This window comes from Nocardioides sp. YJ-D4 (assembly GCF_054031495.1).
In genome coordinates this window covers 2,768,841-2,826,110 of the sequence record NZ_CM132932.1, presented here as the reverse complement: position 1 = coordinate 2,826,110, position 57,270 = coordinate 2,768,841, and the positions used below count along the sequence as shown (strand labels likewise).

At 69.3% G+C, this 57,270-nt stretch carries 48 protein-coding genes (2 of these 48 running past the window's edge); 31 read left to right on the top strand and 17 right to left on the bottom strand.

The features are described from left to right. Positions 1-358 carry the 3' portion of a hypothetical protein gene (locus ACW14X_RS13435; protein WP_457165892.1) on the top strand. 101 nt of this gene lie to the left of the window's left edge, so only the last 358 of its 459 coding nucleotides appear in the window; its start codon lies off the left edge, out of view; its stop codon occupies positions 356-358. Positions 359-442: 84 nt separating this feature from the next. On the opposite strand, the gene ACW14X_RS13430 is transcribed toward ACW14X_RS13435, so the two are convergent. Both ACW14X_RS13430 and ACW14X_RS13425 read right to left on the bottom strand, forming a co-directional pair. After that, a complete protein-coding gene (locus tag ACW14X_RS13430; protein ID WP_160025903.1) occupies positions 443-1,057 on the bottom strand; it encodes a YceI family protein in 615 nt (204 codons plus the stop codon). A gap of 188 nt (positions 1,058-1,245) precedes the next feature. Next, positions 1,246-1,377 carry a hypothetical protein gene (locus ACW14X_RS13425; RefSeq protein WP_281285070.1) on the bottom strand — a complete coding sequence of 44 codons (132 nt, stop codon included), beginning with the start codon at positions 1,375-1,377 and terminating at the stop codon, positions 1,246-1,248. A gap of 213 nt (positions 1,378-1,590) precedes the next feature. Here ACW14X_RS13425 and ACW14X_RS13420 point away from each other — a divergent pair, with 213 nt between their 5' ends. From ACW14X_RS13420 to ACW14X_RS13405, 4 genes are read left to right on the top strand one after another with little or no spacing between them, the layout of a single operon-like run. Further along, positions 1,591-1,854, top strand: coding sequence for a hypothetical protein (locus ACW14X_RS13420; protein WP_160025902.1), 264 nt, complete (start codon positions 1,591-1,593; stop codon positions 1,852-1,854). 26 nt (positions 1,855-1,880) lie between these two features. Then, positions 1,881-3,704 carry a glutamine--fructose-6-phosphate transaminase (isomerizing) gene (gene glmS / locus ACW14X_RS13415; RefSeq protein ID WP_160025901.1) on the top strand — a complete coding sequence of 608 codons (1,824 nt, stop codon included), beginning with the start codon at positions 1,881-1,883 and terminating at the stop codon, positions 3,702-3,704. A gap of 23 nt (positions 3,705-3,727) precedes the next feature. Then, complete coding sequence (locus ACW14X_RS13410; protein ID WP_457165891.1) at positions 3,728-4,540, top strand: MOSC domain-containing protein; 813 nt, start codon at positions 3,728-3,730, stop codon at positions 4,538-4,540. 59 nt (positions 4,541-4,599) lie between these two features. Further along, a complete protein-coding gene (locus tag ACW14X_RS13405; protein WP_160025899.1) occupies positions 4,600-6,459 on the top strand; it encodes a DEAD/DEAH box helicase in 1,860 nt (619 codons plus the stop codon). Positions 6,460-6,628: 169 nt separating this feature from the next. On the opposite strand, the gene ACW14X_RS13400 is transcribed toward ACW14X_RS13405, so the two are convergent. Then, on the bottom strand, positions 6,629-7,267 hold the full coding sequence (locus tag ACW14X_RS13400; protein ID WP_457165890.1) for a permease prefix domain 1-containing protein: 639 nt from the start codon (positions 7,265-7,267) through the stop codon (positions 6,629-6,631). Positions 7,268-7,415: 148 nt separating this feature from the next. Next, positions 7,416-7,736 (bottom strand): PadR family transcriptional regulator, encoded by a 321-nt coding sequence (locus ACW14X_RS13395; RefSeq protein WP_160025897.1) that lies wholly within the window; start codon positions 7,734-7,736, stop codon positions 7,416-7,418. Positions 7,737-7,823: 87 nt separating this feature from the next. Between ACW14X_RS13395 and ACW14X_RS13390 the strand changes: the two genes are divergently transcribed. The 3 genes from ACW14X_RS13390 to ACW14X_RS13380 all read left to right on the top strand — a co-directional run bounded on the left by ACW14X_RS13390 (position 7,824) and on the right by ACW14X_RS13380 (position 13,061). After that, positions 7,824-9,911 carry an MMPL family transporter gene (locus ACW14X_RS13390; RefSeq protein ID WP_457165889.1) on the top strand — a complete coding sequence of 696 codons (2,088 nt, stop codon included), beginning with the start codon at positions 7,824-7,826 and terminating at the stop codon, positions 9,909-9,911. 131 nt (positions 9,912-10,042) lie between these two features. Beyond that, on the top strand, positions 10,043-11,065 hold the full coding sequence (locus ACW14X_RS13385) for an SGNH/GDSL hydrolase family protein (protein ID WP_457165888.1): 1,023 nt from the start codon (positions 10,043-10,045) through the stop codon (positions 11,063-11,065). Positions 11,066-11,261: 196 nt separating this feature from the next. Continuing rightward, the gene (locus tag ACW14X_RS13380) at positions 11,262-13,061 is read left to right on the top strand and encodes a penicillin-binding transpeptidase domain-containing protein (protein WP_457165887.1); all 1,800 of its coding nucleotides are present in this window, start codon (positions 11,262-11,264) and stop codon (positions 13,059-13,061) included. A 259-nt stretch (positions 13,062-13,320) separates the two neighbouring features. Here ACW14X_RS13380 and ACW14X_RS13375 read toward each other — a convergent pair whose 3' ends face one another. From ACW14X_RS13375 to ACW14X_RS13365, 3 genes are all read right to left on the bottom strand, one after another. Continuing rightward, a complete protein-coding gene (locus ACW14X_RS13375; RefSeq protein WP_160025893.1) occupies positions 13,321-14,823 on the bottom strand; it encodes a flotillin family protein in 1,503 nt (500 codons plus the stop codon). Between the two features lie 14 nt (positions 14,824-14,837). Continuing rightward, a complete protein-coding gene (locus ACW14X_RS13370; protein ID WP_160025892.1) occupies positions 14,838-15,368 on the bottom strand; it encodes a hypothetical protein in 531 nt (176 codons plus the stop codon). Between the two features lie 82 nt (positions 15,369-15,450). Next, on the bottom strand, positions 15,451-16,155 hold the full coding sequence (locus tag ACW14X_RS13365) for a pirin family protein (RefSeq protein ID WP_457165886.1): 705 nt from the start codon (positions 16,153-16,155) through the stop codon (positions 15,451-15,453). Between the two features lie 15 nt (positions 16,156-16,170). Between ACW14X_RS13365 and ACW14X_RS13360 the strand changes: the two genes are divergently transcribed. Then, positions 16,171-17,421 carry a glycoside hydrolase family 1 protein gene (locus ACW14X_RS13360; protein ID WP_350839957.1) on the top strand — a complete coding sequence of 417 codons (1,251 nt, stop codon included), beginning with the start codon at positions 16,171-16,173 and terminating at the stop codon, positions 17,419-17,421. Here ACW14X_RS13360 and ACW14X_RS13355 read toward each other — a convergent pair whose 3' ends face one another. Both ACW14X_RS13355 and ACW14X_RS13350 read right to left on the bottom strand, forming a co-directional pair. Then, positions 17,422-17,841, bottom strand: a complete 420-nt coding sequence (locus tag ACW14X_RS13355) for an HIT family protein (protein WP_160025889.1) — start codon at positions 17,839-17,841, stop codon at positions 17,422-17,424. A 17-nt stretch (positions 17,842-17,858) separates the two neighbouring features. Beyond that, on the bottom strand, positions 17,859-19,859 hold the full coding sequence (locus tag ACW14X_RS13350; protein ID WP_457165885.1) for an NADPH-dependent 2,4-dienoyl-CoA reductase: 2,001 nt from the start codon (positions 19,857-19,859) through the stop codon (positions 17,859-17,861). Positions 19,860-19,923: 64 nt separating this feature from the next. Here ACW14X_RS13350 and ACW14X_RS13345 point away from each other — a divergent pair, with 64 nt between their 5' ends. From ACW14X_RS13345 to ACW14X_RS13330, 4 genes are all read left to right on the top strand, one after another. Beyond that, the gene (locus ACW14X_RS13345; RefSeq protein WP_457165884.1) at positions 19,924-20,778 is read left to right on the top strand and encodes an ABC transporter substrate-binding protein; all 855 of its coding nucleotides are present in this window, start codon (positions 19,924-19,926) and stop codon (positions 20,776-20,778) included. After that, positions 20,778-21,647: an amino acid ABC transporter permease gene (locus tag ACW14X_RS13340; protein WP_160025886.1), complete on the top strand. Its 870-nt coding sequence runs from the start codon at positions 20,778-20,780 to the stop codon at positions 21,645-21,647. Before ACW14X_RS13345 ends, ACW14X_RS13340 begins: the two co-directional genes overlap by 1 nt. Then, positions 21,644-22,384: an amino acid ABC transporter ATP-binding protein gene (locus ACW14X_RS13335; protein ID WP_160025885.1), complete on the top strand. Its 741-nt coding sequence runs from the start codon at positions 21,644-21,646 to the stop codon at positions 22,382-22,384. Before ACW14X_RS13340 ends, ACW14X_RS13335 begins: the two co-directional genes overlap by 4 nt. 145 nt (positions 22,385-22,529) lie before the next feature. Beyond that, a complete protein-coding gene (locus ACW14X_RS13330; protein ID WP_350839965.1) occupies positions 22,530-23,780 on the top strand; it encodes an ATP-binding protein in 1,251 nt (416 codons plus the stop codon). Between the two features lie 63 nt (positions 23,781-23,843). On the opposite strand, the gene ACW14X_RS13325 is transcribed toward ACW14X_RS13330, so the two are convergent. Both ACW14X_RS13325 and ACW14X_RS13320 read right to left on the bottom strand, forming a co-directional pair. Beyond that, entirely contained in the window at positions 23,844-25,292 is a 1,449-nt protein-coding gene (locus tag ACW14X_RS13325) for a glyceraldehyde-3-phosphate dehydrogenase (protein WP_160025883.1), read from the bottom strand. Between the two features lie 165 nt (positions 25,293-25,457). Continuing rightward, positions 25,458-26,876: a serine/threonine-protein kinase gene (locus tag ACW14X_RS13320; RefSeq protein ID WP_457165883.1), complete on the bottom strand. Its 1,419-nt coding sequence runs from the start codon at positions 26,874-26,876 to the stop codon at positions 25,458-25,460. A gap of 159 nt (positions 26,877-27,035) precedes the next feature. Between ACW14X_RS13320 and ACW14X_RS13315 the strand changes: the two genes are divergently transcribed. Then, positions 27,036-28,214 (top strand): CaiB/BaiF CoA transferase family protein, encoded by a 1,179-nt coding sequence (locus tag ACW14X_RS13315; RefSeq protein ID WP_457165882.1) that lies wholly within the window; start codon positions 27,036-27,038, stop codon positions 28,212-28,214. Positions 28,215-28,298: 84 nt separating this feature from the next. Here the strand turns inward: ACW14X_RS13315 and ACW14X_RS13310 are convergent, their stop codons facing one another. Continuing rightward, the gene (locus tag ACW14X_RS13310) at positions 28,299-29,099 is read right to left on the bottom strand and encodes a hypothetical protein (protein ID WP_457165881.1); all 801 of its coding nucleotides are present in this window, start codon (positions 29,097-29,099) and stop codon (positions 28,299-28,301) included. A 275-nt stretch (positions 29,100-29,374) separates the two neighbouring features. Here ACW14X_RS13310 and ACW14X_RS13305 point away from each other — a divergent pair, with 275 nt between their 5' ends. Both ACW14X_RS13305 and ACW14X_RS13300 read left to right on the top strand, forming a co-directional pair. Then, positions 29,375-30,889: a flavin-containing monooxygenase gene (locus ACW14X_RS13305; RefSeq protein WP_350839973.1), complete on the top strand. Its 1,515-nt coding sequence runs from the start codon at positions 29,375-29,377 to the stop codon at positions 30,887-30,889. 73 nt (positions 30,890-30,962) lie between these two features. Further along, positions 30,963-31,631 carry a TetR/AcrR family transcriptional regulator gene (locus tag ACW14X_RS13300; protein ID WP_160025880.1) on the top strand — a complete coding sequence of 223 codons (669 nt, stop codon included), beginning with the start codon at positions 30,963-30,965 and terminating at the stop codon, positions 31,629-31,631. A 6-nt stretch (positions 31,632-31,637) separates the two neighbouring features. Here ACW14X_RS13300 and ACW14X_RS13295 read toward each other — a convergent pair whose 3' ends face one another. Further along, a complete protein-coding gene (locus ACW14X_RS13295; RefSeq protein WP_350839975.1) occupies positions 31,638-32,555 on the bottom strand; it encodes a LysR family transcriptional regulator in 918 nt (305 codons plus the stop codon). 82 nt (positions 32,556-32,637) lie between these two features. On the opposite strand from ACW14X_RS13295, the gene ACW14X_RS13290 reads away from it, so the two are divergent. After that, complete coding sequence (locus tag ACW14X_RS13290) at positions 32,638-36,051, top strand: bifunctional proline dehydrogenase/L-glutamate gamma-semialdehyde dehydrogenase (RefSeq protein ID WP_457165880.1); 3,414 nt, start codon at positions 32,638-32,640, stop codon at positions 36,049-36,051. A 111-nt stretch (positions 36,052-36,162) separates the two neighbouring features. Further along, positions 36,163-36,567: a DoxX family protein gene (locus tag ACW14X_RS13285; protein WP_457165879.1), complete on the top strand. Its 405-nt coding sequence runs from the start codon at positions 36,163-36,165 to the stop codon at positions 36,565-36,567. 101 nt (positions 36,568-36,668) lie between these two features. On the opposite strand, the gene ACW14X_RS13280 is transcribed toward ACW14X_RS13285, so the two are convergent. Then, positions 36,669-38,288: a Coagulation factor 5/8 type domain-containing protein gene (locus ACW14X_RS13280; protein WP_457165878.1), complete on the bottom strand. Its 1,620-nt coding sequence runs from the start codon at positions 38,286-38,288 to the stop codon at positions 36,669-36,671. A 116-nt stretch (positions 38,289-38,404) separates the two neighbouring features. Between ACW14X_RS13280 and proC the strand changes: the two genes are divergently transcribed. Next, positions 38,405-39,193, top strand: coding sequence for a pyrroline-5-carboxylate reductase (gene proC, locus ACW14X_RS13275; protein WP_457165877.1), 789 nt, complete (start codon positions 38,405-38,407; stop codon positions 39,191-39,193). 127 nt (positions 39,194-39,320) lie between these two features. On the opposite strand, the gene ACW14X_RS13270 is transcribed toward proC, so the two are convergent. Then, a complete protein-coding gene (locus ACW14X_RS13270; RefSeq protein ID WP_160025874.1) occupies positions 39,321-40,469 on the bottom strand; it encodes an acyl-CoA dehydrogenase family protein in 1,149 nt (382 codons plus the stop codon). A gap of 135 nt (positions 40,470-40,604) precedes the next feature. On the opposite strand from ACW14X_RS13270, the gene ACW14X_RS13265 reads away from it, so the two are divergent. The 5 genes from ACW14X_RS13265 to ACW14X_RS13245 all read left to right on the top strand — a co-directional run bounded on the left by ACW14X_RS13265 (position 40,605) and on the right by ACW14X_RS13245 (position 46,831). Next, on the top strand, positions 40,605-41,198 hold the full coding sequence (locus tag ACW14X_RS13265) for a MerR family transcriptional regulator (RefSeq protein WP_160025873.1): 594 nt from the start codon (positions 40,605-40,607) through the stop codon (positions 41,196-41,198). 53 nt (positions 41,199-41,251) lie between these two features. Continuing rightward, positions 41,252-42,463: an acetyl-CoA C-acetyltransferase gene (locus ACW14X_RS13260; RefSeq protein WP_091043431.1), complete on the top strand. Its 1,212-nt coding sequence runs from the start codon at positions 41,252-41,254 to the stop codon at positions 42,461-42,463. Between the two features lie 17 nt (positions 42,464-42,480). After that, the gene (locus ACW14X_RS13255; RefSeq protein WP_457165876.1) at positions 42,481-44,646 is read left to right on the top strand and encodes a 3-hydroxyacyl-CoA dehydrogenase NAD-binding domain-containing protein; all 2,166 of its coding nucleotides are present in this window, start codon (positions 42,481-42,483) and stop codon (positions 44,644-44,646) included. 155 nt (positions 44,647-44,801) lie between these two features. Next, positions 44,802-46,229 (top strand): DUF4232 domain-containing protein, encoded by a 1,428-nt coding sequence (locus tag ACW14X_RS13250; RefSeq protein ID WP_457166065.1) that lies wholly within the window; start codon positions 44,802-44,804, stop codon positions 46,227-46,229. Between the two features lie 83 nt (positions 46,230-46,312). Then, positions 46,313-46,831 carry an SPFH domain-containing protein gene (locus ACW14X_RS13245; protein ID WP_457165875.1) on the top strand — a complete coding sequence of 173 codons (519 nt, stop codon included), beginning with the start codon at positions 46,313-46,315 and terminating at the stop codon, positions 46,829-46,831. Between the two features lie 27 nt (positions 46,832-46,858). Here the strand turns inward: ACW14X_RS13245 and ACW14X_RS13240 are convergent, their stop codons facing one another. Then, positions 46,859-49,681 (bottom strand): M4 family metallopeptidase, encoded by a 2,823-nt coding sequence (locus tag ACW14X_RS13240; RefSeq protein WP_457165874.1) that lies wholly within the window; start codon positions 49,679-49,681, stop codon positions 46,859-46,861. A gap of 185 nt (positions 49,682-49,866) precedes the next feature. Here ACW14X_RS13240 and ACW14X_RS13235 point away from each other — a divergent pair, with 185 nt between their 5' ends. From ACW14X_RS13235 to ACW14X_RS13220, 4 genes are read left to right on the top strand one after another with little or no spacing between them, the layout of a single operon-like run. After that, a complete protein-coding gene (locus tag ACW14X_RS13235; RefSeq protein WP_160025867.1) occupies positions 49,867-50,427 on the top strand; it encodes a PadR family transcriptional regulator in 561 nt (186 codons plus the stop codon). After that, positions 50,424-50,573, top strand: coding sequence for a hypothetical protein (locus ACW14X_RS13230; protein WP_160025866.1), 150 nt, complete (start codon positions 50,424-50,426; stop codon positions 50,571-50,573). The genes ACW14X_RS13235 and ACW14X_RS13230 overlap by 4 nt, the downstream gene beginning before the upstream one ends. Next, a complete protein-coding gene (locus ACW14X_RS13225; RefSeq protein ID WP_457165873.1) occupies positions 50,566-51,288 on the top strand; it encodes an ABC transporter ATP-binding protein in 723 nt (240 codons plus the stop codon). The genes ACW14X_RS13230 and ACW14X_RS13225 overlap by 8 nt, the downstream gene beginning before the upstream one ends. After that, entirely contained in the window at positions 51,285-53,957 is a 2,673-nt protein-coding gene (locus ACW14X_RS13220; protein WP_457165872.1) for an FtsX-like permease family protein, read from the top strand. Before ACW14X_RS13225 ends, ACW14X_RS13220 begins: the two co-directional genes overlap by 4 nt. A 97-nt stretch (positions 53,958-54,054) precedes the next feature. Here ACW14X_RS13220 and ACW14X_RS13215 read toward each other — a convergent pair whose 3' ends face one another. Further along, a complete protein-coding gene (locus tag ACW14X_RS13215) occupies positions 54,055-54,414 on the bottom strand; it encodes a VOC family protein (RefSeq protein WP_160025863.1) in 360 nt (119 codons plus the stop codon). 114 nt (positions 54,415-54,528) lie between these two features. On the opposite strand from ACW14X_RS13215, the gene ACW14X_RS13210 reads away from it, so the two are divergent. The 3 genes in view from ACW14X_RS13210 to ACW14X_RS13200 are tightly spaced (each overlapping or abutting the next) and all read left to right on the top strand, a layout consistent with a single transcriptional unit that may run on beyond the window. Beyond that, the gene (locus ACW14X_RS13210) at positions 54,529-55,128 is read left to right on the top strand and encodes a TetR/AcrR family transcriptional regulator (protein ID WP_350719298.1); all 600 of its coding nucleotides are present in this window, start codon (positions 54,529-54,531) and stop codon (positions 55,126-55,128) included. Then, positions 55,125-55,931: a TIGR03084 family metal-binding protein gene (locus ACW14X_RS13205; RefSeq protein ID WP_457165871.1), complete on the top strand. Its 807-nt coding sequence runs from the start codon at positions 55,125-55,127 to the stop codon at positions 55,929-55,931. The genes ACW14X_RS13210 and ACW14X_RS13205 overlap by 4 nt, the downstream gene beginning before the upstream one ends. Continuing rightward, positions 55,928-57,270, top strand: partial view of an acyclic terpene utilization AtuA family protein gene (locus ACW14X_RS13200; protein WP_457165870.1) — the 5' portion only. 391 nt of this gene lie beyond the right edge of the window; 1,343 of the gene's 1,734 nt are visible here — the first part of the coding sequence; the start codon lies at positions 55,928-55,930; its stop codon lies beyond the right edge, outside the window. The genes ACW14X_RS13205 and ACW14X_RS13200 overlap by 4 nt, the downstream gene beginning before the upstream one ends.

Genomic DNA, 57,270 nt, shown 5'->3' with positions numbered 1-57,270 from the left:
CCAGCAACCGATCAAGGCTCCGGATCGCGGACCCGCGGGTCCGGTGACGGTCTCAGGAGCGGCAGCCGGAAGCGACGCGGCGGTGACCGTGACGACCGATGGGACCACGGTCGTGATCAGCGGTCGCGCGCACCTCGAGTCTCCCGTCACGTCTCCCGTCGACAACGCCGCCGGTGGTGGGGTCGTCCACCATGACGATGACACCGGCTCGCCGCTGGGCGGCGGTCGCGGTGTCGATCTCGGCACGGACCAGGTCAGCTTCGCCGGAGGAGCGACCGGTGACTCCTCGTCCGTGGACGTCGTCGGCACCGGTCGGGTCGGGGCGGAGAAGCACTACTACATCCAGGACGCGCCCTGAGCGATCCGCGGATGACATGCGTCGGGGCCACCGGGAGATCTCCCGGTGGCCCCGACGCATTCGTGGGTCAGATCGACCTCAGGATCAGGCCGCGTCGTCCGCGTTCTTGATCGCGGAGATGTCGAACTCGAGCTTGATCTTCTCGGAGACGAGGACGCCGCCGGTCTCGAGGGCCGCGTTGAAGGAGAGGCCCCAGTCGGTGCGGTTGATCGCGACGGCACCCTCGAAGCCGACGCGGGTGTTGCCGAACGGGTCCTTGGCGGAGCCGGTCTGCTCGAACGGAACGGTGACCGACTTGGTGACGCCCTTGATGGTCAGGTCGCCGGTGATGTTCCAGGTCTCGCCGTCGAACTCGACCTCGGTCGACTCGAAGGTGATGTTGGGGTGGGCCTCGTTCTCGAAGAAGTCGCCCGAGAGCAGGTGGCCGTCGCGGTCGGCGTTGCCGGTGTCGACGGAGGCAGCCTTGATCGTCAGCGAGACCTTGGACTTGGCCGGCTCGGCGGTGTCGATCGTCGCGGTGCCCTCGAACTCCTTGAACGAGCCACGGACGGTGGTCACCATCGCGTGGCGAGCCGAGAAGCCCAGGCGGGTGTGGGCGACGTCGAGGGTGTAGTCACCCGCGATGTCCTCGATGGCGGCGGTCGGGGTGTCGAACTCGGTCTCGGCGGGTGCCGTGTCCTTCTTGCTGAAAATGCCCATAGCGAATGTGCTCCTGGAAGAATTGGTTGAAACTGCAAGCATCATAACGGGGGAATCTCTCCCAATGTTCCCGCTCGCGTGGCCTTTCCTGACGACGAGGGAAAATTGGTTGCAGTGACAACGCTATCCCTAAACGCACGAGGCCCGCTCCCCTGTCGGGAGCGGGCCTCGAGAGCGTTGAGCGGTTGTCAGGCAGCGTGACGAGTGGTCGCGGGCGCACTGACTTCGACCCAGCGGGCCTCCATGTGCTTACGGCCGCGGCGGTCGACGACGGGGAGCCAGCGGAGCTCGAGCTTGCCAGTCACTTTGTTTCCGTTCACCAGACACCTCCTGTTCACCTTGTGTTCACCTAAGGTACCGCACCCCCACTCCGATGTCCAAGCAGTCGACAAGATGACGTGCGGCGCTCCACTTCGAGACACCGAAAGGTGTGATGCGGTGTGTGGCGCCCCACTTGAGCCGAAAAGCCGAGTTCTGCCCGAAATCGGGCAGAAATTTGAACGTTGCCCCCTGGGTGGCTCACAGTTGGTGGAGTGAAGGCCGAGCAAGCGCTGATCGACCACCTGGTCGCCACCACCGGGCTCCGGCCCGCAGAGGCGGCGCGCGTGATCGAGGACGTCGTGGCGTACTTCGACGAACCGGTCGAGGCCTACGTACGCCGCCGGCATGCACAGCTGAAGACCTACGGCGCGAAGAACGACGCGATCTTCGCGCAGCTCTCCGAGGAGCTTCGGGCGCGGGTCGTTGCCGCGCCGCAGCTGACCGAACGGCAGCTGCGACGGCTCATCTACGGATAGAACGACGAACGGATTGGACGGGACACATGTGCGGAATCGTTGGCTACATCGGACCCCAGCAGGCCGCCGGCCTGCTCACCGAGGGGCTGGCCCGGCTGGAGCACCGCGGCTATGACTCGGCGGGCGTCGCGGTGCTGGGCAGCAGGCTGCAGGTGGTGAAGAAGGCCGGCCGCGTACGCGATCTGGTCGACGCCCTGCCGAAGCGGTTCTCCGGCAAGGTCGGCATCGGCCACACCCGGTGGGCCACCCATGGCCCGGCCAACGACACCAACGCCCACCCGCACGTCTCCGCCGATGGTCGGGTGGCGGTCGTCCACAACGGGATCGTCGACAACGCCGCCTCGCTGCGGGAGCGGCTCACCGAAGCGGGCGTCGAGCTGGTCAGCGACACCGACACCGAGGTCTTCGCCCACCTCATCGGAGCGTCGACCGCAGACACGCTCGAGGCCAAGGTCGTCGACGCGCTCTCCCAGGTCGAGGGCACCTGGGGCCTGGCCGTCGTGCACGCCGACTTCCCGGACCGCATGGTCGTCGCCCGCAACGGCTCGCCGCTGATCGTCGGCGTCGGTGACGGAGAGATGTACGTCGCCTCGGACCTGGCCGCGGTCGTACGCCACACCACCACCGTCGCCCACCTCGACGACGGCGAGCTCGCGACCATCACCGCGACCGGGTTCACCACCTTCCGGCAGGACCTGACCACGACCACCACCACGGCTCGCGAGGTCGATGTGGATCCCTCGGCGTACGAGTACGGCGAGCTCGCCGACGAGCCGCGGATGTTCACCGAGATCCTGGAGCAGCCGTCCTCGGTCGAGCGGGCGCTCCGTGGCCGGCTCGACGAGCGGTTCGGCACGGCGCATCTCGGCGGGCTCAACCTCGATCCGCGCGAACTGCGCGCGATCCGCCGGGTGAAGATCCTCGGCTGCGGCTCGGCCTACTACGTCGGCCAGATGGGCGCCGGGCTGATCGAGGAGCTCGCCCGGGTTCCCGCCGACGCCGAGGCGGCGTCGGAGTTCCGCTACCGGAACCCGATCATCGAGCCCGACACCCTCTACGTCGCGGTGTCCCAGTCCGGCGAGACGATCGACACCCTGCTCGCCGTGCAGGAGATCAAGCGCAAGGGCGGGCGCGTGCTCGGTGTCGTCAACGTCGTCGGCTCGGCGATCGCGCGCGCGGTCGACGGCGGCATCTACCTGCACGCCGGCCCGGAGATCGCGGTCGCCTCGACCAAGGCGCTCACCAACATGTTCGTCGCCTTCTCGCTGCTGGCGCTCCAGCTGGGCCGCGTACGTGACCTCTCGATCGCCGACGGCAAGCGGCTCATCGCCGGCCTGCAGGCGCTGCCGACCCAGATCGAGGAGATCCTCAAGAGCGAGTCCCACCTCGAGGAGGTGGCGGCACGGCTGGCCGAGGCCGAGTCGATGTTCTTCGTCGGTCGCGTACGTGGCTACCCGGTCGCCCGCGAGGGCGCCCAGAAGCTGAAGGAGATCTCCTACCGGCACGCCGAGGCCTACCAGACCTCCGAGCTCAAGCACGGCCCGCTCGCGCTGATCTCCGAGTCCGTTCCGACCGTGGCGATCGTGCCGCAGGACGAGCTGACCGACCGCAACGTCGCGGCCCTGCACGAGATCAGCGCCCGCCGCGGGCCGCTGGTCGTCGTCACCCACCCCGACGTCGACCTCGGCGAGCTCGACGCGCTGCGCGTGGACGTACCGAAGAACGAGGTCGAGCTCGATCCGATCCTGCTGACGATCCCGCTCCAGCTGATCGCCTTCCACGCCGCCAAGGTTCTCGGCCATGACGTCGACAAGCCTCGGAACCTCGCTAAATCGGTCACGGTCGAGTAGCGGTGTCCGCTTCAATGGGCCCCATGCGCCTCGCAGGGATCAACATCCATCCGGTGAAGTCGACGGCGATCCGCCCGGTCGAGGAGGCGTACGTCGGCAGGGCCGGGATCGTGGGCGACCGCGAGTGGCTGGTCGTCGACGGCAGCGGCAAGCTGGTGACGGCTCGTGAGGTGAGGGAGCTGTTCACGGTCGTGGCGGACACGCCGTCGACCGGCGGACCGGCGGACGTGGACCTGCTGCTCAACGCTCCCGAGATGGACCCGCTGGAGGTGGCGGTGCCCGAACGGGAGGCGCCGGCGGTCGGCGTACGTTTCTTTTCGAAGTCGCTCACCGCGCAGGCCGTCGGGGAGCCTGCCGACGCGTGGCTGAGGAAGGCGCTCGGCCGCGACGACCTGAGGCTGATGTGGTGTGCCGACCCGACGAAACGGGCGATGAACCCGGACAAGTATCGGCCCGGTGAGTTCGCCGCGTTCCACGACTCCTCGCCGGTGTCGCTGCTCACCGACGCCTCGGCCGACCAGATCGACGCGTGGGCCGAGGGTGACGTCCCTGCGCAGCGCTTCCGTGCCAACCTGCTGATCGAGGGCGCCCCGGAGGCGTTCGCCGAGGACGGCTGGCGGGAGGTCGCGATCGGCGGCGCTCGGTTCCGGGTCGCAGCCCCGATCGACCGGTGCGTGATGACGACCATCGACGCCGACACGCTGGAGTCGGGCAAGGACCCGCTCCGGGCTCTCGCCAAGCACCGCCGCTGGGACGGCAAGGTCTGGGCGGCGGTGCATCTCGCCGTCGCCCATCCCGGCGAGATCGCGGTCGGCGACGAGGTCATCGTCTCCTGAGTGACCGGGACCACCGCGCCGAGGAATGCCGAGATCGTGCTATAAGGGCCTACCGTTGGATGGTGAGCACCGACCCTGAATCTGCCGTATCCACCACTACCGCGCCCGAGGAGCCGAGTGCGCCCAGCGGTGGGTCCAGCGTGGAGGCTGAGCAGGGTCCGACGTTCGACTCACTCGGCCTCTCCGCAGGCGTCCTCGAGGCCGTGAAGGCGCTCGGTTACGAGACGCCTTCGGCGATCCAGGCGGCGACCATCCCGTCGCTGCTCGAGGGCCGCGACGTCGTCGGTCTCGCGCAGACCGGCACCGGTAAGACCGCCGCATTCGCGCTGCCGGTGCTCTCGAACCTCGACGTCTACCAGAACGCGCCCCAGGCGCTGGTACTCGCGCCGACGCGCGAGCTGGCCCTCCAGGTGTGCGAGGCGTTCGAGCGTTACGCGTCCAACCTCGATGGCGTACGCATCCTGCCGGTCTACGGCGGCCAGGGCTACGGCCCGCAGCTGACCGCACTGCGTCGTGGCGTCCACGTCGTCGTCGGCACCCCGGGCCGGATCATGGACCACCTGGAGAAGGGCACGCTCGACCTTTCCCAGCTGCGCTTCCTGGTGCTCGACGAGGCCGACGAGATGCTCAACATGGGCTTCGCGGAGGACGTCGAGACCATCCTCGCCGACACCCCCGAGGACAAGCAGGTCGCGCTCTTCTCGGCGACGATGCCCGCGCAGATCCGCCGGCTGTCGAAGAAGTACCTTCGCGACGCGAAGGAGATCTCGGTCAAGGCGAAGACCCAGACCGCCACCAACATCACCCAGCGCTACCTGATGGTGTCCTACCCCCAGAAGGTCGACGCGCTCACCCGCATCCTCGAGGTCGAGAACTTCGAGGGCATGATCGTCTTCACCCGCACCAAGTCCGAGACCGAGTCGCTGGCCGAGAAGCTGCGCGCGCGTGGCTTCGCCGCGACCGCGATCAACGGCGACATCGCCCAGGCCCAGCGCGAGAAGACCGTCAACCAGCTCAAGGACGGCTCGCTGGACATCCTGGTCGCGACCGACGTCGCGGCTCGCGGTCTCGACGTCGAGCGGATCTCGCACGTGGTCAACTACGACCTGCCGACCGATGTCGAGGCGTACGTCCACCGCATCGGCCGCACCGGGCGCGCCGGCCGCACCGGCGACGCGATCTCGTTCGTCACCCCGCGTGAGCGGTGGCTGCTGCGCGCGATCGAGAAGCACACCAAGGCGCAGCCGGTGCAGATGCAGCTGCCCTCGGTCGACGAGGTCAACGCGACCCGCCTCTCCCGCTTCGACGACGGCATCACCGCCGCGCTGCAGGAGGGTGAGCGCATCGAGTTCTTCCGCGACGTGGTGCGTCACTACGTCGAGGAGCACGACGTCCCCGAGGTCGACGTCGCGGCCGCTCTGGCTGCGGTGCTCCACGGCGAGGAGCCGCTGCTCCTCGACCCCGAGCCCGAGAAGCCCGCCTACGAGGACCGGCGCGGACGTCGCGACCGCGACGACCGCGGCAGCGACCGTGGCCCCCGCCGCGAGACTGGTACGTCGCGCCACACCGGGCAGCCGCTGGCCACCTACAAGATCCAGGTCGGCAAGCGCCACCGTGTCGAGCCGCGCCAGATCGTCGGCGCCATCGCCAACGAGGGTGGCCTGCGCCGCGCCGACTTCGGCAACATCTCCATCCGCAACGACTTCTCGCTCGTCGAGCTCCCCGCGGACCTGGCTCCGGAGACCTGGAAGGCCCTCGAGTCGACCCGCATCTCCGGCAAGCTCATCGAGCTCTCCGAGGACTCCGGCGGCGGCCCCGTGCGTCGTTCCGGTGGTCGCTTCGACAAGGGCGGCCGCCCGGGGAGCTCCGACTTCGGCGACCGTCCCCGCAAGCCGCGGCAGAAGCGCAAGTTCGACTGACGTTGGGATACCCGGTTAACCGGGTATCCCTGCACTTCTCAGGCATTGCAATGCCTGAGAAGTGCAGGCATTGCCTGAACGCTGTGACTGAAGTGGCGAGAGGGACGGCCCGCTGGCGGCCCAGGACGACCGTGGACTCACCGACCGCTGCCTACGCGGCACTCGTGTCTCAGCAGGCGGCGAGAGTGCGCTGGGCCGAGAGGGCGACCAGGGCGAACGGTGCGGCCATCAGGGCCAGGGCGCTGAGGGCCAGGAACACGGTGAGGCCGCCGGTCAGGGCCAGCATGGTGAAGCCGATGATCGGCACGATCATGGCCGTGGCCAGGGACCAGGCGGCGGTCAGTCGGGCTGTACGGCGCCCGACCCGGAGCCAACGCTGACCGATCGCGGTCACCGCCAGGGCGACCAGGGCGCCGAGGGCGCCTGCTGTGCCGACGTACCCGATGACGATGTCGAGGACGTGGAAGAGGCCGCTCTCCGGAGCGGCTGAGTGGGCGCTCGCGCCGAGCTCGATCCCGCCGTCCCACAGGAAGGCCTGGGGGAGCATGACGAGGACGAGCAGGATGGCCGTACGTCGGGCGGCGCCGATCGCGACGGTGTCGCGGAAGCCGGGGGCGACGTCGTCGACCGAGCCGAAGTCGCGGAGGGCGAGCGCCTCGGCCTCGGTGGGTGTGTAACCCGCGGCCGTGTAGGCATCGGTCGCGTCCTCGAGGTGGTCGCCGGCCTCGCGCAGCAGGTCGCGCCGGGTCCAGCTCGGGCCGGGGATCGCGGCGCGCAGGTCCGCAAGGTAGACGTCGACGGCGCTCATGCGGTCAATCCTCCGTCCTCAGCGGTGTCGCGCACATCAGGGAACTCCCTGAATGACTCGCCAGAAGTGCCGTCTCGACCGACGCAACTGCCGTCTCGGCCGACGTAAGTGCCGTCTCGGCCGACGTAAGTGCCGTCTCGGCTGGGGGTCAGGCTTCGCCGAGTACGCCGGAGACGACCTTGGCGAAGGTACGCCACTCCTGGCGGTGGGCGGCGAGGGCGCTGCGGCCGGCGGAGGAGAGCTCGTAGGTGCGGCGCTTGCGGCCGCCGACCTCGGACCAGGAGCTGTCGAGGTAGCCCGCCTTCTCCAGCCGGCGTAGCGCGGGGTAGATGGTGCCGGTGGGGAGGTCGAGCTCGCCGCCGCTGCGGGCGCTCAGGGCCTCGATGATCGCGTAGCCGTGAAGGGGCTGTTTCTCGACGACGGCCAGGATCAGCGAGTCGAGGTGGCCACGGAGAGCGTCGGCTTTCATGTAGACAGCCTACACAGACCGTCGTACATTGTCTTCATACATGTTGCCAGGCTACCTATAGTCAGGCGAGACAGGACAGGAGACATGATGACCACACAGACGATCACGAGACCCAGCCCGCTGCGGCGGCTGGCGTCCTTCTCCCAACGCCATCACTGGACCGCGCTGCTGCTGTGGGTGGTCGTCCTGGTGGGTGTGACGGCGGCGGCGCAGAGCATCGGCGACGACTACCGCAACTCCTTCGACATCCCTGGCACCCAGTCGCAGGAGATGGCCGACCTCCAGGCCGAGCACGGCGGGTCGACCGGTGACCAGGTGCGGGCGGTCATCCACGACGAGCGCGGCTGGAACACCGACCAGCAGGCCGTGGACCAGCTGCTCGCCGACCTCGCCGAGGTCCCGCACGTCGAGACCGTCGAAGCGGCGGATCCGCAGCGCGGGTCGGTGAGCGAGGACGGTACGACCGCGCTGGTCACCGTCGTGATGGACGCCGAGGCAGGCGAGCTACCCGTGAGCGCCTATGAGCCGTTCCTCGAGCTGGCGGACGAGACGTCGACCGACGACCTCCAGGTCGAGATGGCCGGCGACTCGATGCGCGAGGTGAACGAAGGCGAGGGCGGCAGCTCCGAGGGGATGGGCATGCTCGCCGCGCTGGTGATCATGCTGTTCATGTTCGGCTCGTTCCTGGCGGCGAGCCTGCCGCTGATCACCGCGATCTTCGCGGTCGGTACGACCTTCGGCGTGGTCACTCTGCTCTCGCACGTGACCACGATCCCGGACTACACCGCGCCGATGCTGATGATCGTCGGGCTCGGCGTGGGCATCGACTACGCGCTGCTGGTCTTCTCGCGCTACCGCAGCGAGCTGCTCGGCGGCGCCACCCGCGAGCACGCCACGGCGACCGCGATCGACACCGCCGGTCGCTCGGTCCTCTTCGCCGGCGTCAGCGTGATCCTCGCGCTCTGTGGGCTCTATGTTCTGCAGCTGACCTCGATCCAGGGGGTCGTGCTCGGCGTCGCCCTCACCGTCCTGATGACCATGATCGCCGCGGTCACCCTGCTGCCGTCGCTGCTGACGCTGTTCGGCAAGCGCCTGGAGAAGTCCGTACGCAAGCACGCCGCCCGGTCGCGGCGTGAGCCCGGCCAGCGCTGGCGCGCCTGGGCATCCGGCGTCCAGCGGCACCCGTGGGCCGCGCTGATCGTCTCCCTGGTCGCTCTCGGCGCGCTGGCCACCCCGGTCCTCGGCCTCCAGCTCGGCTTCGCCGATGCCGGCAACGACGACCCGTCCTCGACCACGCGGAAGGCGTACGACCTGGTCAGCGACAAGTTCGGCCCCGGTGCCAACGGGCCGCTCGTCATCATGACCGAAGGCTCCCAGGAGCAGGCGGTCGCTGCGTACGAGGAGGTCACGGGGTACGAAGGCGTGGGCTCCGTGACCCCGCCGCAGCCGTCGGCCGACGGTGCGGTGTACACCTCCATCGCCTTCCCGGAGACGGGGCCGCAGGACGCCGAGACCACCGAGCTGGTGAAGGACCTCCGGGAGGATCTCGGCGACGACGTTCTCGTCGGCGGATCGACCGCGGCGCTGATCGACTACTCCGACGCGGTCGGGGAGAAGCTGCCGCTCTTCATCGGGCTCGTCGTCGGGCTCTCCGCGCTGCTGCTGATGTGCGTCTTCCGGTCCGTGGCAGTGGCGATCAAGGCGGCGATCCTCAACGTCCTCTCGATCGGCGCCTCGATGGGTGCGATGACGTACGTCTTCCAGGAGGGGCTGCTCGGGGTCGAGCCCGGTCCGATCGAGGCGTTCCTGCCGGTGATGACCTTCGCGATCGTCTTCGGGCTCTCGATGGACTACGAGGTCTTCCTGATCTCGCGGATGCGCGAGGAGTGGCTGCGCAGCGGCGATGCCCAGGAGGCGGTCCGGGAGGGGCTGGCGCACACCGGCGGCGTCATCACCGCGGCGGCCGCGATCATGGTCGTGGTCTTCGGCGCCTTCTGGTTCAGCCCGGACCGGATGCTGCAGGAGATGGGCTTCGTGATGGCGGTGGCGGTGCTGCTCGACGCGGTCGTGGTGCGGTGCCTCATCGTGCCGGCGGTGATGCGGCTGCTCGGCGCCCGCGCCTGGTGGCTGCCGAAGTGGCTCGATCGGCTCCTGCCGCGTCTGCAGAACGTCTGATGAACCTGGGTAAGCGGGTTCCGGACAGTTACTTGGACGTGCAACAAATTTCCTGCGGGCGGCCGTAAGGGCGCGTACAACCGAAGGGAAGGACCGCACCCCCAAGCGGTCCCTGGCTTTCGGGAGTTGCCATGAACGGTTCGACCTTCCGCCTGTCCAAAGTCCGCCTCGCGGTCTCCCTCACCTCCATCGCCCTTCTCGGCGCCGGCCTCGCCGTCGCCCCAGGCTCCCCGGCCAACGCGGCCGGGGAGCCTTACGTCGCACTCGGCGACTCCTACTCATCCGGAGTCGGCACCCGCAACTACATCAACGACGGCAGCAACTGCATGCGGTCGACCCTGGCGTACCCGAGCCTGGTCGCCGCGGCGAAGGGCTACAGCCTCAACTTTCGCGCCTGCTCGGGCGCGGTCGTCGCCGACGTCACCAACAGCCAGCTCAGCGCCCTGTCCAGCTCGACCCGCTATGTGACCATCTCCGTCGGTGGCAACGACGCCGGCTTCGCCGACGTGATCACCGAGTGCGCTCTCCCCGCCTGGGCGAGCGACTGCGCAGGAGCCGTCGCGGGCGCGCAGAACTACATCCGCAACACGCTTCCGGCCAGCCTCGGCACGCTCTACTCGAGGATCCGGTCGGCCGCGCCCAGCGCGAAGGTGGTGGTCGTGGGCTATCCGAAGCTGTTCATGGGCGAGGACTGCAACGCGGCCACCTGGTTCAGCCCGTCGGACGAGGCGATCCTCAACGACACCGCCGTGCTCCTCAACAACACCACGGCCTCGCGGGCGAGCGCCGCCGGGTTCAGCTACGTCAACCCGATCAGCCGGTTCACCGGACACGCGGTCTGCGACGACGTCGAGTGGATCAACGGGCTCTCCAACCCGATCGAGGAGTCCTACCACGCCAACGCCGCCGGCCATCGTGACGGCTACACCCCTCTGGTGAGCTCGCCGCTCACCGGCGCCGCCGTCACCGCGAGCCCCGCCGTGGTCGCCGCAGCCGAGGCGACCGGTCCCGCGCAGGCCGTCAAGCAGAGGAAGTACGCCGCTCTCGACCGCCACATCGAGCCGAAGGTGTTCCAGCCGCCGACCCGTGAGCGTCTGGAGAAGCTCGCCGACCAGCGCGGCGTCGACCTGGACGCCTGGCTGGCGACGCACTGATCCAGGTCGTGGTGAAGCCGGGCGTGTCCACCAGGCGCGCTCGGCTTCACAACCTCCGCGTTGGACGGGTGTAACCCAATCTTGGGGGCAAGGCTGATAGAACCGTTCCATGCGAGTCTCCCGGGGCATAGCGGCCCTTGCTGTTGCCCTACCGCTGCTTGCCGCATGTGGTGGGGCCAAGGAACCGGGTCCGAGCATGTCGACCCTGACCACGGCGCTGGAGACCGGCACCTTCACGAAGGTCGACTTCGTGGCGAAGACCGATCCCGCCGTCGTCGCGACCGACTACAGCAATCTGACCGGCAACCTGTTCGGGAAGCTGGGCGCGCCCGACGTGTCCGCGACCAAGCCGGTCTTCTCCGGCCACGGCACCGACAGCGCGAAGTCGACGCTCACCTGGGCGTGGGGACTGCCGGGCGGCCGATGGACCTACGAGTCGGAGGTCGAGCTCCGCAAGACCGACGAGAAGTGGGAGTTCGTCTGGGAGCCGACGGTCGTCGCCCCGACGCTCGCCGAAGGACGCAGCCTCCACGTCGAGACCGTCCAGCAGCAGCGCGGCGAGATCCTGAGTACGTCCGGAGCGACCCTGGTCGCGGATCGACCGGTCGTCACGGTCGGCATCGACAAGACCCTGATCGACCCGGTGGCGGCTCCCGCGGCCGCCCGCGACATCGCCGCGATCGTCGGCATCAACCCGAAGCGCTACGCCAAGCGCGTCAAGGCGGCCGGTGACAAGGCGTTCGTCGAGGCGCTCTCGATCCGCAAGCCGATGATGACGAAGGCCAAAGCCGCGAAGATCGCCAAGATCAAGGGCGCCGCGATGCTCAACCGGACCCTCCCGCTCGGCCCGACCAAGGAGTTCGCCTCGCCGGTCGTCGGCATCGTCGGTGAGGTCACGGCGGAGATGATGAAGAAGAAGCCCGGCACCTACCTCCCGGGTGATCTCGCCGGTCTCTCCGGCCTGCAGGCGCGCTATGACGAGCAGCTGCGCGGGAAGCCCGGGCTCCAGGTCGCGGTGCTCGGTGACGAGGGCGAGGTGCTCAAGCGGCTCTACAGCACCGACCCGATCGACGGGAAGTCGCTCACCGTCACCCTCGACGAGCGGCTGCAGAAGGGCGCGGAGAAGATCCTGAAGCGCGTCAAGCCCGAGAGCGCCCTGGTCGCGATCCGGCCCAGCGACGGTGCCGTGCTGGTCGCCGCCAACGGCGAGGACAACAAGATGAACCTGGCCACCTACGGCCAGGCGGCTCCGGGCTCGACCTTCAAGGCCGCGACCACGCTGGCCCTCCTGCGCAAGGGTCTCAACGCCACGAGCCAGGTCAAGTGCCCGGCGAAGACCACCGTCGACGGCAAGACCTTCAAGAACGACTCCTGGTACCCGAAGTCGGCCCTCGGCGAGATCACCCTCGCCCACGCCGTCGCCGAGTCCTGCAACACCGCCATGGTGGGCGTGGCCGGCGAGGTCGGCCACGCCGAGATCGCCTCCGCCGCCGCCTCGCTGGGCTTCGGCATCGACCGCGACGCCGGCTTCACCTCCTACTTCGGCCAGATCCCCGAGCCGGCGGGCGAGACCGAGCACGCCGCCGACCTGATCGGACAGGGCAAGGTGCTCGCCTCGCCGCTCGTGATGGCCACTGTCATCGGCTCCATCCAGGCCGGTCACACCGTGGTCCCGACCCTCGTCGAGGGCCAGGTCGCCAAGCCGTCGGGCGTCGAGCCGCTCGCCGCCGACGAGGCCGAGCAGCTGCGTACGATCTTCCGGGGTGTGGTCACCGACGGCACCGGCAGCGGGCTGCGCGACGTACCGGGCAAGCCGGTGATCGCGAAGACGGGGACGGCGGAGTTCGACCGCAACGGCAAGCGCCTCACCCACACCTGGATGATCGCGGCGCAGGGCGACCTGGCCGTGGCCGTCTACGTCGACGAGGGCGAGAACGGTGCCGCCACCTCCGGCCCGCTCGTCGAGGCGTTCCTGCGGATGGTCAACGAGCGCTGAGGACCGCCAAATAGGATGTGGCCCGGCCGTGAGGCCGGGCCACATTCGATTTCCCTCGGTGTTTCTCTACCGACGGGGGGAACAGTAGAGAAGCTCGAGGGGCGAGCCTGGCGGCCTTTCGGCCGCGAGGCCCGGTCGAGGTTTGGAGTGCTCCCTCCCTACGTCGACGTGGATACATAACCAGACTTGTTCCTGGCTGTCACGTCTATGTCGGTTTTCTACCGGATATGTGACCGGGTGTTAGCAATGTGTGGATCGGTCACTGCCCGGCCGGGATCTCCACGGTGCCGTTCGCCGGAGTGGAGTCGGCGGCCTTGCGGAGCATCGCGCCGAGGTCGACACCGGTCGTGGTCTTGAGCATGTTGAGGGTCTGGATGACGTTGTCGTTGACCTGCTTCGGAATGGCGCCGGCCCCCTCGGTGGAGAGCACGGTGAGGTTGTCGATGGCGCTGATCGGTGCGGCGACCTCCCTGGCGACCTGGGGCAGCACCTCGATGAGCATCTGCAGCACGGCGGCGTCGTTGTAGGACGCGAACGCAGCGGCGCGCTTCTCCATCGCCTCGGCCTCGGCGTGACCGACGGCCAGGGTGGCGGCAGCGCTCGCCTCACCCTCGGCCCGGGTGGCCTCGGCGCCGGCCAGACGCAGCGACTTCTGCGCGTCACCGCGCCGGGCGCCCTCGATGGCCTCAGCCTCGGCCAGTGCGGCACGGCGGGCCTTCTCGGCCTCGCCGGAGAGTCGGGCCTGCTCGGCGTCGGCCTCGGCCGCGGCGATGGTGGCTGCCTTGCGGGCCTCCGCGGCGGCGATCTCGGAGCTGCGGCGACCCTCCGCCTCCTGCTCGACGCGGTAGCGCTCGGCGTCGGCGGGCTTGCGCACCTGCGTCTCCAGCTGGCGCTCGGTCAGCGCCGCCTGGCGTACGGCGACCTTCTCCTGCTCGGTGAGGATGGCCTGGTCGCGGTCGGCCTGGGCGAGCGGGCCGGAGGCGGCGGCGTTGGCGGCGGCCGCGTCGGTCTCGGCCTTGATCTCGGCCTGCTTGAGCGCGAGCGCGCGCTGGGCGATCGCGATCTCCTCCTCGGCCTTGATCCGGGCCTGCTCGGCGGCACGACGGGCCTCGGCCTCGGCGATCGAGGCGGCCTGGGTGATGCGGGCGGCCTCGGGGCGGCCCAGGTTCGTCAGGTAGGAGCCGTCGTCGGTGACGTCTTGGATCTGGAACGTGTCCAGGATCAGGCCCTGGCCGGTGAGCGACGACTCGGACTCGTCGGCGACCCGCTGCGCGAACGCGGCCCGGTCACGGATGATCTGCTCGACGGTCAGACCGCCGACGATCGAACGCAGCGCGCCGGCGAGCACCTCCTGCGTGAAGGGCTCGATCTCCTCCTGCTGGGAGAGGAAGCGCTGTGCGGACAGCCGGATCTGGTCGGCGTTGCCGCCCACCTTCACGATCGCGACACCCTCGAGGTTGAGCTTGATGCCCTGCCCGGAGACCGCGCCGCGGATCTGGACCGAGATCCGGCGCGAGGAGAGGTCCATCGTGGCCAGCTTCTGGACGAACGGCACCACGAAGACGCCGCCGCCGAGCACGACCTTCTGGCCCGACAGGTCGGTGGTGAGCTGGCCGGTCTCGGGATTGAGCACCGCCTTGCCCTTGCGGCCTGTGACGATGAAGGCCTGGTTGGGACCGGCGACCTTGTAGCGGCTGGTGACCAGCAGCAGAAGCAGGATGAGAAGTACGACAAGGCCGGCGATCGGCACCAGCAGTTCCATGAGGATTCCTTCAGTCAGGAGGTGATCTCGCGCCACGTCGGCGCGACGGTGACTGCCGTCGGTGAGAGGACTCCGGTCACGTGCACGGCGGTGCCGGGCGTGATCGCCTCATCGGAGTCGGGCGCCTTGGCGTTGTAGGTCACCGTGTGGCCCCCGAGGGCGACCCGCACCACGCCGAACCCGTCCGCCGGGATCGTGGTGATCACGGCAGCGTCCAGGCCGACGGCGGCCTCCCCCGAGGGCGCCGCGTCGGTCTGGTCCTCCTTCAGCAGGCGCGTCAGCCACAACGTGAACCAGGCGAAGAGTGCTCCGACGACGGAGCCGATCAGGATGGACGGCAGCAGGCCGAGGTCCAGCGGCCCGTGGGCGATGGCACCGCCGAACCCGAACGCCGACACGAACCCGGCCAGCGCGGCGGTGGAGTAGGAGTCACTCGCCAGCCAGTCCAGCAGGCCGCCGAGGAAGCCGTCGAGGAGGTCACCGATCACCAGCGACACCAGGAGGAGGCCCAGCCCGACGGCTCCGATGATCAGGAACGTCGTCACACCAAATCCTTCGGCAGAGTCTCCACACTGAGCAGCAGTCTTAGGCGGACCCTATCCGTGTCTGATGCTGCCTGTCCGCGCTTTAATCGGCCTGTTGATCTGCCTGGTCGAAGGTCCAGAGCAGAAGCTCGGTCGGTACGCCCGCACTGACCGTGAATTCCGGCGGCAGGTCGTCCCCGGCGGTCACCTCGAAGGCGTCGCCGGCGGTGAGCGGCTCGGCCATTCCGCTGCGCAGGAGGGCGCCGGAGGCGACGTGGAGATGGCGGAGCCTCGCCTCCGGGAGGGTGATCTCGGCAGGGCCGGCGGTGCCGACGTGGCCGACCCGCAGTGTCCCCTGGTCCAGGCGGACCGCCTCGGTCCACTCGCCCTCGACCGCGGCGACGTCGTGGACGGCGTACGCCGGTGCGCCGGTGCTGCCGGCGATCCACACCTGGATGAACCGGGTGCCGGCGGCCGAGGCGAACTCGGAGTGGTCGACCCCGTCGCCGGTGGTGAAGACGCCGACCTGGCCGGGGGCGACGGTCCCGGTGGTGCCGGTCGAGTCGGTGTGGGTCACCTCGCCGGACAGCGGCCAGGTCACGATCGTGACGCCGGCGTGGTGATGGGTCTCGAAGCCCTCACCGTTGCGCAGCAGGTGCTCGTCGTAGGTCACGATCGGGCCGAAGCCGACGCGCTCGGGGTCGTAGTGGGAACCGAATGAGTAGGTGTGCCAGGTAATTTTTCCTGGCCGGAGGCCGGGGGGACGTTCCGTGAATCGGGCGTTTCCTCGGCGGATCTGGGCAGTCACAGTCATGATTGTGCCGTGGCGTTTCCCAAGTTCCCGACTGGCTTCGTGTTCGGCACTGCAGACGCCACCCGGCCGGGGGGCGAGCAGGATGTTGCGCTGCTTCAACGTCTCGGTGCGCCGGGATACCGGTTCGCGGTCTCCTGGCGTGAGCTTCAGCCGGGTGGGCGCGGTGTCTTCGATCCCGATGCCCGCGCTCGTTACGACCGTCTGGTCGACGAGCTGCTCGAGGCTGGTCTGCGCCCGTCGGCCACGCTCTATGCCGGGGAGCTGCCGGAGCCGCTGGCCGCCGACGGCGGCTGGCTCAACCGCGCCACGGTCGACGCGTTCGGCGACTACGCCGAGACGGTCGTGGACCTGATCGGCGACCGGATCCCTGAGTGGGTGCCGGTCCAGGACCCCAACGTGGCCGGCTACCTCGGCTACGGGCTCGGCACGATCGCGCCCGGCCGTCGCGCGGGCTGGGGAGTCGTCGCGGCGATGCACCACCTGCTCCTCGCCCACGGCCGCGGCGTGCAGGTGCTGCGCGCCGCCGGGGTCGAGTCGGTCGGCTGTGCCAACCACCACGAGCCGATCTGGCCGCTCTCGGAGGATCCCGCCGACGTCGGCGCGGCCAAGCTCATCGACCTGGCCTGGAACGCGGTGCCTCTCGAGGCGATGCTGATGGGCCGCTACCCCCGTGACATCGCCGGTCTCGCCGACGAGGTCACGATGCCGGGCGACATGGCCGTCATCCGTTCACCGCTCGACTTCTACGGGGTCAACTTCTTCGCACCACAGCGCATCGGCGCCTCCGCCGAGGGCGACGACATCCCGTTCCGGATGGTGCCGCTCGTCGGCTATCCCGCCACCGACACCGGCTGGGGCGTGGTGCCCACCGCGCTGCGGGAGTGGCTGATCATCACTCGATCCCGCTATCGCGCCGCGATGCCGCCGATCGTGGTGACCGAGTGCGGTGCTGCGTACGATGCTCCGTTGGTCGACGGTGAGGTCGATGACCAGGCGCGGATCGACTACCTCGAGGCCCACCTGGAGGCGGTCTCGGCCGCGATCGAGCGCGGTGTCGACGTACGCGGCTTCTACGCCTACACCCTGCTCGACCGTGACGGCTGGGAGGCGCCGTTCACCGGCAAGGACTGGGAGGACGGCGTGGGCGGGAAGTACGGCCTGGTGCACGTCGACGCTGCCGGGGTGCGTACGCCCAAACGCTCCTTCGGCTGGTACGCCGACATGGTCGCCGCCCACGCCGAGGGAGCCCCGACGGGGTGACTAGAAGGCGAGCTTCTCGCCGATCGCCTTGATCGCGTCCATGTCGCCCGGGTGCGGCACCCAGGGGAGCGTGAGCGAGTCCCTGGTCTTGTCGGTGTAGCGCGGGATCACGTGGAAGTGCAGGTGGAACACCGTCTGCCACGCGGCCGGCCCGCAGTTGTTGAGTACGTTGACCCCGTCCGCCTGCAGGACGTCGACCGCCCGCTTCGCGACCGCCTGGGCGGTCTTGGCGGTCGCGGCGAAGACCGCCGGGTCGGCCTCGAGGACGTCCTTGGTGTGCGTCTTCGGCACCACCACCGTGTGACCTTCGGCCGCCGGGGCGATGTCGGTGAAGGCGTACGTCTCCTCGTCCTCATAGACCTTCGTCGAGGGGATGTTGCCCGCGACGATGTTGCAGAACAGGCAGTCGGGATCGCTCATGCCCCGAGGCTATCGGGTCACAGGCCCGCGGCGACCTCGGTGCCCTGCTGGATCGCACGCTTGGCGTCGAGCTCGGCGGCGACGTCGGCGCCACCGATCAGGTGCCAGTTCGGCTTCTCGGTCCACAGATCGCGCACCGACTCCTGGCCGGCGCAGAGGATCACGTGGTCGACCTCGAGCGTGCGCGGCTCGCCGTCGACGGCGTAGTGGAGGGTGAGGGAGTCGTCGCCGGCCTCGATCTTGTCGTACGTCGCGCCTCGCACCTGCTTGACGCCGTCCTGCTTCAGGTGGGCGCGGTGGGCCCAGCCGGAGGTCTTGCCGAGGCCGATGCCGATCGGGGTGGACTTGCGCTGCAGCAGGGTCACCTGGCGAGCCGGCGCGTCCAGGACCGGCGTGGTCAGTCCGCCTCGGAAGGTCGCCGGGTCACCGACACCCCAACGGGCCTTCCACTCCTCGACGGTCTCGGGCTGGTGGGTCAGCCAGGCGGAGACGTCGACGCCGATGCCGCCGGCGCCGATGACCGCGACGCGGCGGCCCGGCACGACCCGGCCGGCGAGCACGTCGGCGTACGTCATGACCCGGTCGTCCTCGGAGCCGGCGATCTGCGGGATCCGCGGCGTGACGCCGGTCGAGACGATGACGTGGTCGAAGGGCTCCAGGTCGGCGGTGGTGGCCTCGGTGTCGAGACGTACCTCGACGCCCAGCACCTCCAGGCGGCGGGTGAAGTAGCGCAGCGTGTCCTTGAAGTCCTCCTTGCCGGGCACGGCCATCGCGAGGCGGAACTGGCCGCCGACCTGCGAGGACTTCTCGAACAGGGTCACCGCGAAGCCGCGCTCGGCGGCCGAGGTGGCGGCGGCGAGGCCGGCCGGTCCGGCGCCGACGACCGCCACGGTCTGCTTGAGCTTGGTCGGCCTGAGCACCAGCGTGGTCTCGCGCGCCGCGCGCGGGTTGACCAGGCAGGAGGCGGCCTTGTTGGAGAAGGCGTGGTCCAGGCAGGCCTGGTTGCAGGCGATGCAGGTGTTGATCTCGTCGGTGCGGCCCTCGGCGGTCTTCTTGGCGAACTCGGGGTCGGCCAGCAACGGCCGGGCCATCGAGACCAGGTCGGCCTTGCCCTCGGCGATCGCCGACTCGGCGAGCTCGGGGGTGTTGATCCGGTTGGAGGCGCAGACCGGGACCGACACCTCGGCCTTGAGCCGGGCGGTCATGTCCAGCCACGCCCCACGCGGGACCTGGGTGATGATGGTCGGCACCCGAGCCTCGTGCCAGCCGATGCCGGTGTTGAAGACCGAGACGCCGGCGTCCTGCAATGCGTACGCGAGCTCGATCGTCTCCTCCCAGGTCTGGCCGTCCTCGACCAGGTCGAGGATCGAGAGCCGGAAGATGATCGGGAAGTCGTCACCGACCAGCTCGCGCGAGCGACGCACGATCTCCACCGGGAACCGCATCCGGTTGGTCGCGGTGCCGCCCCAGCGGTCCTCGCGCTGGTTGGTCCGCTCGGCGAGGAACTGGTTGATCAGATAGCCCTCCGACCCCATGATCTCGACCGCGTCGTAGCCGGCCTTCTTCGCCAGCGAGATGCTCTTGGCGAAGTCGTTCACGGTCGCCTCGACGGCCTTGTCGGAGAGGGCCGCGGGCTTGAAGGGGTTGATCGGCGCCTGGACGGCCGAGGCACTGACCGAGAACGGCGTGTAGGCGTACCGACCCGCGTGCAGCACCTGCATCGCGATCGCGCCGCCCTCCTCGTGCACCGCGCCGGTCACCCGGCGGTGCAGGGCGGCGTGCAGCCGGGAGCTCATCTCGCTCGCGAACGGCTTGAGCCAGCCGCGCTTGTTCGGGGCGTAGCCGCCGGTGATGATCAGCCCGGTGCCTCCCCGTGCCCGCTCGGCGAAGTAGGCGGCCAGCTTCGGGATGTCCCACGCGTGGTCCTCGAGGCCGGTGTGCATCGACCCCATCACCACCCGGTTGCGCAGCGTGAGCGACCCGATGGTGAGCGGTGAGAGCAGGGATTCGTACGCCATGGCCAGTATGCTACTCATGAGTAATAAGAAGCGGCCAGTGCCCGTTCCATTTACCATTCCGGACATGCGCACTCGCCTTACTGCCCTTCTCGTCGCTCCGCTCGCTCTCGCCGCCGCCCTGACCGCGTGCGGAGGCGAGGACGACACCGGCGCCGAGGGCGGCGCACCGGCCTCCTGCGAGGCCGCCGACCTGCCGCTGAAGCAGGACGGCAAGCTGACCATCGGCACCGACTCCCCGGCGTACGAGCCGTGGTTCTCCGACAACGACCCCGGCAACGGCAAGGGTTTCGAGTCGGCGGTCGCCTACGCCGTCGCCGAGCGGCTCGGGTTCGCGAAGGACGACGTCGTCTGGGTCAAGCAGGCGTTCAACACCTCCTACACGCCGGGCGAGAAGAAGTTCGACTTCGACATCAACCAGATCTCGATCACGCCCGAGCGTGCGAACGTCGTCGACTTCTCGCAGGGCTACTACACGGCGTCCCAGGCGGTCGTGACCATGGAGGATGGTGCCGCTGCGGCGGGGTCGCTGGCCGACCTGAAGGACCTCAAGCTCGGCGCCCAGACCGCGACCACGTCGCTCACCGCGATCCGCGAGGACGTGCAGCCGACCACGGACCCGCTGGTCTTCGACACCAGCGACCAGGCCAAGCAGGCGCTGCTCAACGGTCAGGTCGATGCGCTCGTCTTCGACCTGCCGACCGCGTTCTACATCACCGCCGCCGAGATCGAGGGCAGCACGATCACCGGGCAGTTCGAGAGCAGCGAGAAGCCGGAGGAGTTCGGTCTGCTGACCGAGAAGGACAGCGGACTGGCGCCCTGCCTCGACGAGGCGCTGACCGCGCTCGAGGAGGACGGCACCCTCGCTGCGCTCGAGAAGGAGTGGCTGTCCGACGTCGTCTCGGTGCCCGTGCTGAAGTGATGGGGGTCTCGACAAGCTCGACCACCGGCGTGAGCTGGGAGCCCAGCGAGCGGGAGCTCGAAAGACAGGCTGTACGTCGCCGGCAGCGGCTCCAACAGACGGCCATCGCCACGCTCGTGACCGCCGTGGTTGCGGTCGGGCTGGTGCTGCTGGTCATCTCCTCGCCCGGGTGGGACCGGGTCCGGGACTACTTCCTGAGCTGGTCGCACGCGCGCGAGTCGTTCGCGGCGATCGCGGAGGGGTTCTGGATCAACATCCGGATCTTCCTGGTCGCGGAGCCGTGCGTACTCATCCTCGGTGCCCTCGTCGCCATCGCCCGCCAGACGACCTCACCGTGGCTGGCGCCGCTGCGGCTCCTGGCGACCGGCTACACCGACCTCTTCCGCGGGGTGCCGTCGATCCTGGTCGTCGTCATCTGTGGCATCGGCATCCCGGCGCTGGGACTCTCGGGGGTGACCAGCTCGCTGTTCTGGCTGACCACGTTCGCCCTGGTGCTCTGCTACGGCGCCTACGTCGCCGAGGTCTTCCGTGCCGGGATCCTGGCGATCCATCCGACTCAGGTCGCCTCGGCCGAGGCGCTGGCCCTGACCCACACCCAGACGATGCGCTTCGTGGTCCTTCCCCAGGCCGTACGCCGCGTCGTACCGCCGCTCATGAACGACCTCGTCTCGCTGCAGAAGGACACCGCGCTGATCTCGGCGGTGGGTGTCTTCGAGGCGCTCCGGGCGGCCCAGGACTACCAGGGCTACAACTTCAACGGCACGCCGCTGCTGGTCGCGGCTGCGTACTTCCTCATCGTCGCGGTCCCGCTCACCCGGCTCACCGACTGGCTGATGCGGCGACAGATCGAGAAGGAGCAGGGCCGATGACCGGGTATGGGTTGTTGGAGGCCAAGGGGCTGCGGAAGGCCTACCGCGGGAGGGTCGTCCTGGACGACCTCGACCTGTCCGTCGCCGAGCACGACGTGGTCTGCCTGATCGGTGCGTCGGGGTCGGGAAAGTCGACCCTGCTGCGCTGCCTCAATCTGCTCGAGACGATCGACGACGGGGTCATCACCTTCGACGGCCGGGAGATCTCCGACCCGCTCGTGGACCCGCGCTCGGTGCGCCGCGAGATCGGGATGGTCTTCCAGGCCTACAACCTCTTCCCGCATCTCTCCGTGCTCGACAACTGCACGCTGGCGCAGGTGCGCGTCCATGGCGTCCGAGCTGATGAGGCCGCTGATCGGGCGCGGACGCTGCTGGCCCGGTTCGGCCTCGCCGACAAGGCCGACGCCCACCCCGACGCCCTCTCGGGAGGTCAGCAGCAGCGGGTCGCGCTGGTGCGCGCGATGTGCACACGGCCGCGCCTGCTCCTCTTGGACGAGATCACCGCGGCCCTCGATCCCGAGCTCGTCGGCGAGGTGCTGGAGATCGTCCGGGCCGAGGCGGAGGCGGGTACGACCCTCGTGCTCGCCACCCACGAGATGTCCTTCGCTCGCGAGGTCGCCACCAAGGTCTGCTTCCTCGACGGTGGGCGAGTGCTGGAGCAGGGTCCGCCGGAGCAGCTCTTCGGCAACCCCGTCGAGGAGCGCACCCGCGCCTTCCTCGCCCGGGTTCGGCGGTGAGTGCTACACCTGGTTGGCGAGTTTTCCACAGGGTTTTCCACAAGATGCGAGATTGTCGCCGTACGGGCCCGACATCCTGCTGAAGGTAGCGTACCTGTCATGCTAAAGGTAGTGTTCGAGTCCTGCTGAAGGTAGCGTAGGTGGCGTGCCGTACCTACGAAGAACCGTCGACGAGGAGCTTGACGAGCTGCTGAAGCTGGCCCCAGCGATCGCGCTCGATGGCCCCAAGGGCGTCGGTAAGACCGAGACAGCCAGCCGCCGGGCGCGTGCGTGCTGGATGTTGGACGAGCCCGATCAGCGGTCGCTCGTGGAGGCCGATCCCCGATTCGAGGATGCGTTGGAAGGAACCCTTCTCCTCGATGAGTGGCAACGTCTCCCGGCGGTTTGGGACTCGGTGCGCCGTCGCGTCGACGAAGGCGCACCCCCAGGACGGTTCTTGCTGACAGGGAGTGCAACCCCACGAGCTGGCGTCGACACGCATTCAGGTGCGGGGCGGATCCTCTCGCTGCGCATGCGACCGCTTGCGCTCTATGAGCGCGAGTCGGCGACGCCGAGCGTCAGTCTCGGGGCGCTCATCCGGGGCGAGTCAGGCAAGGTCCAGGGCGAGACCGCGTTCACGGCTGGGCGGTACTTCCAGGAGATCGTCGGTAGTGGCTTTCCCAGCGTTCAAGGCGCAGATCCGAGACTGATCCGAACCTTTCTCGACGCGTACCTGCAGCGGATCATCGACCGCGACCTCCCCGATCATGGCTTAGCGGTGCGTCGGCCGGAAACGCTGCGCCGGTGGCTGGCCGCGTACGCAGCTGCGTCGTCTACGACGACCGCATACTCACGTCTGCTCGATGCGACTACAGCGGGGGACGGGAGTCAGCCGGCGAAGACCACCACCATCGCCTACCGCGACCACCTCTCGAAGATCTGGATTCTCGATGAGGTGTCCGGGTGGAGTCCCAGCCGCAGTCCGATCTCCCGTTTGCAGCAGGCGCCCAAACACCAACTCGCCGACCCGGCTCTCGCGGCTCGGCTTCACAACCTCTCCGCGGACGCGCTCGGGTCCCCACGTGGGGCACATCTGGCAGGACCACTATTCGAGTCGCTCGCCACGCTGTCGGTTCGTGTTGCCGCCCAGTCCGCCGAGGCTCGGGTCGGGCACCTTCGCACTACCAACGGTGACCATGAGGTGGACCTCGTGGTCGAAGGGGCGGACGGCCAGGTGGTCGGCATCGAGGTCAAGCTGGCTGCCAACGTCAACGACACCGACGTACGCCATCTCCTGTGGCTTCGCGAACGTCTCCCAGACGATGTCGTCGACCTCGTCGTCCTCACGACCGGATCTCGCGCGTATCGGCGCCCGGACGGTGTGGCCGTGGTTCCACTTGCATTACTCGGTCACTGAGAACTCGGTGATCGAGTGCTGCCCCGCCTCGTGGACGGGACGGGGCAGCAGCAAGGATCGGACTCAGACAGCAGCCGGGGCAGGGAAGGTCGGGTACTCGACACCGGAGATCGACTGCACGGTGCGGACGACCTGGCAGGAGTAGCCGAACTCGTTGTCGTACCAGACGTAGAGGATGGCGGAGTCGCCGTCGACGATGGTCGCGTTGCCGTCGACGATCGAGGCGGCGCGCGAGCCGATGAAGTCGGACGAGACCGCGTCGCGGGCGGTGGTGAAGTCCACCTGGCGACGCAGCTCGCCGGTCAGCGAGGCCTCGCGGAGGTAGTCGACGACCTCTTCCTTCGACGTCTCGCTCTTGAGCGAGAGCGACAGGATGGCGATCGAGACATCCGGAGTGGGGATGCGGATCGAGTTGCCGGTGATCTTCGCCTTCAGGTCCGGGAGCGCCTTCGCGACGGCGGAGGCGGCACCGGTCTCGGTGAGCACCAGGTTGAGCGGTGCGGAGCGGCCACGGCGGTCTGCCTTGTGGTAGTTGTCCAGCAGGTTCTGGTCGTTGGTGAACGAGTGCACCGTCTCGACGTGACCGCGGACGATGCCGAAGCGGTCCTCCATCAGCTTCAGCGGCGGCACGATCGCGTTGGTCGTGCAGGACGCGCAGGAGATGACCTTCTCGTCGCCGGTCAGGGTCTGGTGGTTGACACCGTGGACGATGTTGGGGACGTCGCCCTTGCCCGGCGCGGTCAGCAGGACCTTCTTGATGCCCGGACGCAGGTGCTGCGAGAGGCCCTCACGGTCACGCCACTTGCCGGTGTTGTCGATGAGGATGGCGTCCTTGATGCCGTACGCCGTGTAGTCGACCGTCGTCGGGTCGTTGGAGTAGATGAACTGGATCGGGTTGCCGTTGGCGATGATCACGCCGTTCTTCTCGTCCACCGTGATGGTGCCGGCGAACTGGCCGTGGATCGAGTCGCGGCGCAGCAGCGAGGCGCGCTTGATGAGGTCGTCCTCGCCGCCCTTGCGGACGACGACGGCCTTCAGCCGCAGCCCGTGGCGCGAGCCGGCCTTCTCCACGAGGAGCCGGGCGACGAGCCGGCCGATCCGGCCGAAGCCGTAGAGCACGACGTCCTGGCCGCCGTTGCGCTCGAGCTTGTTCTCGCCGGTGGCGCCGGACAGCTTCTCGGCGACGAAGTCGTCGACGGAGAGGCCACGCTCGTCCTCGGCGTACTGGACCGCGAGCAGGCCCAGGTCGATCTTCGAGGGACCGAGGTCGAGCTTGGCGACCGCCTGGAGCAGCGGGAACGTCTCGGTGACCGAGAGCTCCTCGCCCTCGATCTGGCGCGCGAAGCGGTGCGCCTTGAGGATCGAGATGTCGGACTTGCTCACCAGCGACCGGCTGTGGACCAGGATGGTGACATCCTTCTCGCGGTAGAGCTTGCCGATGATCGGGATCATCGTCTCCGCGAGCTCCTCGCGGTGCTGCCAGTCGTTGAAGGTCTCGTCGGTGTCGCTCACAGCTCAACTTTCGGTTGCTCGGGAAGAAGGGACGGCACACCCCGCCAGGCTCGATTATCGGCGTGACGAGACCCCCGGCCACCTTGATCGATCCAACCTTGGACGCGGTGTGACCGGGGTCTCTTCGGCCCTACGAACCGCCCTCAGAACGAGCTGGCCGAGCCCTTAGGGAGTCGCGGTCGCGGTCGGATCCTCGACGGGATCCTCGGTCGGCTCGACCGTCGCGGTCTCGGTCGGCTCGGTCGTCGGCGTCTCGGTGACCGGGTCGGTGGCCGGGTCGCTGGGCGCCGGTGCGCTGGCGTCCGGCGTCTCGGAAGGCGTCGCGTCGCCGGTCTCCGTACCGCTGCTGGGGGCGATCTCGCCGTCACCCTCCGCGCCCTCGTCGTCGGGTTCCTCGTTCAGACCGGGATCCGTCCCGGTGTCGACCGAGCCGCCGACCGGCGTGGTCGGCGCGGTGCTGCTCTCGCCGGTGGTCGGCTCGACGGACGGGGTCACCTCGCCGACCTTCGGGGTGTCGTCCTGGCCGGGCAGAAGACCGGGGTTGGCGGCGACGGCCACGCCGGCCGAGACCAGGACCACGGCCGCCGCGGCCAGGACCGCGACCTTCCAGCGCCGGCCGGAAGGCTGGGCGGGATCGGCGAACGTGGGCGCCATCGTCGGCAGGTCGGCGGTGTTGGCGGACGCCGTGCCTGGGTGCGGGGGCCGAGCGATCCCGCCCGTGGTGAGTGCCGGCGGCAGCGCGCCGATGCTGGTCTCCTCCTCCGAGGTGACCGGGGCCGGCAGCAGGGTCCAGTCGCCGTTGGTGGCGAGGATGTCCGCGGCAGAGGGGCGTCCGGCCGGGTCCTCGGCCAGGCAGGCGGCGACCAGCGGGCGCAGGTAGACCGGACAGAGACTCAGGTTGGGCGACTCGCCCTTCAGGAGATGCCCCATCGAGCCGATCTCGCCACTGAACGGCCAGCGGCCGGTCGCGGCGACGAAGGCGACCAGGCCCAGTGCCCAGATGTCGACGGCGCTGGAGAAGGTGCCGGTCTGGACCTGCTCGGGCGCCTGGTAGCCGTAGGTGCCGACCGCCTTGCCGGTCTGGGTCAGCGCGGTGCCGTCGACGGAGCGGGCGATGCCCATGTCGATCACGCACGGGTCGGTGGCGCCGTAGAGGATGTTGCCCGGCTTGATGTCGCGGTGCACCAGCCCGGCAGCGTGGACGGCGGCGAGGGCCTCGGCGACGCCGGCGACCAGCTGGCGTACGTCGATCTCGGTCAGTCGCTGGCCGGAGTTGATCAGCTTGTTGAGCGGCGGGTCGGCGACGTACTCGCTCGCCATCCAGGGCTGCTCGGCGTCGGGGTCGGCGTCGAGAACCCTCGCGGTGAACCGGCTCTCGACCCTCTTGGCTGCCTGGATCTCCCGCTCGAACCGCGCGCGGAACCCCGGGTCGGAGGTGAGCTCGGGAAGGATCGCCTTGACCGCCGCCTTCATCCCGTACGCGTCCTCGCCCAGGTAGACGACGCCCATGCCGCCGTGGCCGAGGCGGCCGATGAGCGCGTACGGACCCATCTCGCGGGGATCGTTCGCCGTCAGCGGGCTCACAGAGCTGGCCTGGGGGGCGGACTGGGGGGATGTGGGGATTTCCCGAGACAACTTCTCTGCTCCTGTGCACCGGCGAGTGTGTCTCGGAGCGTATCGGACTCGGCTCCGTGATCAGGTCACGCCGGGCGGAGCGTTCCGGACTCTGGGAGGATCGAGTTCATGACTGAGTCGACGGAGCAATCCACAGTGACATTGGGCCAGGGCACCGGTCCCCTCCGCGGGGTCAAGGTCGTCGAGCTGGCGGGGATCGGGCCGGGGCCGCACGCCTGCACGATCCTCGCGGACATGGGTGCGGACGTGATCCGGGTCGACCGGCCGGGCGGCAACGTGCTCGGCGGCGGCGCCGGCGACCTGCTCACCCGTGGCCGGCCGAGCATCGCGCTGGACCTCAAGAACCCGGACGCCGTCGAGACCGTCCTGCGCCTGGTGGAGACCGCCGACGTGCTCATCGAGGGGCTGCGTCCGGGCGTCACCGACCGCCTCGGCCTGGGGCCCGACACCTGTCTGGAGCGCAACCCGCGCCTCGTCTACGGCCGGATGACCGGCTGGGGCCAGGACGGCCCGCTGGCCCAGTCCGCCGGCCACGACCTCACCTACATCGCCACCACCGGCGTGCTCAACGGGCTCGGCCAGGACCGGGCCCGTCCGCACTTCCCGCTCAACCTGCTCGGCGACTTCGGAGGCGGATCGACCTACCTGGTGATGGGCATCCTGGCCGCGCTCGTCGAGGCCAAGACCACCGGCCAGGGGCAGGTCGTCGACGCCGCGATCGTGGACGGCACCGCCCACCTCGCCACGATGATCTCCGGGATGCTCGCCAGCGGCACCTGGCACGAGCAGCGGCAGAGCAACCTGCTCGACGGCGCGATGCCGTTCTACGCGCTCTACGACACCTCCGACGGCCGACAGGTCGCGGTCGGTGCGCTGGAGGGCAAGTTCTTCGCCGAGATGGTCACCCGGCTCGGGCTCGACGGGATCTGCCCGGGGCAGTACGAGATGGAGCGCTACGACGAGATGCGCGACCTCTTCGCCAAGACCTTCGGGTCCAAGACGATGGCCGAGTGGGCCGAGCTCTTCGAGGGCACCGACGCCTGCGTCGCCCCCGTCCTCACCCCCTCCGAGGCCGCTGAGCATCCGCACCTGCGGGCCCGCCAGACGTACGTCACCCACCACGGCGTCAACCAGCCCGCCCCGGCTCCGCGGTTCAGCCGGACCACCTCCACCTTGGGAGCGGGACCGGCGGCCAGCGCCGGCCAGCACACCCGCGAGGCCCTCGCCGCCTGGGGCATCGACGACGCCGACGCGCTGATCGAGAAGGGTGCCGCGTTCCAGGACTGAGACCAACCCGGTCGCCAACGAGAAACGGCGCGGCGTACGACCCGAAGGTCATACGCCGCGCCGTTCTACGTGACGCGGGCTTGCTCAGTCCTTGTTGACCAGAGCGGCAGCGCGGCGACGCAGGACCACGACGAGCGCGGTGCCGGCAGCGGCGGCGCCGGCGAGCATGGCCAGCAGCGGCCACATCGCGGGAACGGCCGAGTCGCTCTCACCGGCGAGACCGGCGTCGATGTTGGTCGGGACCTCGGAGTCGGTCACCGGCGCCTCGGAGGACTCCTCCTCGGCGGGCTCCGTCTCGTCGGAGACGGGGGTGGCCTCGGTCGGCGTCTCGGACGGCTCCTCAGACGGCTCCTCCGACGGGGTGGGCTCCTCGGACGGGCTGGGCGTCGGCGTCGGGGTCGGCTCCTCGACTGCGCAGTCCTTGAACCAGAAGACCTTGGTCTTGGTGTCGTTGCCGATGCTGCCCGGGGTGTGGATGGTCACCTTCGCGTGGAAGCCCTGCTTCGGGTGGGCGAGGCCGGTGGCGGACAGGGTGTAGGTCTGGCGCGCGTCGAGGCCGTCCTCGGTGCCCGCGCCGCTGGCGGAGTCCCCGCCGACGAAGACCTTCTCCGGACCGTCGACGGTCAGCTCGCCGCCGTCCGTGGGCGAGTGCAGCTCGAAGCCAATCGTGGATTCGATCTCCTCGCCCTCGTCGAAGCCGTACCACTCGATGTCGAGCGTGCAGCCCACGTGGGGCTGGTTCTCCGGCACGTCGTCGATGTTGCCATGCTGGATGACCTTGACCGTGCCGTTGTTGCCGGCCGGGTCAGTCGCGAACGCCGGGGCGGCTGAGAGCCCGGCAAGGGTGACGCCGGCGACGATCGCGCTGGCGCGTACGAAACTCAACACTCGAAAACCTTTCGAAGATCATTCGACCGCACTATGCGGTCCGCATGCAGCCTCAGCCACCGAAAGCGATGGGTGAGTGACCCCGAAATCGCTGTGGATGCTATGCCGCCCCCACAGCTGCAGACGGCAGCGTAGTGACCCCGCGTGCGCGCGAGTAAGGGGGGCACGTCGGTGTTACCGAGCCGTTCCTCAATCGGTGATCCCCTGATTTGCTTGCAAAAGTTCGCGGTACAGGGTGTCGCAAACACGTACTCCCGGGTAACCTGGCCCACATGCATGTCGACGTACTGATCATCGGTGCCGGCGTCTCCGGCATCGGAGCGGCCGCACAGCTCCGTGAGCGCCTTCCCGGGAAGACGATCGCGATCCTCGAGCAGCGCGATGCCAGTGGCGGCACCTGGGACCTCTTCCGCTATCCGGGCATCCGCTCCGACTCCGACATGTTCACCTTCGCCTTCAAGTGGCGGCCGTGGCAGAGCGCGCAGGCGCTCGCCGACGGTCACCAGATCCGTGACTACCTCCGTCAGACGGCGAAGGACTACGGCGTCGACAAGCTGATCCGTTACGGCCACAAGGTCACCGGTGCCGCGTGGAGCACCGAGGACAAGCAGTGGACGGTCTCCGTCGAGACCGCCGAAGGCCCGGCCGAGATCACTGCCGGCTTCCTGTGGAACTGCTCGGGCTACTACGACTACGCCAACGGTTACCAGCCGGAGTTCGCCGGTCTCGACGACTACGAGGGCACCTTCGTCCACCCGCAGCACTGGCCCGAGGACCTCGACTACGCGGGCAAGAAGGTCGTCATCATCGGCTCCGGCGCGACCGCCGTCACCCTCCTGCCCAACCTCGCGGGCGAGGGCAGCGACCGGGCCGAGAAGGTGACGATGCTGCAGCGCACCCCGACGTACATCCTCTCCCGCCCGGGTCAGGACGCGATCGCCTCGCTGCTGAAGACGGCGCCGTTCCAGCTGCTCGGCAGGCTCCCCTTCAAGCGCGTGCGCGAGAAGATCGGCCACGAGGCCGTTCGTTGGGAGAACATCGCCCTCACCGTCGGCACCTACCAGATCGCCCGCCGCGCTCCCGGCGTGGTCAAGAAGGTGATCCGCGACCAGTGGATCAACGGTCTCACCGCCCGCGGCGGCCGTCCCGGCATGACCAAGGACGAGGCGATCGCGTACGTCGACAAGCACTTCAACCCGCCCTACAACCCGTGGGACCAGCGCATCTGCTTCGTCCCTGACGGCGACATGATGAAGTCGATCCGCGAGGGGTACGCCGCGGTCGTGACCGACCGGATCAAGACGTTCGTGCCGAAGGGCATCGAGCTCGAGTCGGGCGAGACGCTCGAGGCCGACATCGTCATCTCCGCCACCGGCCTCAACCTCAGGCTCTTCGGTGGCCTCGACTACACCGTCGACGGTGAGCGGGTCAGCCTGCCCGAGCAGATGGCGTACAAGGGCCTGATGATCACCGGGATCCCGAACTTCGCCTACACCATCGGCTACACCAACGCCTCCTGGACGCTCAAGGCCGACCTGGTCACCGACTACGTGATCCGGCTGCTCGACTTCATGGGGGAGAACGGCTACGACGTCGCCGCGGTCACCCGCGACCCGAGCGTCGAGGAGCGGCCGTTCATGGACCTGGCCTCCGGTTACATCCAGCGATCGCTGGACCTCATGCCGAAGGCCGGCGACCGGGCGCCGTGGACCGCGAAGCAGAACTACCTCGTGGACATGAAGGCGCTCGGGTCTCCGGTTGCCGACGGCGTGATCCGGTTCGCCTGATCCCTCTCTGTGATTACTGTGACAGGCATTCCAGACCCGGCGTGAAGTACGTGGGACTACGATGGGTCCCACCATGGATGGCAGGGCAGTTCGCTGGAAGCGTCACAACGATGACCGACGAAAGCGCATCGTCGATGCCGCGATCGGTCTGATCGAGACCGACGGCGTCAACGTCAGCCTGCAGGCGATCGGCCAGGCCGCGGGGCTCTCCCGCTCGGTGGTCTACCGCCATTTCGCCGACCGGCGTGAGCTCGACCTCGCCATCCAGGCCGACATCCTCGACGGTCTGTGGGCCAAGCTCTTTCCGGCGATGGAGCTGACCGGATCGATCCGGCAGATCATCTCCCGCACCGTGGGGGCGTACGTCAACTGGGCACTCGAGCACCCGCTCCTGCACCAGGTGGCCGATGTCGACACCGCGCCGAACGGCACCGGTCCGCTCCAGCAGGGCCTCGACCGGATCGCGGAGCGGATCAAGGAGCTGATCCTGGCCGCCTTCGAGCTGACCGGCGTGGAGGTCTCCGAGATCGACAAGAAGGCCGTCGACCCGCTGATCTACGGGCTGATCGGGATGGTCTTCGGTGCCGTACGCCGCTGGGTCCACCTCGGCGAGGGCATCCCCGACGCCGAGCATCTGACCTCGGTCGTCACGGAGGCCGTGCTGGCCATGATCGACACCCGCACGACGGCGTACGGGCTCTCGATCGACCACGACCAGCCGCTCGAGGAGCTGCTCGGCTGATCGAGCTCAGCCGGGCAGGGTCAGGTCCGCCGGCACCACGCGACCCAGTGCGGCGCGGCAGGCGATGATCCCCGGTGAGTCGGCGATGGCGGTGCGGGTGGCCGTGAAGACCGTACGCCGCGGCGCCCCCGGCAGCTCGATGAGCCGCACGGCCGTCCGGTGGCGTACGCGCATCAGGTCGGAGAGCAGCGCGACGGCGTTGCCGGACTCGACCAGTGCGACGTGTGCCTCGACGTCGTCGGTCTCGTAGCGGACCTCGGGCTCGAATCCTGCCCGGCGGCACTGCTCCTCGATCCAGTGGCGGGACGCCGTGCCCGGCGGCTCCATCGCCCACGGGACGCGACCCGCGTCGGCCAGCGAGGTGATGCCGTCCCAGATCTCTCCGGAGCCTTCGGGTGGGACGGCGAGCCGGAGCCGGTCGGTGGTCAGCGGCTGCCGGTCGAGACCGTCGAAGTGCGGTGCGCCATGGTCGGGATAGTGCTCGGCGACCACTAGGTCGAGCTCGCGCAGGGCCAGGTCGTTGAGCGCCTGCTCGGGCGCGCGTTGGGACAGCATGACCCGCAGTCGTGGATGGCGCCGGGTCAGGTCGGCGAGCGCCTGCGGCATGTAGGCGAGAGCCACGGACTGGAAGACGGCGACCCGGACCGTGCCGGCGGTCTCGTCGCCGAGCGAGGTGACCGCGGCCTCGGCCGCCTCGAGCCGCGCCAGGATCTCGGTCGTGTGCTCGACGAGGACCTCGGCTGCGGCGGTGAGCTGAACCCGCCGCCCGGCCTTGCGCAGCAGCGGCACCCCGACCTCGCGCTCGAGCTGGCCGAGCTGCTGGGAGACCGATGACGGGCTCTGGTGGAGGGCCTCGGCGACCTCGGCCAGGGTGCCGCGGGCGGCGAGCTCGGCGAGCAGGCGGAGTCGGCGGACGTCGAGCATCTCAACCCTTCAGGTTGGCTTACGAATAACCCCCAAGAAACATCGCTTTATCTTACGTGACTCTGGTCGCATACTCGGCTCTATGACCACCAATGACGCGCTCATCTCCGAGGTCGACCACCTCGTTCGCGGCTGGCTGGCGAAGGCTTCGACCAAGCCCACCGCCCCGGCCGCACAGCGCCTCGCCGACGTACTCAAGGATCCCGCCGGACTCGACTTCACCGTCGGCTTCGTCGACCGCGTGATCCGGCCCGAGGACGTACGCGTGGCTGCGGCCAGCCTGCGCGAGCTGGCCGGCAACGTACCCTCGTTCCTGCCCTGGCACCTGAAGCTCGGCGTGAAGCTCGGCGCGCTGATGTCGCTGGTCGCGCCGTGGTTCGTCATCCCGGTGGCGCGCCGTGCGCTGCGGCAGATGGTGGGTCACCTGCTGATCGACGCCTCCGACGCTCGGCTCGGCAAGCAGATCGAGCGGATTCGCGAGCGCGGCGTGAACCTCAACATCAACCTCCTCGGCGAGGCCGTCCTCGGTCAGAAGGAGGCCGACCGTCGCCTGGCCGGGATCCGCAAGCTGCTCGCGCGCGACGACGTCGACTACGTCTCGGTGAAGGTCTCCTCGCCGGTCGCGCCGCACGCGGTCTGGGCGTACGACGAGGCGGTCGAGCACGTCGTCGAGCGGCTCCTCCCGCTCTACACCTACGCGGCGACGTCCTCCGCCGCCGGGACGAAGAAGTTCATCAACCTGGACATGGAGGAGTACCGCGACCTCGACATGACCATCGACGTCTTCACGCGGCTCCTCGACCGGCCCGAGCTGGCCGACCTGGAGGCGGGCATCGTCCTGCAGGCGTACCTGCCCGACGCCATGGCCGCGATGATGCGGCTCCAGGAGTGGTCGGCTGCTCGGCGCGCGCGTGGGGGCGCGGCGATCAAGGTGCGACTGGTGAAGGGCGCCAACCTGCCGATGGAGCACGTCGAGGCGTCGCTGCACGGCTGGCCGGTCGCGACCTGGTCGACGAAGCAGGACTCCGACACCAACTACAAGCGGGTGCTCTCCTGGGCGCTGACGCCCGAGCGGATGGCCAACGTGCGCGTCGGCGTCGCCGGTCACAACCTGTTCGACGTGGCGTACGCCTGGATCCTTGCTGGTCAGCGTGGGGTTCGTGACTCGGTCGAGTTCGAGATGCTGCTGGGCATGGCCGAGGGCCAGGCCGAGGCGGTCCGCGAGACCGTGGGTGGCCTGCTGCTCTACGTGCCGGTCGTGCACCCGAAGGACTTCGACGTCGCGATCGCCTACCTCGTGCGTCGCCTCGAGGAGGGCGCCAGCACCGAGAACTTCATGTCGGCCGTCTTCGACCTCAACTCCTCCGAGGCGCTCTACAAGCGTGAGAAGGAGCGGTTCGTACGCTCCCTGGCGGCTGTCGACGACTCCGTGCCGCCGCCCAACCGGACCCAGGACCGCCGTTCGCCGGTCGCCGATGACGTCCAGACCGTCTTCGAGAACACCCCCGACACCGACCCGCACCTGCCGGGCAACCGGGAGTGGGGCAAGGCGATCATCGCCCGGGTGGGCTCCTCGACGCTGGGTGACCAGCTGGTCGCCGACCACACGCTGACCTCGGTGGAGGCCGTGGAGTCGGTGCTGGAGGGTGCCGTCGGCGCTCAGGGCGACTGGGGCCGCAAGACCGGTGCCGAGCGGGCCGCCGTGCTGCGGGCCGCCGCGGTCGAGGTCGAGCGGCGCCGGTCCGAGTGGCTCGAGGTCGGCGCCTCCGAGTGCGGCAAGACCCTCGACCAGGGCGACCCCGAGGTCTCCGAGGCGATCGACTTCCTCAACTACTACGCGAGCCTGGCCGAGGAGCTCGACAGCGTCGACGGCGCACGCGCGGTGCCGGTGCGGTTGACGCTCGTCACCCCGCCGTGGAACTTCCCGCTCGCCATCCCGACCGGCGGCGTCGCGGCTGCGCTCGCGGCCGGGTCGGCCGTGGTGATCAAGCCGGCTCCGCAGGCGCAGCGCTGCGGCTCGGTGCTGGTCGAGACGCTGTGGGCCGCGGGGGTGCCGAAGGAGGTGCTCCGACTGGTCCACGTGCCGGAGAACGAGGTCGGTCGCGCGCTGATCGCCTCGCCGCTGGTCGACCGGCTGGTGCTGACCGGTGCGTTCGACACGGCCGAGCTCTTCCGCTCGTTCCGCCCGGACCTGCCGCTGCTGGCCGAGACCTCCGGCAAGAACTCGCTGGTGGTCACGCCGGACGCGGACCTCGACCTGGCCGTCAAGGACCTCGTCTACTCCGCCTTCGGCCACGCCGGGCAGAAGTGCTCGGCCGCGTCGCTGGGCATCCTGGTCGGCTCGGTCGCGACCTCGCGTCGCTTCCGCGATCAGCTGATCGACGCGGTGACCTCGCTTCGCGTGGGTTATCCGACGGACCCGACGGTGCAGGTCGGCCCGGTCATCGAGCCGGCCTCCGGCAAGCTGCTCAAGGCGCTGACCACGCTCGCCCCCGGCGAGACGTGGCTGGTGAAGCCGCGCCAGCTCGACGACACCGGCCGGCTCTGGTCGCCGGGTGTGAAGACCGGCGTCAAGCGTGGCTCCGAGTTCCACCTGACCGAGTACTTCGGTCCCGTCCTCGGCCTGATCTCCGCCTCCTCGCTCGACGAGGCTCTCGAGATCCAGAACGAGGTGGACTACGGCCTGACCGCCGGCATCCACAGCCTCGACCGCGCCGAGATCTCGCAGTGGCTCTCGTCGGTGGAGGCGGGCAACGTCTACGTCAACCGCGGCATCACCGGTGCGATCGTGCGCCGTCAGCCGTTCGGCGGCTGGAAGAAGTCCGCAGTGGGCGCCGGGACGAAGGCGGGCGGGCCCAACTACCTGGTCGGTCTCAGCGACTGGGTGCCGGCTCCCGCCACCGAGCTCGCGACGCCGGCTCCTGCCGTACGGTCGCTCGTCGACTGGGCCTCGCGGCTACAGCTGGACGAGATCGACATGCTCAAGCGTGCGGCCGGGTCCGACGCTCTCGCCTGGGAGCGCGAGTTCGGTGCCGCCCGGGACGTCTCGCGACTGACCGCCGAGGTCAACGTGCTGCGCTACTCGCCGGTGCCGGTCACGATCCGGTACGAGGGTGGGCCGGTCGTTCACCTGCTGCGCGTCCTTGCCGCCGGTGTCGCCGCTGGGGCTCCGGTGACGGTCTCCGTCGCCGAGGCGCTGGACGACGAGACCGCCTCGCTGGTGCGGGCTACCGGTGCGACGTACGTCGTCGAGGACGCCGCCGCGTGGGCGTCGATCCTCTCCGGCCCGTATGCACCCAACCGCGTACGCCTCCTGGGTGGGTCGCGCGAGGCCTTCGCGGACGCGAGCCAGGGCCGCGTCGACATCGCCCTCTACGCCCAGCCCGTCGTCGAGGCCGGCCGGATCGAGCTGCTCACGTTCCTGCACGAGCAGGCCGTCTCGGTCACCGCCCACCGCTTCGGCTCGCCGACGCCGCTGGTGGACAACCTCTTCTGACAAGTCAGCGTCGAGTCGGCTCGTCATGACGAGCCGACTCGACGCGAATCCGGGTCAGAACGAGCCGGCTCGGCACTCCACCGTCTGGTCGCGGCCCCCTACAGTGGTGCCATGACCTCGATCGCGCGGACCGCCGTGCGCGTCCTGCTGGGCGTTGCGATGGCGGGCGCCGGAGTGGCGCACCTGACCACCCAGCGCGAAGAGTTCCGAGCGCAGGTGCCCGACTGGTTCCCGGTCGACGAAGATCTGACGGTGCTCGCTTCGGGCGTCGTCGAGATCGGGCTCGGGGTGGCCTTCGTCGCGCTGCCGAGGAAGCGACGGCTCATCGGAGGGCTGCTCGCCGCGTTCTTCGTGGTGATCTTCCCCGGCAACATCGCGCAGTACGTCGAAGGCGTCGACGCGTTCGGTCTCGACACCGACACCAAGCGGTTGGTCCGGCTGTTCTTCCAGCCTGTGCTCGTCGTCTGGGCTCTGTTCGGCGGCGGTTGGTTGCGACGTTCTGGGAACGACGACTGACCGTTCTGGCATTACTGCCGAGTCGGCGCATCCGACCCCTCTCGCTCGCTTCGCTTCGCGAGGCACGGGGTCAGATGCGCCGACTCGGCCGCGCCTGCGGGTCAGTGTGCTGCTGAACGTGCCCCCGCCCACGTACGCAGGTAGGACTCGGAACCGCGGACGATGTCGTCGATGACGTCCTGGCCGCCGGTGAGGCGGAGGTCCTCGAGGTAGTCGGGGATCATCCCGTAGTGGGCGACGCCGTCGGTGTTGTAGTCCCAGATCCGCTGGCCGGTGACCTGCCGGTCGATGACAGAACCGCCGTCGAAGCTGCGGAACGGGTAGTTGACGCGTGTCTTCGCCGGACCGGGCGTGCCGCCGAAGCCGTTCATGTCGAAGCCGAAACCGATGCCCGCGCCGTAGCGGTCACGGACGGGGGCGGTGCGGGCGTACTCGGCCAGGAACTGGTCGGTGCTGTGGCCGTAGATCGTCGAGAAGCCGCCGAGGGCGTAGAGCCGGTCGAGGTAGCGCTCGTCCATCCAGGAGTGGCTCGCGAGCGCTCCGGGATAGGAGGTCTCCTCGAGGATGTCGAGAGTGCGGTCCGCGGCCTTGGCGCTCATGTGGTCGACCTCGACCATCATGCCGCGCTTGATCAGCCCGCGCAGGGCGTACTCACCCAGCGACGAGAGGCCGTAGGGGTTGCAGACGGTGCCCTCGGGATAGATCGGCGGCTGCGGCAGCCAGGCGAGCTCGGCGGGACGGTCGACCAGGCGCGGGTTGTTGTCGTGCGGCTGGCCGGGGTCGCAGGCCTTCGGCGTCCAGAACGTCCCGGTGGTGAGGAACTGGCCGGCGTTGATCAGCAGCCCGGTCGTGCCCTTGTCGTAGCGGACCCCGCACAGCGCGTTGTCGAACTTGTGGCACAGGAACATCGAGGAGACCCCGAGCGACTTCAGCTCGTCCAGCCCCGCGTCGATGTTGGCGCGCGTGCACGAGGGCAGCCGCAGTTTCTGGGAGCAGCCGAACGGCTCGGAGGTCTCCACGCCGAGCACGACGGCGAGCTTGCCGTCCTCGATCACCTCGCGCGCCTGCTCGGCGTCGGTGACGATCCGATACCACCCGCGACCCTCGCCGCCGTACTGCGCGTCGATGAAGGCCTGGGTGTCGTACGCATCCCGGGCCTGCCTTCGCACTGCGGTCATCTCGTCGCAGGACTGGTGGGTGCCGGGGTTGATCGCGCACAGCGCCTTGTTGCTGGTCAGCTGCACCACGAGGATCCGCTGCCCACCGCGCCAGGCGCGCTCGACCCAGCGGTAGTACATCTGCTGGTGGGTCAGCGAGTCGTACGCCGGCCAGTCCTTGAACGAGGGCCACCCGGTGGTGTCGTGGAACCCGAGCGGGCTGCCCGTGCGGGTCAGGTTCTCCAGCAGAGCGGTCTCGCCGGCGATCCCGTGGGAGGGGCAGTCCTTGAGCGCGTCCGCGATCCCGGCCTCGGAGAAGGCCTTCCCGCAGACCGCCGCGCCACCGATCCCGTCCTGCATGAACATGTGGCTGTGGGCGTCGACCAGCCCCTGCACCGTGCCGTCCGAAGCGGTTCCCGTGAACGGCTCACCGGTCACGTTCACCTCGGACTCCGGCGAGGGCAGCTGGCGCTCCACATCATCGCCCGAGGCTGGTGGACCCACCATCGCGACCGTTACCGCGAGGGCGATCACAGCGAGCAGGGACGTACGTCTGATGCGCATGTGGCCTCCCGATGACCAGCGGCATATTTACTGCTATGGGTATCGCAACCTAGCAGTTGCTTGGGTCGTTTGGGGCCATATCTCCGCAGGTCGTCCGCTCTGACAGACTGACGAGCATGACCATCGCGATCATCGGTGCAGGCAACATGGGTGGGGCTGTCCTCGCCGGACTTCTCGAGGCCGGTCACGCTCCGGAGAGCGTCATCGTCGTCGAGGCACGCGAGGAGCAGGCCGCCGCGCTCCGCGAGAAGCACGGGATTCGTACGCTGCCGGCCGCCGAGGCCGTGGCCGAGGCCGACGTGGTGGTGCTGGGCGTGAAGCCCTACGGCGTGGTGCCGGTGCTGGAGTCGATCGCGTCGTCACTGCGGCAGGGCACCACGGTGGTCTCGCTGGCCGCTGGTGTCCCGACCTCCGCGATGGAGCCGGCCGTGCCGGACGGCGTCTCGGTCGTGCGGGTCATGCCCAACACGCCTGCCCTGGTCGGTGAGGGCATGTCCGCGGTCGCCGGTGGCGCCAAGGCGACGCCGGAAGCCATCGAGGCCGCGGCTGACCTGATGGGTGCCGTCGGCAAGGTCGTCACCGTGCCCGAGTCGCAGATCGACGCCGTCACCGCGATCAGCGGCTCCGGCCCGGCGTACGTCTTCATGGTCGCCGAGGCCTGGATCGAGGCGGGCGTCCACCTGGGTCTGACCAGGGACGACGCGACCACGCTCGTCATCCAGACGCTGTCCGGATCCGCGGAGCTGCTCAAGAGCGGGACCCACCCCGCGATCCTCCGCGAGCAGGTCACCTCCCCGGGCGGCACGACCGCCGCCGCGCTCGGCGCACTGGAGCAGAACGGCCTGCGGGCGGCCTTCCTCGAGGCCACCCGCGCCGCCTACGTACGCTCCAAGGAGCTGTCCTAGCCCTGCTGGTCGAGCCGCGAGCGCCAGCGAGCGTGTCGAGACCAACACGGTCCCTTCGGCTCTCGACAGGACTGTGTTGGTCTCGACACGCCTTCGCCTAGCGGCTCCGGCGGCTCGACCGACGGGGTTACAGCCCGAGGTGGCGGCTGATGATCAGCTTCTGGACCTCGGTAGTGCCGCCGTAGATGGTCTGGATGCGGCTGTCGACGAACGCCTTGGCGATCGGGTATTCCATCATGTAGCCGTAGCCGCCGTGGATCTGGACGCCCTGGTCGACGAACTTCTTCTGCAGCTCGGTGGTCCACCACTTCGCCATGCTGGCCAGGACCGTGTCGGCGGTGCCGGCGTTGAGCTGGGTGACGGCGTCGTTGAGGAAGAGGCGGGCGAGGTAGGCCTCGGTGGCCATCTCGGCGAGCGTGAATGCGGTGTTCTGGAAGCGGCCGATCGGGCGGCCGAAGGCCTCGCGGGTGCGGGCGTAGTCGAGGGAGAGCTCGAGGACCTGCTCGACCGCGGCGACCGCGATCGAGGCGACCGAGATGCGCTCCTGCGGCAGCAGGGTCATCAGCGAGATGAAACCGGAGCCCTCCTCGCCGAGCAGGTTCTCCTTCGGTACGACCACGTCGGTGAAGGAGAGCTCGGCGGTGTCCTGCGCCTTCATGCCGACCTTGTCGAGGTTGCGGCCGCGCTCGAAGCCCTCCATGCCGCGCTCGACCACGAGCAGCGAGATGCCGTGGGCACCGGCGTCGGGGTTGGTCTTGGCGACCACGATGACCAGGTCGGCGTTGATGCCGTTGGAGATGAACGTCTTCGAGCCGTTGAGGAGGTAGTGGTCCCCCTTGTCGACCGCGGTGGTGCGTACGCCCTGGAGGTCCGAGCCGGCGCCCGGCTCGGTCATCGCGACGGCGGTGATGATGTCGCCGGAGACGCAGCCCGGCAGCCACCGGGCCTTCTGCTCCGGGGTGCCGAGGTGGGAGATGTAGGGGACGATGATGTCGGTGTGGACGAAGAAGCCGGGCCCGCTGGCGCCGATCTTCGCCATCTCCTCGTGGAGGACCGAGTTGAACCGGAAGTCCTTGATGCCGGGGCCGCCGTACTCCTCGTCGACGTCGAAGCAGAGCAGTCCGGTGTCGCCGGCCTTCTTCCACAGCTCGCGGGGGACGATGCCGTCCTTCTCCCACTGGTCGTGGAAGGGCACGACCTCCTTCTCGAAGAAGGCCTTGGCTGTAGCGCGGAAGTCTTCGTGCTCAGCTTCGTAGATGGTGGGCTTCTGGGGCATGACACTCCTCCGTAGACGTACCCGGTTAATGATGCCTCACCACTGTGACGCGGACCGCATTGTCGTGGTGGGCGACGGAGCAACTGTGACAGTAACACTGGCGAAGTCGCAACAGTTTGGTCTACGGTCCCTGACATGACCGAGACGACCGAGGAATTGATGACGATCGATGAGCTGTCGACCGCCACGGGGTTGTCGGTGCGTACGACGCGCTACTACGCGAGCCTCGGTCTGATCCCGCCGCCGATCCGCCGTGGGCGGGTGGCCTACTACGGTCCCGAGCACCGCGCTCGGCTCGATCTGGTCACCGCGCTCCAGGAGCACGGGTTCACGCTGCAGGCCATCGAGCGCTATCTCGGCCGGCTGCCCGCCGACATCACGCGTGAAGACCTCGCGATGCAGCGCGCCATGATCACCTCCTGGGCCACCGAGCCGACCGAGGACATCCAGGCCCGGATCGGGCGTGAGCTGATCGCGCTGGGACTGCCCCGTGACGCGCTCGCGGCGGCGTACGCAGCGACGTCACGCCTCATGGCGGACCTGGCGGACGAGCTCAACACGATCCTGCGCGATCAGGTCGTCGACCCGTTCAAGCGGACCCACCACACCGCGGAGGAGGCGGCGCATCTCGAGGAGGTGCTCCCGCGGCTGCGGCAGCTGACCACCGAGGCGATCGTGGTCAGCTTCCAGGACGCGGTGAATCGGACGATCTCCCGGAATCTATCGTGAACCTTTCGGACCTACCCTGTTGACTGTGACAGTTTTAGTGTCACAATCGGCGCATGGCTGAAGCATTCATCTATGACCACCTGCGCACGCCGCGCGGGAAGGGTAAGAAGACCGGAGCGCTCCACGAGGTCAAGCCGATCGACCTGGTGGTCGGCCTGATCGACGAGGCGCGCAAGCGGAACCCCAACCTCGACCCCGAGCGGATCGACGACGTCGTCCTCGGTGTCGTCACCCCTGTCGGCGAGCAGGGCGGTGACATCGCCAAGACCGCCGCCATCAAGGCCGGTCTCCCCGAGACGACCGCCGGGGTGCAGCTCAACCGCTTCTGCGCCTCCGGGCTCGAGGCCGTGAACCAGGCCGCCTCCCGCGTACGCGGCGGGTTCGAGGACCTCATCCTCGCCGGTGGTGTCGAGTCGATGAGCAAGGCGCCCATGGGCAGCGACGGCGGCGCCTGGGCGCAGGACCCCGACACCGCGCTCAAGACCGGCTTCGTCCCGCAGGGCATCGGCGCCGACCTGATCGCGACCCTCGAGGGCTTCAGCCGCGCGGACGTCGACCGCTACGCCGCGCAGTCCCACGCCCGGGCGGCCGCCGCCTGGGAGAACGGCTACTTCAAGGACGCCGTCATCCCGGTCGTCGACCAGACCGGCCTGACCGTGCTCGACCACGACGAGCTGATCCGCCCCGGCACCACCGCCGAGACCCTGGCCGGCCTCAAGCCGTCCTTCCTCCAGCAGGGTCAGGAGGCCGGCTTCGACGACGTCGCGCTGGCCAAGTACCACTGGGTCGAGAAGATCGACCACGTCCACCACGCCGGAAACTCCTCCGGCATCGTCGACGGCTCCGCGCTGATGCTGATCGGCTCCGAGGAGGCCGGCAAGGCCAACGGGCTCACCCCGCGTGCCCGGATCATCTCGGCCGCCGTCTCCGGCGCCGACCCGACGATCATGCTCACCGGCCCCGCCCCGGCCTCGCGCAAGGCGCTGGCCAAGGCCGGTCTCACCGTCGACGACATCGACCTGTTCGAGATCAACGAGGCGTTCGCCGCCGTCGCGATGCGGTTCATGAAGGACATGGGCATCGACGAGTCGGTCACCAACGTCAACGGCGGCGCGATCGCCATGGGTCACCCGCTGGGCGCGACCGGTGCCATCATCCTCGGCACCCTGGTCGACGAGCTCGAGCGTCAGGGCAAGCAGCGCGGCCTCGCCACGCTGTGCGTCGGTGGCGGCATGGGTATCGCCACGATCGTCGAGCTGGTCTGAGAGAGGTTTGCGAAGAGATGACTGAGTCTGCCGTTAAGTACGACCGCGATGCCGACGGCATCGTCACCCTGACCCTGGACGACCCGAACCAGTCGGCCAACACCATGAACGAGCTGTACAAGACCTCGATGGCGGAGGCCGTCGAGAAGCTGTACGCCGAGCAGGACGACGTCACCGGCGTCGTGATCGCCTCCGCGAAGAAGACCTTCTTCGCGGGCGGCGACCTCAAGAACATGATCCAGGTGCGGCCGGAGAACGCCGCCCAGGTCTTCGAGGAGGTCGAGTCGATCAAGGCGACCCTCCGCAAGCTCGAGACCTTCCCCAAGCCGGTCGTCGCGGCGATCAACGGTGCCGCCCTCGGTGGCGGCCTCGAGATCGCGCTGGCCGCCCAGCACCGCATCGCCCTGGACGCCCGCTACGACATCGGCCTGCCCGAGGTCTCCCTCGGTCTGCTTCCGGGCGGCGGTGGTGTCACCCGCGTCGTACGCCTCCTGGGCATCATGACCGGGCTGATGGACGTCCTCGGCCAGGGCACGAAGTTCAAGCCCGCCGCGGCCCTCGAGAAGGGTCTGATCCACGAGCTGGTCTCCTCCCCCGATGAGCTCGTTCCCGCTGCGAAGGCGTGGATCAAGGCCAACCCCGACGAGATCGCGCAGCCGTGGGACAAGCCGGGCTACAAGATGCCCGGTGGCAAGCCGACCTCGCCGGCGCTCGCGGGCTTCCTGCCCGCGTTCCCGCCGATCCTGCGCAAGCAGCTCAAGCAGTCCGACATGCGCGCGCCGAAGGCGATCCTGTCGGCCGCGGTCGAGGGCGCGATGGTCGACTTCGACACCGCGACCCGGATCGAGTCGCGCTATTTCACGTCGCTGGTCACCGGCCAGCAGTCGAAGAACATGATCCAGGCGTTCTTCTTCGACCTCGGCGCCATCGGCGCCGGCACGCTGCGTCCTGACGGCGTCGAGAAGTTCAAGGCCACCAAGGTGGGTGTGCTCGGTGCCGGGATGATGGGTGCGGGCATCGCGTACTCCTTCGCCCGCGCCGGTGCCGAGGTCGTCCTCAAGGACGTCGCCATCGAGTCGGCCGAGCGCGGCAAGGCCTACACCGCCAAGCTCAACGAGAAGGCGGTCTCGCGCGGCAAGCTGACCCAGGAGAAGGCCGACGAGATCCTCAACCGGATCACCGCGACCGTCAACCCGGAGGACTTCGCCGGCGTCGACGTCGTCGTCGAGGCGGTCTTCGAGGACGTCGCGCTGAAGCAGAAGGTCTTCAGCGAGATCGCTCCGTTCGTCAACGACGACGCGGTGCTCTGCTCCAACACCTCGACGCTGCCGATCACCGAGCTCGCCAAGGGGATCGACCGCCCGGCCGACTTCATCGGCCTGCACTTCTTCTCGCCCGTCGACAAGATGCCGCTGGTCGAGATCATCAAGGGTGCCGAGACGAACGACGTCGCGCTGGCCAAGGCGTACGACGTCGTCCAGCAGATCAAGAAGACCCCGATCGTCGTCAACGACAGCCGCGGCTTCTACACCTCGCGCGTCATCGGCACCCAGATCCAAGAAGGGCTGGAGCTGCTCGCCGAGGGCTTCGCCCCCTACTCGCTCGAGCGTGCCGCGACCCAGGCCGGGTTCCCGGTCGGGCCGCTGCAGATCGCCGACGAGCTCAACCACGAGCTCATGGTCAAGATCGCTCGTACGACCCGCGAGGCTGCCGGCGTCGAGGAGCTGACCACCACGGAGAAGGTGCTCAACCCGCTCATCGAGGCGGGGCGCTCCGGCAAGCTCAAGGGCGCCGGCTTCTACGACTACACCGACGGCAAGCGCGGCTCGATCTGGGCCGACCTCGGCACCGTGTTCCCGGTCGCCGAGAAGCAGATTCCGATCAGGGACGCCGAGGAGCGGATGCTCTTCATCGAGGCCCTGGAGACGGCGAAGTGCTTCGAGGAGGGGGTCATCACCTCCGCCGCGCACGCCAACATCGGCTCCATCTTCGGTATCGGCTTCCCGCCGCAGACCGGTGGTGCGGCCCAGTTCATCACCGGCTACGAGGCCGCTGACGGCTCGATCGGCATCGAGGCCTTCCTGGCTCGTGCCGACGAGCTGGCGGAGACGTACGGCGAGCGGTTCCGCCCGACGCAGTACCTCCGCGACCTCGCGGCGAAGGGTGAGGGCTTCCCCGCCTGACCAGCCCCGCCTGACGAGCCTGACCCGGCGGACATGTGGTGGACCGGCACGGATCCTGTGAAGGAACCGTGCCGGTTCGCTATTTGCCGGGCTGACCCGGCCGGGCCTGTGCGACTCTTTGCCTTCCGCAGAGGTCGAGGAGGACGTACGTGGCGATGCCGGACAGCACACGGAGGCGCGAGCTCCGGGTGGGGATCGTGGCCGTCGGGCTGGTTCTGCTGGCCGTGGCCGGCTGCGCGGTCGCGATGCTCTGGGTCCGACCCCGTGTGTCAGCAGCCGGGACGACGACGCCGGAGGGGATGTCGAGGTTTCTCGATCTCTCCGACGAGTGGCAGTCCGTCCGCGGCGTACGCGAGGTGCTGGCCGTCGACGAGTCCAGGCGCATCCCGGGGGAGGACTTCGGGGAGGCCGACCGCGTGGAGCACTCGATCAGCGTCCAGGTGTCCCTGGAGGACGATCTGACCGGAGCCGAGGCTGCCGCGGCGAGCCAGGAGCTGCTCCGGGTGGTGCGCCCCGAGATCACCCGCCTTGCGCCCGACGCGGAGCCCGACCGGACCAGCGTCTCGTTCACGATGAGCCAGATCCGGGTCACGGTGGGCGAGCATGGTCTGGACCGCGGTGACGGCATCGGTGACGCGCTCGCCGATGCCGTCGCGCTTCGCGAGGCCGGGGCGACGTCGGTGTCGTCGACCGTCGCCGACCCTCAGACGGGCCGTCCTGCCCAGGCCGACGTGGAGGCGCCGCTGGACCGGCTGGTCGAGCTCGCCACGGTCGCGCACGGCCGGCAGCGCCCGGTGGATCTCCACGGCGGCAAGGCGTGGTACAGGTCGAACGAGGTGCCCGAACCGGCGGCGGTGAGGCTCGTGGTGGATGCCTCCCAGCAGCCGTCGGTGACCTCGGCCCAGCTGGCCGCCCCGTATGAACCGCTGATCGTCCTGGTCGAGGCTGCCGAGGGCGACCGGTTGCTCGACGACGTCAGCCGGTGGCTCGCCGCCTACGACGGCTATCCCGTGCGGTCGGGACAGCCGCTGGCGTACGCGGTCGAGGGGACGCGCGGCGGCAAGGTCGAGGGCTGGGTCGGTGGGAAGACCCCGGCGCCGACGACGATGCCTCCGTTCGGCGATGCCGCGCCCTGGCCTGCCGACCCGGGGGCGCCGTCGTGTCGGCCAGCGGATCTCGAGGTCACCTTCGGTGGCCAGGACGCGGCGCTGGGATCGCGGCAGGCGTGGCTCCGGGCCCGTAACCTCGGCCGTCACGCCTGCGCGATCGAGGGCGTACCCACTATCGAGTTCCTGAACGTTGCCGGTGCGCGGCAGACCGAGGTGACGGCCAAGCCCTACGAACCGTCGATGGTGCCCGAGCGCGTCGTCGTCCCTCCGTCCCAGTCGGTGATGGCGGTGATCGACTGGCAGGCGATGTCCACCGCGAACGACCCGGACGTCACGACCGAGCTGCTCGTGACTGCGCTGCCCGGCGCCACGCCGATCACGCTCGGAGTCGCGGTGATCGACGGGCCGAGCGATCTCGACATCCTCGACGGGGCCGAGGTGAGGATCAGCCCTTGGGCGCAGGCCGCCGACTGACGTACACAGCGACGTAGGCAGCAGGGGCGAATGGGTGGCAGAGCCCATTCGGAACGGCGCGTGGGCCGAGAAGACTCGGTGTCATGGGGGAGATGGCGACGGTTCTGGTGATCGCGGCGATCGCGGTCGGCCTCGTGGTGGCGTCGTTGTTGCGCCGGGCCCGCCGTGGTGAGTGTCTGGTGGTGACCAGGCACCGGCGGATCGTCCGGATCGCATCCGACTCGATGACGCTGGCGATCCCCGGCTTCCATGAGGTGCTCGAGTGGCCGACGGGTCAGATCGAGATCGCGATCGTGGTCCGGACCCGGACGGGCGACGGCCAGGACGTACGCGTCCTCGCCACCTTCGCCGTCGAGGTCGACCCGCCTCGGGTCGGTGCGGCGTACATCGACCCGCGGGCCGTCCTGCACACGGCGCTGGAACGCCGGGTCGCCGACGCGGTCCGCGCTCGGCCCGCGTCGCGGCTGACCGATGATCGCGACGGACTCGTGGCCGCCATCGAAGGCCTCCGGATCGACGGTCTCGCCGCCGGGGTCGTGACCGATGTGGTCATCGACGAGGTCGACCTGCTGCTGCATCCGGGCCGATCCGACGACGGCTGAGCGCGCCGTCGTCGGATCGGACCTGGGTCAGCGGATGGTGCTGGTGGCCGCCGAGGTGGCCGTCTTGGTGTAGTAGCCCGCCTTGCGGCCGGTCACCCGGACGCGGATGCGATCACCACGGTCGACGGACCGCAGGCGGTACGTCTTCCCGGTGGCGCCCGAGATCGCGACACCGTTGCGCAGCCACTGGTAGCTGAACGTGATCCCCGAGGGCTTCCAGGCGCCGGGGTAGGCGGTGAGCAGATAGCCGACCCTGCGGGTGCCACCGATGGTCGGTGTGACCGCGGTGAGATAGCCGGCCGCGATCCTCGCGGTCGCAGCGCTCGCCCGGACTCCTGGGTTGGCGGCGGGCCACGACGAGGAGTACGCCGTCACCCGGACCCGGATCTCCTTGGTGTGGTCGGAGCCGGTGAGCTTGTACGTCGAGGCCGTGGCGCCCGAGATGGCGACCCCGTTGCGCAGCCACTGGTACTTCACCGTCGTGGCGGTCGGGCTCCAGGAGCCCTTCGTTGCGGTCAGCGTGTAGCCGACCCGCGCGGTGCCGCTGATCACCGGCGGCGCCGTGCTCGCGACGGTCAGCGGGTTGCAGGTGTAGAGCTCGAGCCCGTCGACGAACCAGCCGATAGCCGAGTACCTGCTGTCGCCGCGTACGACCCACTGGAACTGGACGGACTTGCCGGCGAACGCGGATAGGTCGACGCGGGAGCTCATCCACCCGTTGGAGTCACCACCGAAGCCGGTCAGTGGACTCCTGGGATTGTTGAGCAACAGCTTCTGCTTCGGGCCGTTCACCCAGGCCGTGGACGGGATCGCGGTCGCGACGCCGTTGATCAGGAGCCGTGCCTCGCCGCCGTCGAAGTACTTCGGCGCGGGGTTGGCAGGGTCGCCGTCGGGATCCCAGTCGAAGAGGTACCAGTGGCTGAACCGCAGATAGGTCCGCTTACCGGAGGGGACGTTGATCGCGGCCGTCGTCAGACCGCTGGACGTCGGGTCGCCGTACGCCTCCGGGTCGGGGTTCCATCCGAAGTCGGAGCCGTTGCCGTCACGGTCGTTGGCCGGGATGCCCTGCGCGGCGTCGGGCGCCTGGTTCCACAGGACGCCGCGACTGAGCGACGGAGTCGCCATTCCCGCCTTGCCGGTGCTCCCCGCCGGACAGGTGTTCGGTGCCTCCGCTGGCCGGGTCGCACCGGCCTTGGTGGGCGACTTGTCGAGCTCGGTCGCGGCAGTGGCGAGGTTGACCTGGGCACAGTCGTCCAGGGTGAAGCCGGCGGTGCCGGCGGCCACCAGCGCGGAACAGCCGTTGGCCAGCGTACGGCGCAGGTCGACGTACTGGCTTCCGGAGACGAGGTGCTGGATCGTGTAGAGGTAGAGCGCCGCGGTCTTCTCCAGGGTCGGGTCGCCGACGTCGAGACCGGTGATGGTGCGGCCGTTGAAGGTGCCACCCTGCGAGATCAGGTACGCCGTCTTGTTGCCGACGCCGCTGTTGGTGTGCACCCCGCCGCCATCGGCGTAGTAGCTGAGGTCGTCGGCCTCCCACAGCGAGCTGGTCATCCGGTCGGGCTGGTCGTGCACCGTCGGGTTGGCGAGGTCGCGGATCGCGCCGAACGAGGAGTCCTCGCCGACGCGCCAGTCGGTCGGGGAGTCGCCGGGAGTGGCGTAGCGGTGGTCGACGATCTCGCCCATGATGTCGGCCATCGACTCGTTGATGGCACCGGACTCGTACCAGTAGAAGAGGTTCGAGCTCTTCTCGATCACGCCGTGGGTCAGCTCGTGACCGACGATGTCGTCGACGACCAGGCCCTGGCCGAGGAAGATCTGCTGACCGTTCCAGAACGCGTTGTCCATCGGGCACGGTGGCGTGTAGCCCGGCTCTATCGGCTCGCAGTAGCGGGTCGTGGCGGTGACCGCCTTCGGGTTGACGCCATCGGACCAGCCGATCTCGTCGGTCAGGTCCAGCCCGAGGGAGGCGTAGAGCTCGGAGGTCGCGCCGAGCATGTCGTACGCCTTGTCGACGTCGGCCAACCCGGAGGGCGCATCGCCCTCGCGTCGCTTGACCGTGAGGCTCGTCTCGGCGCAGCCGGTCGCCGCGGCGCGGACGTTGGCGTTGTCGCAGATGCGGCGGTTGGCGTGGGCGATCTCGTTGATGTGCATGAGTACGCGGCCGGTGCCGGCGTGAGCGAGCACGGTCTCGCGGATGGTGGAGCCGTTGGTCACCGAGAACCGGAAGACGCTGGTCTCGCCGATCTCCGGTCCGCGGACCAGGTCGTGGTCGTAGAGCCAGGTGCCCTCGTCGCTCACCGTGAGGCCGGTGGCCCCGTGGTTGGACTTGGCGACGACGGTCTTGGCCGCTGCCTTGGCCTTCGCGCGCATGGACTCGTCCGGCTGGGCGACCTCGGCGACGGTGGCGTCGGAGAGGTTGGTGGCCGCGGAGGTGAGGCCGCGGTCCTTGTCCAGGCCGATGACCACCTCGCCGCCGAGGACCGGGAGGCCGTCGACGTACTGCTCGTACCTGGTCACCGACCCACCACCGACGGCCTTGCTGGTCGACGTCGGGCGTAGGTCCGTCTTCTCGGCGCCGAGCGCCTCAGCGGCGCGGTCGAGGTGGGCCTCGGCCGCCTTGGCGGGCTTGACGGTGACGCCCAGCGGGTCGACGGCCTCGGTCGTGGAGCCGATGAAGTCGGCGGTGCCATCGGCGGTGCGATGGATGGTGAGAGGGACGCCGGCGCGGTCCTTGTAGGTCGCGACCGGGTCGGGTTCGGCGGAGGCGGGCGGCGTCATCGGAAGCACGCTGAGCCCGCCGAGGGCAAGTGCGGTCGCAGTCAGGGCGACGACGCGTCTACGAGGTGACACTTCGACTCCTTCGGGAGTGGGAGCGGCCCGGAGGAGGTTCACGGGCCGACAGGACCGCCGGCCCGAACCAGCGGGGAGAAGTCTCCCAGGCAGCCGTGGGTGCCGTCGCCCTCAATTCGGCGCCTTGCGAAGCGATGCATACTCGGTATATACATACTCAGTAAGTAACCAAGGGAGGTGATCGAGTGTCCGTGAAACACGCACTGCTGGCGCTGCTGGAGAAGCCGCGCTACGGCTACGAGCTGCGCGCCGAGTTCGAGCAGCGCACCGGCGCGAGCTGGCCGCTGAACGTCGGGCAGGTCTATACGACCCTGTCGCGACTGGAGCGTGACGGCCTCGTCGAGGCTGGAGGGACCGACGCGGAGGGACGGTCCCTCTACCAGCTCACCGAGGCCGGCAAGGTCGAGGTGAAGGGGTGGTTCGACACCCCGGTGGAGCGTACGCAGCCGCAGCGCGACGAGCTCGCGATCAAGCTCGCGGTGGCCGTCGCCGTGCCGAGCGTGGACGTCGGCAAGGTCGTCCAGCAGCAGCGCAACGCGACGATGCAGGCGCTGCAGGGATACCGCCGCCAGTCGCGATCCGGAGCCGGTGACGACCTCGCCGGCGGGCTGGTCCTCGATCGCCTGATCTTCGCGGCCGAGGCCGAGATCCGCTGGCTCGACCACTGCGAGTCCCGGCTCCGCCGGGCGGCCTCCACGAGCACCGCTCCGGAGCCCGCCGAGTCCACCGAAGGAGGGGCGCGATGAACGCCGCCCTCGCCCACGACCTGCGCCGACTCAGCCACGACAGCGATCGCTGGCTCGCCGACGCCCGCGAGCGGCTCAGCCGCCGCGTCCACGCCACGCCCGCCAAGCCGGGCAACACCTCGACCAAGGAGTCCACCGATGAGTGAACCCGTCCTCCGGCTCACCGACGTGAGCCGCGTCCACGGCACCGGCGCCGCCGAGGTGCACGCCCTGCGTGGCGTCAGCCTCGCTGCGTACGCCGGTGAGCTGGTCGCCATCATGGGGCCGAGCGGCTCCGGGAAGTCGTCGCTGCTGACCATCGCCGGCGGTCTCGACTCGCCGACCTCGGGCTCCGTCGAGGTCGACGGCCAGGATCTCGGTGAGGCCGGGGTCAGCGGGCGCGCCAAGCTGCGGCGTACGTCGATCGGCTATGTCTTCCAGGACTTCAACCTGATCCCGGCCCTGACCGCCGCTGAGAACGTCGCGCTGCCGCTCGAGCTCGACGGCGCCGGACGGCGCTCGGCACAGACCGCGGCGAGGACGGCGCTCGAGGAGGTCGGGCTCGACGGGTTCGCCGACCGGTTCCCCGACGAGATGTCCGGTGGGCAGCGACAGCGGATCGCGATCGCCCGTGCGATCGTCGGCGAGCGTCGCCTGATCCTGGCCGACGAGCCGACCGGCGCCCTCGACACCGAGACCGGCGAGGACATCCTCAAGCTGATCCGGGCACGCTGCGACGCGGGCGCGGCCGGTGTGCTCGTGACCCACGAGCCGCGGTACGCCAGCTGGGCCGACCGGGTGATCTACGTCCGCGACGGGCTCGTCGTCGACGAGGCCGGCGAGACGCCGAACCTGGCACTCGTGGACGAGGTCGAGGCATGAGCGGGAGTCTTGCCGGCTGGCGGCTCGCGCTTCGGCTCGGGCAACGGGAGGCACGGCGGGCGAAGTGGCGCAGCCTGCTGGTCATCTTGATGATCGCGTTGCCGGTGGCGGGCGTGACCGCGGTCGCGGTGACGTACCAGACCTATGACGTCGACACCGTGGAGGGCCTCGACCGCCGGCTCGGCACCGAGGCCGCGGCGAGCATCGACGTCCAGGGCTCCGCCGTCGTGCGGCAGGGCATCGACCCCGACAACGCCTCCGAATGGCTCGACGAGTCCGGCGCCGACCCGCTCGACGCGGCCGGGGTGAGGGCCGTCATCGGGGACCGCCCCCTGCTCGTGGCCGAGGACCGGACCTTCGACGTACGCACGGACAAGGGAGTCACCTGGGCCAGCGGCCTGGAGACCGATCTGAACGACCCGCTCGCCGCCGGGCTGACCCGGCTGACCGAGGGCCGTCTCCCGCAGGGACCGGACGAGGTCGTGGTCAACTCCAACCTCGCGTTCCGGGGGCCGGGCGTCGGGGAGGAGCTGCTGATCCCGAACGGCGACCTCGATGAGACGCGCAAGGTCGTCGGGATCGTCGAGTCGGCGACCGTACGCAACGACCCCTTCATCGCCGGAGTGGACCTTCCGGTGGACTACACCAGCGACCGTTCGACCTGGCTGGTCGGCGGCGGACCGGTGACCTGGTCCGACATCGAGGACCTGAACGCTGCGGGTGCCTTCGTGCTCTCGCGTTCGGTCGTCATGGACCCGCCGGCGGCGGCTCGTGCGGCCGACAAGGAGATCCGCCCGCCCATGGGCGCTCCGGATCCGTCCGAGCTCGTGGTCCTCGTCCTCATCGTGGTCATGGTCGTCCTCGAGGTGGTCCTGCTGGCCGGGCCGGCGTTCGCGGTCGCGGCCCGGCGCCAGGCGCGCGACCTGGCTCTGATCGCGGCCTCGGGAGGGACCGCTCGACAGTCTCGGCGCGTCCTGCTCGGGATGGCGATCGTCATCGGTGCGGTGGCGGCGGTCGTCGGCGCTGCCCTCGGCGTCGGGCTGGCGCGGCTGCTCCAGCCGCTCGCCCAGGATCAGGTCTCGGCCTGGTTCGGCCCGTTCGAGGTGCCGTGGCTGCAGGTCCTCGCGGTCGCCGTGATCGGCTTCGCGGCCGCGATCTGCGCGGCGATCGTGCCGGCCTGGATCGCCTCGCGACAGAACGTCGTCGGCGTACTGTCCGGGCGGCGGTCCGAGACCCTGCCTTCGCGGCGCTCGCCGATCATCGGCCTCGTGCTGGTGGCCGCCGGAGTCGGATCGGCGGCGTTCGGCACCCGGAACGCGCTCAGCGGGATCCCGATCGCTCTCGGCGTACTGCTCTGTGTCGCCGGCGTGCTGTTCATCCTCCCCGCTCTCGTGTCCGCGGCCGCGCGGTTCAGCGCTCGGATGCCGCTGGTGATCCGGTTCGCGACCCGCGACGCCGATCGGCACCGCACCCGGACGGTGCCGGCTGCCGGTGCGATCGCGGTGACGGTGGTCGGTGTGGTCACGCTCGGGATCGCGTTCAGCAGCGACCAGGAGCAGAACCAGGAGAGCTACCTGCCCTCCATCACGATCGGCGACGCCGTGGTGCATCCGCGACACAGCGCCACCGAGAGCGACGTCGACCCGGACGAGACGAAGGCGCGGTGGGAGAACATCGCCGCGCAGGTCGAGAAGGCCATCCCGGGAGCGACGGTGGCACTCACCACCGGCGCGACATCGGAGGCCGACGGACGGTACGTCGCCGTCGAGACCGGTGACGGTGAGGCGATCCCGCTCGACACCACCATCGGTGAGTTCGGCGACCTCGTCGTCGCCGGCGCCGACGGCTCCCTTCCACCCGCCGTGGCCCGGTCGCTCTCCGAGCGCGATGCCGCCGCTGCCGCGGAGACCCTGAGGTCCTCGGGTGCGGTGGTGTTCACCACCGATGACGAGCTTCGGTCCTCGACGTCCGCGCGCCTGGTGGTCAAGGAGTGGTCCGAGGAGGAGCAGAAGGATCGCGACGCGGTCACCGTCGACGTGCCGGCGACCTACCTCGACGTCGGCGAGCGGGCAGCGCCCGCGTACGCGGTCGTGACGCCGGCGATGGTGAAGAAGCTCGGTGTCGAACCGCGGGTCCTGGGCCTCTACGTCGAGAACGCCGGGCTCAGCACCGCTGCCGAGACGGACCTCGACGAGGCCTTGGCCGCCGGGCAGTTCCCCACGACGATCCTGATCGAGCGTGGTTACCAGGAGACGGACACCGCCGTGATCGTCTGGCTGCTCCTGGTCACCCTGGGGGCCGTGCTGATGATCGGTGGTGCGCTGACCGCGACCCATCTGGCGCTCAACGACGCCCGTCCCGACCTGGCGACTCTGTCGGCGGTCGGAGCCAGGACGCGTACGCGACGCGGGGTCGCTGCCTCGTACGCCTTGGTCGTGACGCTCATCGGGGCGGTCCCGGGCGCGCTGATCGGGTTCGTTCCCGGGATCGCGATCAGCTATCCGATCACCACCGAGGGCTGGCCGGAGCGCGACAGCGTCGCCGCGCACTACCTCGAGATCCCGTGGGACCTCGTCGGCATCGTGGTCGTCGGGCTTCCCCTGCTGATCGCGCTCATCGTCGCGGTCACCACCCGTGGGCGCCTGCCGATGGTGGCCCGGGTCGAATAGCCCGCCGAGGCGTCACTCCCGCGGATCGAGTTGGCATGTTGGTGCCGACTCGATCCGCGTACGTGACTTCTCGGCCGGCGCAGGTGACTTCTCGGCGTCAGGCCTTGCAGAGGCAGAAGGGGTGGCCGGCGGGGTCGAGGAAGACGCGGAAGGACTCGCCGGGCTGGACCTCGTGCTTGGTGGCGCCGAGGGCGAGGGTCGCTGCCTCGGCCTCGTCGAGGTCGTCGACGGTGACGTCGAGATGCGTCTGCTGAGGTACGTCCTGGCCTGGCCACTTCGGAGCCTGGTAGTTGTCGACGCGCTGGAAGTCCAGCGATCCGCCGTCGCCCCAGGCGCTGGCCCAGCCGCCGTCGTCGTCGACCTTGGACTCCCAGCCGAGGAGCTGTGCGTAGAAGGTGGAAAGGGCCGCCGTGTCGGGACAGTCGATGACCCACTGAGGGTTGCGTGCGATAGCCATGCGGTCGACGTTACGAGCGGTTCCGGACGTTCTGCTTCCGCCTGTGGTGACGTCGTCTCAGAAAAATAAAGTCAGGGTTGACTGTTTGTTTCTGGCGCGGCAGAGTGCCTCTCTGTGAGCCAGGCCACCCGTATCCCTCAGGAGCAGCGCACCCGCGCGATGAGGGCGCGTCTCCTCGACGCGACCGTCGAGCTGCTGGTCGAGCGTGGCTTCGCCGGCACCTCGACCACGCTCGTCTCCCAGCGCGCCGGGGTCTCCCGTGGGGCCCAGCTGCACCACTTCCCGGCCAAGAACGACCTGGTCGTGGCGGCGGTCGAGCACATCACCGAGGCCCGAGGTGAGGCACTCAAGGAGGCTGCCCGGGCGCTTCCGGAGGGCGGGCAGCGTACGCGGCAGGTGCTCGCCATGCTCGCCGAGCAGGTCACCTCCCCGGTCTTCGCCGCGGCCCTGGAGCTGTGGGTGGCGGCCCGCACCGACGAGCAGCTGGCTGCCGCGGTGGGTCCGCTCGAGCAGCGCATCGGCCGCGAGCTTCACCGGGCCACGGTCGAGCTGCTCGACGTGGACGAGAGGAAACCCGGCGTGCGCGAGCTCGTGCAGGCCACGCTGGATCTGGTCCGCGGCCTGGGTCTGGCTGACACGATTACCGACGACGCCGCCCGACGCGAGCGGATCCTCGATCACTGGGCCGAGGTTCTGGAAAGAGAGCTGCGATGAGTCTGCTGGATGAACTTCTCGAGGACCTATCCATGGAGGGGTTCGAGCTGCGCCAGGTGGTGGCGGGGCTGAGTGAGGCGGGCTGGCGCGAACCGACGCCGGCCGCGGGCTGGGACGTCGCCGCCCAGATCGCCCACCTGGCCTGGACCGACGAGGCCGCGCTCGCCGCGACCGAGTGGGTCGCGGGTGACGCGACCGCGTGGGACGAGCTGGTCACCGAGGCGCTCAAGAATCCCGAGGGGTACGTCGACGAGGCTGCGCTGGCACTGGCCACGATGCCGGCGACGGACCTGTTGGAGCACTGGGACGGCGTACGCGGCGAGCTCGCCGGTGCGCTCGCGAACGTCCCGAACGGGCAGAAGCTGCCCTGGTTCGGGCCGCCGATGTCACCGGCCTCGATGGCGACCGCGCGGTTCATGGAGACCTGGGCCCACGGGCTGGACGTGCGTGAGGCGCTCGGTCTCGCCTACGAGCCCAGCGACCGCATCAAACACGTCTGCCACCTCGGCACCCGCACCCGTGACTTCTCCTACGGGGTGCACGGCCTGACCCCGCCGGCCTCCCCGTTCCGGATCGAGCTGACCGCGCCGTCCGGTGAGGTCTGGGAGTGGGGGCCCGAGGACGCGGCGCAGAGCGTCCGAGGCCCGGCGTACGACTTCGCACGTCTTGTCACCCAGCGCATCCACCGCGACGACACGGCGCTGGAGGCCACCGGGGACGACGCCGAGAAGTGGCTGAGCATCGCCCAGGCGTTCGCCGGCCCTGCCGGCTCCGGACGGGCCCCGGAAGGGGACGCGCGATGATCACGATCGGCAACTGCTCCGGCTTCTACGGCGACCGGTTCTCGGCGATGCGCGACATGCTCGAGGGCGGTCGGCTCGACGTGCTCACCGGCGACTATCTCGCCGAGCTCACCATGCTCATCCTGGGCAAGGACACCCTCAAGGACCCGTCGACGGGCTATGCCAAGACCTTCCTGCGGCAGGTCGCGGACAGCATCGACCTCGCCCTGCAGCGTGAGGTCAAGATCGTCTCCAACGCCGGCGGTCTCAACCCCGCCGGTCTGGCTGCCGCCATCGAGGCGCTGGGGACTTCTGCCAAGGTGGCTTACGTCGACGGAGACGATCTCCGGGGGCGGCTCGACTCCCATCCTGACGCGCTGACCGCCAACGCCTATCTCGGTGCCTTCGGGATCGCGCATGCGCTCGACGCCGGCGCCGACATCGTCGTCACCGGTCGGGTCACCGATGCGAGCGTTGTCGTCGGGCCGGCGATCGCCCACCACGGCTGGAAGCGCGACTCCTACGACGAGCTCGCCGGCGCCGTGGTCGCCGGGCACGTGATCGAGTGCGGCACCCAGGCCACCGGCGGCAACTTCTCCGGGTTCCTGACCATGTCGCCGCAGGCTCGGGCGCGTCCGTTGGGTTTCCCGGTCGCCGAGATCGCGGTCGACGGCTCCTCGATCATCACCAAGCAGGACGAGACCGGCGGTACGGTCACGGTCGACACGGTCACCGCGCAGCTGCTCTACGAGATCCAGGGCCCGCTCTACCTCGGTCCCGACGTGACGACCGACCTGACCTCGATCCGTCTGGAGGAGGTTGGGATCGACCGGGTCGCGATCACGGGCGTGACCGGCACCCCGCCGCCGGCGACCCTCAAGGTCGCGGTCAACTCCCTCGGGGGCTACCGAAACTCGGCCGAGTTCGTGCTCACCGGACCTGACATCGACGCCAAGGCCGCCTGGCTGCGTGACCAGCTCGACGCCGAGCTGCCGATCGGGCCGGACTACACCTGGTCGACCTACCGCGTCCCGGCCCCTGACTCGCCGACCGAAGAGGGAGCCGCCTGCATCCTGCGGCTCTCCGCGCGGGCGGCGGACGCCGACGCCGTCGGACGGGCGTTGACGGCTCCGGCGATCGAGCTGGCGCTCGCCTCCTACCCGGGCTTCCACGTCACCGCGCCCCCGGGACGGCCGTCTCCGTTCGGGATCTACAAGGCTGCGTACGTCCGGCGCGACCGCGCCCCGGAGACCGTCCACCTTCCCGACGGTTCGACCTACGAGGTCCCGGCCCCCTTGGCCTACGCCGAGGCGTCACGTACGTCGGCCGAGACGTCACGCGCGTCGGCCGAGGTGACCAC

Excerpts from the sequence above, each read along its gene's own strand:
- proC (WP_457165877.1), top strand. The coding sequence starts at position 38,405 with ATGACCATCGCGATCATCGGTGCAGGCAACATGGGTGGGGCTGTCCTC.
- ACW14X_RS13230 (WP_160025866.1), top strand. The coding sequence starts at position 50,424 with ATGAACGCCGCCCTCGCCCACGACCTGCGCCGACTCAGCCACGACAGC.
- ACW14X_RS13395 (WP_160025897.1), bottom strand. The coding sequence starts at position 7,736 with ATGAAAGCCGACGCTCTCCGTGGCCACCTCGACTCGCTGATCCTGGCC.
- ACW14X_RS13315 (WP_457165882.1), top strand. The coding sequence starts at position 27,036 with ATGACTGAGTCGACGGAGCAATCCACAGTGACATTGGGCCAGGGCACC.
- ACW14X_RS13290 (WP_457165880.1), top strand. The coding sequence starts at position 32,638 with ATGACCACCAATGACGCGCTCATCTCCGAGGTCGACCACCTCGTTCGC.
- ACW14X_RS13265 (WP_160025873.1), top strand. The coding sequence starts at position 40,605 with ATGACCGAGACGACCGAGGAATTGATGACGATCGATGAGCTGTCGACC.
- ACW14X_RS13220 (WP_457165872.1), top strand. The coding sequence starts at position 51,285 with ATGAGCGGGAGTCTTGCCGGCTGGCGGCTCGCGCTTCGGCTCGGGCAA.
- ACW14X_RS13390 (WP_457165889.1), top strand. The coding sequence starts at position 7,824 with ATGACCACACAGACGATCACGAGACCCAGCCCGCTGCGGCGGCTGGCG.
- ACW14X_RS13215 (WP_160025863.1), bottom strand. The coding sequence starts at position 54,414 with ATGGCTATCGCACGCAACCCTCAGTGGGTCATCGACTGTCCCGACACG.
- ACW14X_RS13300 (WP_160025880.1), top strand. The coding sequence starts at position 30,963 with ATGGATGGCAGGGCAGTTCGCTGGAAGCGTCACAACGATGACCGACGA.
- ACW14X_RS13225 (WP_457165873.1), top strand. The coding sequence starts at position 50,566 with ATGAGTGAACCCGTCCTCCGGCTCACCGACGTGAGCCGCGTCCACGGC.
- ACW14X_RS13385 (WP_457165888.1), top strand. The coding sequence starts at position 10,043 with ATGAACGGTTCGACCTTCCGCCTGTCCAAAGTCCGCCTCGCGGTCTCC.
- ACW14X_RS13245 (WP_457165875.1), top strand. The coding sequence starts at position 46,313 with ATGGGGGAGATGGCGACGGTTCTGGTGATCGCGGCGATCGCGGTCGGC.
- glmS (WP_160025901.1), top strand. The coding sequence starts at position 1,881 with ATGTGCGGAATCGTTGGCTACATCGGACCCCAGCAGGCCGCCGGCCTG.
- ACW14X_RS13255 (WP_457165876.1), top strand. The coding sequence starts at position 42,481 with ATGACTGAGTCTGCCGTTAAGTACGACCGCGATGCCGACGGCATCGTC.
- ACW14X_RS13260 (WP_091043431.1), top strand. The coding sequence starts at position 41,252 with ATGGCTGAAGCATTCATCTATGACCACCTGCGCACGCCGCGCGGGAAG.
- ACW14X_RS13400 (WP_457165890.1), bottom strand. The coding sequence starts at position 7,267 with ATGAGCGCCGTCGACGTCTACCTTGCGGACCTGCGCGCCGCGATCCCC.
- ACW14X_RS13345 (WP_457165884.1), top strand. The coding sequence starts at position 19,924 with ATGCGCACTCGCCTTACTGCCCTTCTCGTCGCTCCGCTCGCTCTCGCC.
- ACW14X_RS13375 (WP_160025893.1), bottom strand. The coding sequence starts at position 14,823 with ATGGAACTGCTGGTGCCGATCGCCGGCCTTGTCGTACTTCTCATCCTG.
- ACW14X_RS13270 (WP_160025874.1), bottom strand. The coding sequence starts at position 40,469 with ATGCCCCAGAAGCCCACCATCTACGAAGCTGAGCACGAAGACTTCCGC.
- ACW14X_RS13410 (WP_457165891.1), top strand. The coding sequence starts at position 3,728 with ATGCGCCTCGCAGGGATCAACATCCATCCGGTGAAGTCGACGGCGATC.
- ACW14X_RS13340 (WP_160025886.1), top strand. The coding sequence starts at position 20,778 with ATGGGGGTCTCGACAAGCTCGACCACCGGCGTGAGCTGGGAGCCCAGC.
- ACW14X_RS13305 (WP_350839973.1), top strand. The coding sequence starts at position 29,375 with ATGCATGTCGACGTACTGATCATCGGTGCCGGCGTCTCCGGCATCGGA.
- ACW14X_RS13430 (WP_160025903.1), bottom strand. The coding sequence starts at position 1,057 with ATGGGCATTTTCAGCAAGAAGGACACGGCACCCGCCGAGACCGAGTTC.
- ACW14X_RS13280 (WP_457165878.1), bottom strand. The coding sequence starts at position 38,288 with ATGCGCATCAGACGTACGTCCCTGCTCGCTGTGATCGCCCTCGCGGTA.
- ACW14X_RS13285 (WP_457165879.1), top strand. The coding sequence starts at position 36,163 with ATGACCTCGATCGCGCGGACCGCCGTGCGCGTCCTGCTGGGCGTTGCG.
- ACW14X_RS13350 (WP_457165885.1), bottom strand. The coding sequence starts at position 19,859 with ATGGCGTACGAATCCCTGCTCTCACCGCTCACCATCGGGTCGCTCACG.
- ACW14X_RS13295 (WP_350839975.1), bottom strand. The coding sequence starts at position 32,555 with ATGCTCGACGTCCGCCGACTCCGCCTGCTCGCCGAGCTCGCCGCCCGC.
- ACW14X_RS13355 (WP_160025889.1), bottom strand. The coding sequence starts at position 17,841 with ATGAGCGATCCCGACTGCCTGTTCTGCAACATCGTCGCGGGCAACATC.
- ACW14X_RS13405 (WP_160025899.1), top strand. The coding sequence starts at position 4,600 with ATGGTGAGCACCGACCCTGAATCTGCCGTATCCACCACTACCGCGCCC.
- ACW14X_RS13380 (WP_457165887.1), top strand. The coding sequence starts at position 11,262 with ATGTCGACCCTGACCACGGCGCTGGAGACCGGCACCTTCACGAAGGTC.
- ACW14X_RS13205 (WP_457165871.1), top strand. The coding sequence starts at position 55,125 with ATGAGTCTGCTGGATGAACTTCTCGAGGACCTATCCATGGAGGGGTTC.
- ACW14X_RS13335 (WP_160025885.1), top strand. The coding sequence starts at position 21,644 with ATGACCGGGTATGGGTTGTTGGAGGCCAAGGGGCTGCGGAAGGCCTAC.
- ACW14X_RS13250 (WP_457166065.1), top strand. The coding sequence starts at position 44,802 with ATGCCGGACAGCACACGGAGGCGCGAGCTCCGGGTGGGGATCGTGGCC.